Source organism: Stenotrophomonas sp. 21LCFQ19, assembly GCF_056861425.1.
The window spans coordinates 1-57671 of record NZ_JBSPUF010000019.1 but is presented as its reverse complement, the minus strand read 5'-3'; the positions used below and the strand labels follow the sequence as shown (position 1 = coordinate 57671).

Here is a 57671-nt window from a genome sequence, read left to right as displayed (position 1 = left end):
CCGGGCGTGATCTGGCGCAAGTCGGTCGACCAGCCGGTACAGACCGGTTACAAGTCGGTCGACTCGATGATCCCGATCGGCCGTGGCCAGCGCGAGCTGATCATCGGTGACCGCCAGACCGGTAAGACGGCCATGGCGATCGACGCCGTGATCAACCAGAAGGGCACCGGCATCAAGTGCGTGTACGTAGCGATCGGCCAGAAGGCCTCGACCGTTGCCAACATCGTGCGCAAGCTGGAAGAGAACGGCGCCCTGGCCCACACCGTGGTCGTGGCTGCCACCGCTTCCGAATCGGCTGCGATGCAGTACATCAGCGCCTACGCTGGCTGCACCATGGGTGAGTACTTCATGGACCGCGGCGAAGACGCCCTGATCGTGTACGACGATCTGTCCAAGCAGGCTGTTGCCTACCGCCAGATCTCGCTGCTGCTGAAGCGCCCGCCGGGCCGCGAAGCCTACCCCGGTGACGTGTTCTACCTGCACTCCCGCCTGCTCGAGCGCGCAGCTCGCGTGTCGGAAGAGTATGTCGAGAAGTTCACCAACGGCGCCGTCACCGGCAAGACCGGTTCGCTGACCGCACTGCCGATCATCGAAACCCAGGCTGGCGACGTTTCCGCGTTCGTTCCGACCAACGTTATCTCGATCACCGACGGCCAGATCTTCCTGGAAACCGACCTGTTCAACGCCGGTATCCGTCCGGCCGTCAACGCCGGTATCTCGGTGTCGCGCGTCGGTGGTTCGGCCCAGACCAAGATCATCAAGAAGCTGTCCGGCGGTATTCGTATCTCGCTGGCCCAGTACCGTGAGCTGGCTGCGTTCGCGCAGTTCGCTTCCGACCTTGACGAAGCCACCCGCAAGCAGCTGGAGCGCGGCCAGCGCGTCACCGAGCTGATGAAGCAGAAGCAGTACGCACCGATGTCGATCGCCGACCAGGCGCTGTCGATCTACGCCGTCAACGAAGGCTTCCTCGACGACGTGCCGGTCAACAAGCTGCTCTCGTTCGAAGCCGGCCTGCACGCCCACTTCGCCAACACCGCAGGTGAGTTGACCGCCAAGATCAACAGCACCGGCGCCTGGAACGACGATATCGAAGCTGCCTTCAAGAAGGGCATCGCCGATTTCAAGAGCACCGGCACCTGGTAAGAGCGTATGTAGAGCGGAGCCTTGCTCCGCTTCACACTGATAAAGCGGGGCATAGCCCCGCTCTACGGGAATAAGAGATGGCAAGCGGACGCGAAATCAAAACCAAGATCAAGAGCGTGCAGAACACCCGCAAGGTGACGCGCGCGCTCGAAATGGTCTCGGCCTCCAAGATCCGCAAGGCGCAGGATCGGATGAAGACCTCGCGTCCGTACGCGCAGGCGATGAAGCAGGTGATCGGTCACCTGGCCCAGGCCAGCACCGATTTCCAGCACCCGTTCCTGGTCGAGCGTGAGCAGGTCAAGCGCGTGGGTTACATCGTGATCTCCTCCGATCGCGGTCTGGCCGGCGGCCTGAACAACAACCTGTTCCGCAAGACGGTCGCGGAAATGCGCGACTGGCAGGACAAGGGCGCCGAGATCGACGTGGTGACCGTTGGCCAGAAGGCCGGCGCGTTCTTCCGTCGCGTCAACGTCAACATGGCCGCCTCGGTGGCCAACATCGGCGACCAGCCCAAGCTGGAAACGCTGATCGGCGTGATCAAGGTCATGCTGGATGCCTTCACCGAAGGCAAGGTTGACCGCGTCTACCTGGTCTACAACCGCTTCATCAACACGATGACGCAGAAGGCCAGCTTCGACCAGCTGCTGCCGTTGCCGGCCGCCGAAAAGCAGGTGGCTTCGCACGACTGGGATTACCTGTACGAGCCTGACGCGGCAACCGTGCTTGAGCACGTGATCACCCGCTACATCGAATCGTTGGTGTATCAGGCGGTGCTGGAGAATGTTGCCTCCGAGCACGCAGCTCGCATGGTGGCGATGAAGGCGGCAAGCGACAACGCGAACAAGATGATCGGAACCCTGCAGCTGGTCTACAACAAGGCCCGCCAGGCAGCGATCACCCAGGAAATCTCCGAAATCGTCAGCGGCGCGGCAGCGGTCTAACGCGCGCAGTCAACAGCACACATTTAGAGGATGCAGCAATGAGTCAGGGCAAGATCGTTCAGATCATCGGCGCGGTCGTCGACGTCGAATTCCCGCGCACCGACGTGCCGAAGGTGTACGACGCGCTGAAGGTCGACAACACCGAAATCACGCTGGAAGTACAGCAGCAGCTGGGTGACGGTATCGTCCGCGCGATTGCGCTGGGCTCGACCGACGGCCTGAAGCGTGGCCTGGTTGCCACCAACACCAACCGCGCCATCTCGGTGCCGGTCGGCGCTGGCACCCTGGGCCGCATCATGGACGTGCTGGGTCGCCCGATCGACGAAGCCGGCCCGGTGCAGGCGTCGGACAGCTGGGAAATCCACCGTTCGGCCCCGTCGTATGAAGACCAGTCTTCCTCGACCGAGCTGCTGGAAACCGGCATCAAGGTCATCGATCTGATGTGCCCGTTCGCCAAGGGCGGCAAGGTCGGCCTGTTCGGCGGCGCCGGCGTCGGCAAGACCGTCAACATGATGGAGCTGATCAACAACATCGCCAAGGCGCACAGCGGTCTGTCCGTGTTCGCCGGCGTGGGTGAGCGTACCCGTGAGGGCAACGACTTCTACCACGAAATGAAGGACTCCAACGTCCTCGACAAGGTGGCGATGGTGTACGGCCAGATGAACGAGCCGCCGGGCAACCGTCTGCGCGTTGCACTGACCGGCCTGACCATGGCGGAGTACTTCCGTGATGAGAAGGACGCCAGTGGCAAGGGCAAGGACGTGCTGCTGTTCGTCGACAACATCTACCGCTACACCCTGGCCGGTACCGAAGTGTCGGCACTGCTGGGCCGTATGCCGTCGGCCGTGGGTTACCAGCCGACCCTGGCCGAGGAAATGGGCGTCCTGCAGGAGCGCATCACCTCGACCAAGTCCGGCTCGATCACCTCGATCCAGGCCGTGTACGTGCCCGCCGATGACTTGACCGATCCGTCGCCGGCCACCACGTTCGCCCACTTGGATTCGACCGTGACCTTGTCGCGTTCGATCGCCTCGCTGGGTATCTACCCGGCCGTGGATCCGCTGGACTCGACCTCGCGCCAGATGGACCCGCAGGTCATCGGTACCGAGCACTACGACACCGCACAGCGCGTCCAGCAGACCCTGCAGAAGTACAAGGAACTGAAGGACATCATTGCCATCCTGGGCATGGACGAACTGTCCCAGGAAGACAAGGAAGCCGTGTCGCGCGCCCGTAAGATCGAGCGCTTCTTCAGCCAGCCGTTCCACGTGGCCGAAGTGTTCACCGGCTCGCCGGGCAAGTACGTGCCGCTGAAGGACACCATCCGTGGCTTCAAGGCCATCGTCGATGGCGAATACGACCACCTGCCGGAGCAGGCGTTCTACATGGTCGGCGGCATCGAAGAAGCGGTCGAGAAGGCCAAGAAGATGGCTGAGAAGGCCTAATAACCACGTAGGGCGGAGCACGCTCCGCCCACGCGGCAACCTGCGGTGGGCGCAGGCCCACCCAACCAGGCGAAGAGAGATCCATGAGCACCATCCGTTGCGACATCGTCAGTGCCGAGCAGCAGATCTTCAGCGGCGAAGCGACCCTGGTCGTGGCCACCGGTGAGCTGGGCGAGCTGGGCATCGCGCCCAAGCACGCACCGCTGATCACCCGTCTGAAGCCGGGTAAGGTCGTGGTCACCACCGCTGCAGGCGAGCAACTGGATTTCGCCATTTCCGGCGGCATCCTGGAAGTACAGCCGCAGGTCGTTACCGTGCTGGCCGACACTGCCATCCGCGCCAGCGACATCGATGAAGCATCGGTGCGCAAGGCCAAGGAAGAAGCAGAGCGCGTGCTGGCACACCGTGGCGAAGCCATGGAACTGGCCGAGGCTCAGCAGAAGCTGGCCGAAGTCACCGCCCAGCTGCAAGCCCTGGAGCGCCTGCGCCGCAACCTCAAGCACTGAGGATTGCAGCAGCATCAAGAAAAACGCCGGCCAACGCCGGCGTTTTTTTTGCGCATGCTTTTGTAGTGCCGAGCCATGCTCGGCAGAGGCTCTACCAGTAAAGCCAACCTGTAGCGCCGAGCCACGCTCGGCAAGGGGCATTGCCGGTAAAGCCTCTGCCGAGCATGGCTCGGCACTACAGAAGAGCGCCTATGCCGAGCATGGCTCGGCACTACAAAAGCCTGTTCAGCGATAGACCACATGGCGTAGCGCGAAGAAGCTCACCACCGCCAGCCCCAGCTCGACCACGGGCTTGGCCAGCCACGCATACTGCAGGCCAAGCGATTGCGCGACCCAGTCGATCAGTCCGGTACTGATCACGGTCATCAGCAGCCAAAGCACCCAGAAGCGCGCAAAGCGTTTCCAGCCATGACGCTGTTCGCCTTGGGTGGCAAACGTGTAGCGGCCGTTGAGCCAGAAGCCAAGCAACGCGCCACTGATCCGCCCAAGCAGGTTGCTGGGTGCGACGGGTATGCCAAGAGCCGTCACGGCAACAAATACCCCCCAGTCCAACGCCAGCTGTGCCAGGCCGATGATGATGAACTGGGTGCCTTGGCGGAATAGACTCATGGATGTAGCGGGCTCCGGCGAATAGCCTGCAATGCTACCCCCTTGCGCTTAGAATCCAGAGAACCTCGAAGGAAGCTGTAAGCATGACCCAGCCGCTGCACGTCATCATTCTCGCCGCCGGCGCCGGCAAACGCATGAAATCGCTGTTGCCCAAGGTGCTGCAGCCTATCGCCGGGCAACCGATGTTGGCCCACGTGATTGCCACTGCGCGCGAACTGCAGCCGGCTGGCATCCACGTGGTTTACGGTCATGGTGGAGAGGCTGTGCGTGCCGCGTTTGCCGATCAGCAGGACCTGCTGTGGGCCGAACAGAGCCAGCAGCTGGGCACCGGGCATGCCGTGCAGCAGGCGATGCCCGATGTACCAGACACCGCGCAGGTACTGGTGCTGTACGGCGATGTGCCACTGATGCGCGCGCAGACCCTGGGTGCACTGTTGCACAACGGCCCGCGTCTGGCGGTATTGGTGGCTGAGCTGGATGACCCCAGCGGCTACGGCCGCGTCGTCCGTGATGCCGAAGGCAAGGTCGCGGCCATCGTCGAGCAGAAGGACGCCAGCGACGAACAGAAGCGCATCCGCACGGTGAACACCGGCATCATCACCGCCGAATCCACCGCGCTGCGCCGCTGGCTGTCGGGTCTGTCGAACAGCAACGCGCAGGGCGAGTACTACTTGACCGACGTGTTTGCCTCGGCTGCCGATGAATATGCGCCGGCTGAACTGGTGCTGGTTGCCGATGCGCAGGAAGCCGAGGGTGCGAACGATCCCTGGCAACTGGCACAGCTGGAACGGGCCTGGCAGCTGCGTGCAGCCAAGGCACTGTGCGAACAGGGTGCGCGCCTGCTGGATCCGTCGCGCTTTGACCAGCGCGGTACGGTCAAGGTCGGTCGCGATGTGCAGATCGATGCCAACGTCATTCTGGAAGGCGAGGTCGAGCTGGGCGATGGCGTCAGCATCGGTGCCTTCGTGCGGCTCAAGGACGTCAAGCTCGGTGCTGGCACCGAAGTGCGTCCGCACTGCGATCTGGAAGGCGTGATCAGCGAAGGCGCGGCCCAGATTGGACCGTTCGCACGCCTGCGCCCGGGCACGGTGTTGGCCGATGGCGTGCACGTGGGCAATTTCGTGGAAACCAAGAAGACCACGCTGGGCAAGGGCAGCAAGGCCAATCACCTCACCTATCTCGGTGATGCGGTGATTGGCAGCGGCACCAACATTGGCGCCGGCACCATCACCTGCAACTATGATGGCGTGAACAAGTTCCAGACCACGATTGGTGACAAGGTGTTTGTCGGCTCCAACAGCTCGCTGGTGGCGCCGCTGACGCTCGAGGACGGCGCCACCATTGGTGCCGGTTCGGTGATCACCCGCAACGCGCCGGCGGGGCAATTGACTGTGGCGCGCACACGCCAGCAGACGATTGAAGGCTGGACGCGTCCTGTCAAAAAGTCCTGAGCCCAGGTTGGCGCAGCGCGATGAGCTCGCGCTGCTGCCGCGGATAGAAGCGCAGGCGGGTGAACGCCTGCGTGGACATCCTGTTGCGAAGGTATTTGCAGTGAGTCCAACCGAGCCCGCGTTGTTCGAACTGGCCTGGCAGCGTGGAATGCTGTGGGTGGTTGCCAGCGAGCAGGAGCTGGCCGGCTACCTGATGGCAGGTGCGCTCGATGAGGATTTCCACATCCAGCAGATGGATGTAGCTCCGGCGCACGGCCGCAAAGGCCTGGGCCGTGCCTTGCTGCGGCACGCGTTGCAGCAGGCGAGGGCGTCCGGATATCACCGGGCGGTGCTCACCACCTTGAGCGATGTGGCCTGGAATGCACCCTTCTATGCCAGCGAGGGCTTCAGTGAATGGCCGTCGCAGGACTGGAGTGCAGATATGCGCGAAGTAATGGCGGCCGAGGCAGCAGCTGGCTTTCCAATGGAGTTGCGGTTGGCGATGCTGCGAATCTTGCCGTAGCCGCAAACCGCTTCTTGTGGGAGCGGCATGAGCCGCGAAGCCGGTGCAACATCAACGGCGGTAAAGCCAACCCCTCCCCAACCCTCCCCTTTGCCGCGCAAAAGGGAGGGGGCGTAGTGCCGAGCCATGCTCGGCAAGACTTTCCCCGTGACCCCACCGATTTGTAGCAGCGGCGTAAGCCGCGAAGCCAGGATAGTTTCAGATAACCGGTGGTGCGGGCGCTGATGTGGTGTCAGCTTCGCGGCTTACGCCGCTCCCACAACCGCAACAACATTCGCTTAGTCATGCGGTAGCAGGATCGCCACGCACAGGCCGCCGTCCTTGCGGTTCTGCAGGGAGATGCGACCGCCATGTGCCTCGATGATCTCGCGGGTCAAGGCCAGGCCAAGCCCGGTGCCATTGCGCTTGGTTGAATAGAACGGCATCAAGGCATTCTGCAGTACCGCTTCGTTCATGCCGGTGCCGCGATCCAATACCTCGATGCGCAGCCAGTTGGGCAGTCGCGCGATGCGCACTTCCACCGAGTCATCCGGCGCGCCATTGTCAGCACCGGCTTCGTGCGCATTCTTCAGCAGGTTCAGCAGGGCCTGCGAAAACTGCGATTGATCCAGGCGGCTGTACTGCTCGTCGACCATCGGCGCCATGCGGAAGCTGATCTGCTGCTGCAGGCCATGCAGGAACTGGCTCCAGGCTACGGTCTGCAGCTGTGGCTGCGGCAGCTTGGCGAAGCGTGCGTAGCCGCGGATGAAACCTTCCAGGTGACGGGCGCGTTCTTCCACCGTGCCGAAGATATCTTCAAGGCGATCATGGCGGCCACGTCGCACCAGCTCGGCGCCGGAATGCGCCAATGAGGCAATCGGTGCCAGGGAGTTATTGAGCTCGTGGCTGATCACGCGGATCACCTTCTTCCAGGTCTGCACTTCCTGGCGGCGCAACTCGGCGGTGAGCAGGCGCAGCAGCAACAACTCATGCGGGCGGCCATTCAAATGGAAGGCACGACGCGACAGGTGGTAGATCTGCTCGTCGTCATCATCGTCTTCGGCCGCATCCGGATCACGCACCGCGAACAGACTGTCGCCGCCGCGGGCAATGGCATTGCGCAGCTCGATCGGCATGTTCTCCAGCAACTCGTGCATGCGCTGACCTTCAAGCTTCCAGCCACCATGCAGCAGCTTGCGTGCCGCAGTGTTGGAGAAGGTCACGCGCTGTACGCCATCGCCACCATCGGTCAACAGCAGCATCGCCACCGGCGTGTTCTGCACCATGGTGTCGAGCAGCAGCTCGCGCTGCACCAGCGATTGCCGCTGTTCGCGCAGTACATCGCCCAATTCGGCGTGCGCCTGCACCAGCTGTGCGAACTCATCGTGGCCGCGCCAATGCACGCCGAAATTGAACTCGCCGTCGCGGTAACTGCTGGTGGTGCCGGCCAGTGCTCGCAGCAGCGAACGGATCGGTGCGGTGGCGCGGCTCAACGCCCACCACATCGCAGCCAGCAGGAACACGGTGGAAACGCATACCACCACCCAGCCGCGGTCCATCCAGTAGGCCAGGAACCAAGGCAGGGCCGCAGCAAGTGCCAGCACCGGCAGCAGGCGCAGGAACAGGGTGAAGGTGAAGGAGCGCGTTTTCACTGATGGCTGCTCATTCGCGCGGAATGCCGTGGCGGTCCATGCGGCGGTACAGTGCCTGCCGGCTCAAACCCAGCTCGGCGGCGGCCTGGGCGATGACGCCACCAGCGCGTTCCAGGGCGCTGACAATGTGTTCGCGATCGGGCTCGTCTGCCGGTGCGGTGGGGCGTGCAGGCGCGCGTGGCAGGTTCAGGTCGGCGACTTCGATACGCGGGCCCTGTGCGAGCAGGGCGGCGCGCTGGATCACATTGCGCAGTTCGCGTACGTTGCCCGGCCAGTTGTGGCGCTGCAGCGCCTGCAAGGCCGGTGCCGACAGCGGTTTGCCATCGGCAAGGAAGTATTGCGCCAGCGGCAGGATGTCCTCGCGCCGTTCGGCGAGCGGCGGCAGGCTGAGCTCGACGGTATTGAGCCGGTAATACAGGTCTTCGCGGAAGCTGCCCGCACGGATCATCGCCGGCAGGTCGGCATTGGTGGCGCTGACAACGCGCACCTTCACCTGCCGCTCGCGGTTGGAGCCCAGCCGCTCGAAGCGCCCGGTTTCCAGTACGCGCAGCAGTTTCATCTGTCCGGTCAGCGACAGGTTGCCGATTTCGTCCAGGAACAAGGTGCCGCCATCGGCTGCCTCGAACTTGCCCTCGCGGGCCTTGTTGGCACCGGTATAGGCGCCGGCCTCGGTACCGAACAGTTCGGCTTCGATCAGTTCGGAGGGAATGGCGCCGCAGTTCAGCGCGACGAAAGGACCTTTCTTGTGCGCCGAATTGGCCTGGATGATCTCGGCGATCTTTTCCTTGCCGGCACCGTTGGGGCCGGTGATCAGCACCGGCAGTTCCGAGCGCGCGACCTGGCAGGCGAGGGCGATGATGCGCTCGCTGGACGGGTCGGCGAACACCAGCCCACGCAGGTCGTAGCGATCGTGCAGGGCCTGTTGCTGGCGCTGCTCGCGGGCGCGACGGCGGGCCAGCTCGCGCCGCGCCTCGGCCAGTTCCAGCAGGTTGTTGACCGTGGTCAGCAGGCGGCCGTCATCCCAGGGCTTGGCCAGGTAGTCGGAGGCACCGGCCTTGACCAGCTCCACCGCGCTGTCCAGGTGCGTCCAGGCGGTCAGCAGGATCACCGGCAGGTCCGGATGCGCCTGGCGGATGCGCCGGAACAGATCCTGGCCTTCTTCGCCGGAGGTGGTGTCGGCGGTGAAGTTCATGTCCTGCAGGACCAGATCGAATTCATGTTCGGCCAGCATCGCCAGGCCCTGCTCGGGCGAGGTGGCGTGGCGCGTGTCGATGTCGTGCAGGGAGAACAGCACGTCCAGCGCGGTGGCCACGGCGGTGTTGTCGTCGATGATCAGGATCTGTGGCATCAGTTGTCGCAGAAGAAGATAAGGGGACGCAGCGCGGACGCTGAAGTCAGCACATTACACGCTGCGGGTCGCGCTGGCAGGTGGTAACCGTGCGGCACGCCGCGCCGGTGCCGCAACCGCTACTTGCCCAAGCAACAGCATCAAGCCGCCGGCAACCAGCAGATAGGCCCATGGCAGCCGTGGCAGCTCGTAATGCTGCATCAACCACTGGTTGATCAGCAACGCCAGCAGCAAGCCGATCAGCAGCCCACCGACGGTCAGCAGCAGGTTCTCGGCGAGGAAGTGGCGCATCACCTGGCTGCGGGTGGCACCGAGGGCGCGGCGGATGCCGATCTGGCGGGTGCGCTGCTGTATCCAGTAGCCGCTGAGGCTGGCGATGCCGATCAGGGTGATGGTGGCGACAACCGCGTTGACCGTGAGCAGCAGCCATACCGCTGCGCGGCGGTTGCGCATGCCGTTGCTGCGCAACTGCTCGTAACTGGACACGACCGGGTTGAAGCTCTTTGCCATCTGTCCGGCATAGACCGTCTGCAGTACGCCAGGCGCGGCCTTGATCACCGCATCGCGCTGATCGGCCTCGGCGCGTACCACGAAGCTCAGCAGTGGCAGGCCCGCTGGGCGTCGCGGCAACAGGATGGCGTACTCGGCCTTGCCGTCGTCCAACTCGCTGAGCTGGTAGCGCAGCAGGTGGGCGACAACACCGACGACTACATAGTGGCTGCTGCCATCGCCAGAGGTGAGCGCCTGCCCGACCGGATTGCCATCGAACAAAGTCCGGCCCAGAGCCTCGGTGATGATGATGGGCGTGCTGGCGGTGTTGGCGTCATCGCCGAGCTGCAGGTCGGCGTATTCGTCGGCGAGGAAGTCGCGGCCACGGCTGAGCTGCAGGCCAAGCGTGTCGATCAGCTTGGTTCCAATGAAGCCGCTGGCCTGCACTGTGGGGCCGTTGGCTGACTTCAGGTCGTAGACCATGGTCAAGGTCTCGCGCATCGGTGCGCCGACCACGGCGGTGGCACGCTTCACGCCGGGAATCGCTGCCAGTGCATCGGCACCAGCGCTGGCTTGTGCGGCGGTCCAGTTGCCATCCGGGCGCACGATCTGGTCGATGACGATGACCTCCTTGTCGGCGATGCCGTCGTCGATCAACAACGGCCCGGCCTGTTGTGCGAGGAGGAACAGGGTATTGCAGAGGATGGCGCAGGCCACGGTGATCTGCAGCACGATCAACCACGGCATCAGCGGCTGGCGGCGCATGGAGGAGAGCAGGGGATTCATGCCTTGGCCTTGTTCATAGGGTTTTGACCTGCAACGCGGGTTCCTGACGCGCGGCACGGATGGCGGGTAGCAGTCCAACGACCACGCCAGTCACAACCGCCATCAACAGCAGGCCCGCAAACAGCGCAGGGCTGAGCCGGGCCAGTGATGAGTAGGCTTCACCTTGTTGCCGCATCAGCCACAGGCCGCCCAGCGTCAGCGGCAACGCCATCAATCCGCCCAGCAAGCCTGCCAGGGTGGACTCGACCAGACAGGCGGCGATGATGGCGCCGCGCGGCGCACCCAGCACCCGGCGCACGCCGTGCTCACCGGCACGGCGCAGGAAGCGCGCTGCCAGCAGGCCGGCAACATTGACCAGGCACAACACCAACAAGCCCGCTGCAAGCCACAGGTTCAAGCGCACGCTGTCCGGCACCACGCGATTGGTGTGCAACCACTGCGCCATCGACTGCAGGCGGGTGTTGGGTGCGCGCACGAAGATGCCAGCGGCATGACGATCGGCAGCAAAGCTCTGCAGGCTTTGTGCGTAGTTGTCGCGCTGCTGTGCATCCTTCAATTCCGCCCACAGCACCAGCCAGCGGCATTGCTGGGTATCGATCTGATCGAAGCGGAAGCCGCCGAAGCCGTTGCCATCGCAGATGCGGGTGCTGGTGATCTCTGCGCTTGACGCCAGCACCGCCTCGGCGGGTGCGAACAGCTCATCGCCATCGCCGTCCCAACCGGCATTGTTTGAAGGCAGGAAATGCGGGCGGGGGCGTGGCGCCCAACGCTCACTGATGCCGATGACGCGGAAGTTGTGCTTGCCCACACGGATCTCGGAGCCGGTGCCGTCTTCGCGCCCCAGCAGGTGTTGGCTGAGTGCGCGGCTGATGATCACTACCGGCGTGCGCGCGGCCTCTTCTTCCGCAGTCCAGGAGCGCCCGTAGCGCAGCGGCACGCCGAATACCTGCAGCATCGGGCCGATGGCGAGGCTGGTCGAAACGTTCTTGCTGAGCGTGTTGTCGGTGTTGCTGACGGTCAGCGGGGCAGTGAGCAAGGCCACTTGCGGGACATCCGGGCGTAGCTGGCGCATTGCCTGTACGTCGGCCAGCTTCCACAGCGGCGGCACTGGCGAACCGTCACCGTAGCTGTCGCTTTCACCACTTTTTGCCACCTCGCGCGAGTCTGCCCAAGCCAGGTGCAGGTTCTGGCTGATGCCGGGCAGCGGGTCGGCGGCCAATACCGACAACAGCGTCAGCATGGTCATCACCGAGGCCAGGCCCAAGGCAAGTGTGAGTACGACCAGTGCCATCGTCCTTGGGTGGCGGATGCAACCACGCAGTCCGGTTTCCAGCGTGTAGTTCATCGCGCTGGCTCTCCGGCTGCTGCGCGGTGTGCATAACTCAATACTCGGGTGGCCTGCCATTGGCCATCGCGCAGGCGCCAGATGATGACGAAGTCGGCCACGCCATCACAGTGTTCGCCCTTCAGATCGCAGAATTGGTGCTGGCCCTGTTCAATGGCGCCGAAGTCCTTGATCGGGAATACCTGCAGCGTGCCTGGCAGCAACTGCCGGGTGTAGTTGCCGCAGGCATGCTTGCGGGTGCTCGCCAGCATGGCATCGCGGGTCCAGGTGACACCGCCATTGTCGTGGTAGAACTCGACCGCCGCATCGAAATAGCCAGCATGCTTCTCGAACTGGGCCGGATCGCTGCAGCGGTTGAAGCTGTCGAACATGCCGCGGTCGAGTGCGGCGATGGTGTCGTGCAGGCTGGCATGGTCGGCGTCAGCGGCGTGCGCGGGGACCATCGGCAGCGAGCACAGCATCAGCAGCAGGTAGGTCAGCTTGGTTTTCATCGGGCGACTCCGGGAAACAGTGGAAGAGGATCAGGCAGCGCGGGTGGCGACCGCCGGTGGCACGGCCGCTGCGCGACGCGCGGGCCCAAGCACGGCGATCTGCCCCAGCAGCAGCAACAGCACCGCTGCCACCGGCAGATACACCAGCGGCAGGCGTGGCAGTTCGTACCGGCTCATCAGGAACATGTTCAGCGCATAGGCCAGGATCAGCCCCACGATGATGCCGGCACTGCTCAGCAGCAGGTTCTCGAGCTGGAAATTGCGCAGGATGTGCTTGCGGGTTGCACCCAGGGCGCGGCGGATGCCGATCTGGCGCGTGCGTTGCTGCACCCAGAAGCTGGCAAGGCCGACGATGCCGAAGGCGGTTACCGCCAGCAGCGCGATGCAGACCGCAAGCAACAGCCAGATCACCGAGCGATCACGGTGCTGGAAGGCGTCACGCATGCGCGACACGGTGCCCTGTTCCTCGATGATGCGGTTGGGATCGGCCTTGTTCAACGCGGCGATGGCGGCCTTCAGCACGGCCTCGCGCTGCTCGGGGCTGGTACGCAGCGCATAGGCACCGTTGGAGACGCGGACCGGGAACACCATGCTGTCGAAGCGGCTGCTGAACTCGCCAGCTTCGCCGGGTGCCAGCAGGTCATCGATCACGCCCACGACCTGGGTCGGCTTGCTGCCCCAGACATAGATGTTGCTGCCCACCGCGTTCCCATCCGGGAACAGGGACTTGGCCAGCGAATGGCTCAACAGCACGCTGGGTACGACAGGATCGGCATCGCCACCTGCAAAAGCGCTGTTCTCCAGGTACTCGTCGGGCTTGAAGCCGCGGCCCTCGCGCAGTTGCAGCCCAAAGGTCGGCAGCAACTGGCCGTCGTCCATGTAATTGGTGGCATGTACCGTCGGGCGTGTCTGGTTCGGCTGCAGGCGTATGCCCGAGCCCCAGACGTTGCTGCCATACGGGATCTGGTTGATGCTGCTGACTGCCTTTACGCCGGGGACGGCGGCAAGTGCGGCCAGGTCCTGCTTGCGCAGCGCATCGTAGTTGACGTCCGGCAGCAGGCTGCTGGTGGCCAGGTAGACCAGCTCGTCCTCGGCCACGCCGCTTTTCAGCTGTAGCTGTGCAACGCGGTTGCTGATGATGAAGACCGCGTTGCAGATGATGGCGCAGCTGATCGCGATCTCGAACACGACCAGCAGTGCGGCAATCTTCTGGCGGGACAGCATCGACAGGGTGGGGCGGATGTCCAAAGGTGTTCTCCGTGGCGGCGAGGGCTGCCGTTGCTGACGCGGTGGATTCAGCGCCACCGTGTCACTGGCTCTTGAGCTGAAGTGCGGGAGGAATCTGCATGGCCCGCCAGGCCGGCAACAGTCCGGCGACCAGACTCACGCCAACTGCCAGCACGAAGGTCATCCACAGGGTGGTGAGGTCCATCTGCGCCAACTTTGCGTACTCGTCCGGTTGCTGGCGGATCAGCCACAGGCCGATTGCCGCAAAACCCAGCCCCAGTACGCCGCCGGCCAGGCCGATGAAGCCGGCTTCGGTCAGGCATTGTTTGAAGATGTCCGCGCGTGAAGCGCCCAGTGATCGGCGGACGCCGATCTCGCCGCTGCGGCGCAGGAACTTGGCCAGCAGCAGGCTGACCGTGTTGATCAGGCAGACCAGCAGGAAGCCGAAGGCCAGCCACATCTGCAGGCGCACGTCGTTGGGCACGATGCGGTTGAAGTCCAGCCAACCCATCACATCATGCAGGCGCACATTGGTGGGGCGTTCGAAGCGGCCGCTGGCACGCTGGGTATCGGAATAGTCGGCCAGGTATTTCAGGTAATCGCGTGCCTTCTCCGGTGTGTCCAGCTCCACCCAGTACTGCAGCCAGGCACAGGGTGCGGTGAGGCCGCGGTTGCCTTCGCCGTCATCGCTGCTGCCCCAGCAGTTCATGTTGCCCTGGGTATCGAGCCTCAGGGTGCGCGAGGTGGAGAACGGCAGCAGCACCTGTTCGTTGCCGCCATAACGCTGGCTGGTCAGGTCGTAGAAGCGCGGCGTGGGCTTCCAGTTGCCAAGCAACCCAACCACGCGGAACACGCCCTGTGGCAGGCGTAGCTCCTTGCCGATCACGTCCTCGCTGCCGTACAGCCGCTGCGCCAGCTTGCGGTCAATGACCGCCACCAGCGCACGGCTGTCATCCTCGGCGGCACTCCATGCGTTGCCTGCTGCCAGTGGCACCTCGAACATCGGGAAAAAATCCGCCGAGGTGTAGCGCGCCATCGCCCGGAACGGCTGTGCGGTGTTGCCTGCGGGCATCACCGTCACCGAGCCGGCCGTCATCACCGCCTGGCGGTCAGCGCGCTTCTGCCGCAACAACTCTTCGGCGTCATAGCGGGTCATCTGCTCCAGCGGGTCCGATTCCAGCGTGGCGTCCTTGCCCAGGCTGCGCGGTTCCAGCTGCGGGTAGAACAGCTGCTGGCTCTTGCGTGGAATCGGATCCCCCGACAAGACGAAGTACAGGCCAAGGGTGGTCATGGTCGCGCCGATGCCGACCGCGATGGTCAGCACCATCAAGGTGGTCAGCACCTTGTTGCGGCCGAAGCCGCGCCACGCCAATTGCAGGTAATAACCGAACATGTTCCTTCCTTGAACTGACGTATCAGGTGCTGCGTGTGGCTACCGCCGGTGGAATCGATGCTGCCTTGCGGGCCGGGCCGAACACCGCGATCTGGCCCAGCAGCCACAGCAGCACCGCACCCACCGGCAGGTACAGCAGCGGCAGGCGCGGCAGCTCGTAGCGACCCATCAGCCACTGGTTGAGCAGGTAGGCCAGCAACATGCCAACCACGATGCCGATACCGGCCAGCAGGAAGTTCTCGGTCTGGAAGTAACGCAGGATCTGCGCGCGGGTGGCACCCAGCGCACGACGGATGCCGATCTGTTTGGTGCGCTGCTGCACCCAGAAGCTGGCCAGGCCGATGATGCCCAGCGCGGTTACCAGCAACAACAGGCCACTGACGATCAGCAGCAGGCCAATCATGTCGCGGTCATTGGCGAAGTTCTTGGCACGCTTCTCCTCAACGGTCTGCTTGGTCCAGACCAGGCGGTTGGGATCGTTCTTGTCCAGCGTCGCCAATGCCTGCTTCAACACCTCATCACGGCGTCCCTGCTCGGTGACGCGCAGGATGTAGCGGCCGCCATTGGAGAAGTTCATGCGGATCGGGAAGATGATCGAATACGTGCGGTTGTTGTTCTGCATGTTCGGCCGCAGCAGGGTCTGCGCCACGCCCACCACGGTCACCGGGATGTTCGCCATGTACAGGGTCTTGCCCACCGCATTGCCGTCCGGGAAGAACTGCTTGGCCATGGCTTCGGTGAGGATGGCCGGTGCTTTCAGCTTGCCCAGGTCTTCCACCTTCTCCAGTACATCGCTGCTCTGGTATTCATCGGCATTGAAATCGCGGCCGGCGACCAGCTTGACTCCCAGGGTCTTGAGCGCGTTCTCGCCGACCATGTACTGGGCGCCATTGATCGACTGCGCTTCGGGCTCCGCGGTGGCTGCCAGCGAGGTGTTCCAGGAGCCGCCCTGGAACGGCAGCTGGTTGACGATGGCCACGCTCTCGACGCCGGGGATGCCGCGCAGCGAGGCGATGTCCTCGGCAGTGCGGGCGTCGGCATCAACCTGCTCACCAATGCCGCTCAGGCCGATTTCGATCAGGTGGTTGTCATCGATGCCACTTGCCAGCTGCATGGAGTCGATGCGCTGCGACACGATGAACAGTGCGTTGCAGATGATGGCGCAGCTCAGCGCGATCTCCAGCACGATCAGTGCGGCGGCTGTCTTGTGCCGCGACAGCGTGGAGAGGATGGGGCGGATTTCCATGAGGTTTCTCCGGGGAAGCGTGGAGCTGGGAATGGGGTTTGGTTGGGAGAGGCGAGGGCGAGAGCAACTGCCAAAGCACCCCTCCCCGGCGCTCCCCTGCGCGTTGCGCAAGGGAGGGGGTAATGGCGTTACTGGCTCTTGAGCTGCAATGCCGGGGTTACCTGCATGGCGCGCCAGGCAGGCAGGATGCCGGCGAGCATGCTGGCCAGCACCGCCAGGGCGAAGGTGACCAGCAGCATCGAGCCATCCAGGTGGGCGAGCGAGGCGTACTCGGCCGGCCGCTGGCGTACCGCCCACAGGCCAAACAGAGCGAACACCAGACCGAGCAGGCCGCCGGCCAGGCCAATCGTGCCGGCCTCGATCAGGCACTGCTTGAAGATTTCGGCGCGGCTGGCGCCCAGTGCACGGCGCACGCCGATCTCACCGCTGCGACGCAGGAACTTTGCCAGCAGCAGGCCAACGGTATTGACCAGGCAGACCAGCAGGAAGCCGAAGGCCAGCCACATCTGCAGGCGCACGTCGCCCGGCACCGCGTTGCGGTATTCCATCAGGTCCATGACATCACGCAGGCGGGTGTTGGCCGGGCGCTCGAAGCGGCCGGCAGCGCGCTGCTGCTCGGAGTAGTTGTCCAGGTAGGCCTTGAAGTCCTTGGCATCGCCGGGCGAGTTCAGCTCGACCCAGTACTGGATCCACGAGCACGGCACGTTCAGTGCGGTGGCGTCATTGACCAGCTCGCGGCCGAAGCAGTTCATGCTGCCATTGCGGCCCAGCTTGAGTTCCAGTGCGGTGCTGAAGGGCAGGTAGACATCCTCCTCGGAGTCGAACTTGCCCGAGTACAGGTCGTAGAACTTGGGAGCAGGCTTCCACTCCTTGAGCACACCGACGATGCGCATGGCATTGCCTTCGACCAGCACTTCCTTGCCGACGCTGTTTTCGCCTTTGAACAACTTGTCATTGAGGGTGTCGCTGATCACCGCGACGCGGCTGCGGCCCTGGTCCTCGTCGCTGCTCCAGCCTTGGCCGAACGCGAACGGCGTATCGAACATCGGGAAGAAGTCGGCCGAGGTGTAACGCATGCTGATGCTGAAGGGCTTGAGTGCGTCGATGCGCGGATCGACGATGCCGCCGCCGCCGGTCATCATTGCCTGGCGCGGCGCCTTCTTCTGCCGCAGCAGTTCTTCGGAGTCGAAGCGCGTCATCTGCATCTCGGGCTCTTCGCCCGGCTTGTAGCCTTCCTTGGTGTAGGGATCCAGCTGCACATAGAACAGGCGATCGCTCTTGTGCGGGATCGGGTCGCCGGAGAGCACCTTGAACACCGTCAAGGTGGTCATCGCCGCACCGATGCCGAGCGCGATGGCCAACACCATCAGTGCGGTCAGGATCTTGTTGCGGCCGAAGCTGCGCAGCGCAAGTTTGAAGTAGTAACTGAACATGGACGATCCTTGGCAGCTCAGGCGCTGCGCGTGGCGACGATGGGCGGGATGGAAGCAGCGCGCAGGGCGGGGCCGATGACGGCGGCCTGGCCCAGCAAGCACAGCAGTACGGCACCCAGCGGCAGGTAATACAGCGGCAGCCGGGGAATTTCGAAGTAATGCATCAACAGCTGGTTGCCGGTGTAGGCCAGCAGCATGCCGAGCACGATGCCGACGCTGGTCAGCAGCAGGTTCTCGGTCTGGAAGTAGCTGATGATCTGGCGGCGGGTCGCGCCCAGTGCGCGGCGCACGCCGATCTGCTTGGTGCGTTGCTGCACCCAGAAGCTGGCCAGGCCGATGATGCCCAGCGCGGTGACCAGCAGCATCACCAGGCAGATGCCCAGCAGCAGGCGGGTCATGCTGCGGTCCTGCTGGAAGTAGACCTCGCGCAGTTCCTGCAGCGGCTTGCTGTAGTCGGCGGAGATGATTGCCTCCGGCGTGACCTTGGGCGCGGCGGCGACGGCGTCGCTGACGATGCGTTGCAGGTCACGCGGGTTGGCGCGGATCACATAGGTGCCGGCCTGCGCATCGGTGGTGACCGGCACGATCACCGACCACTCCATGCCGGCCAGGCCGTTCTCGCTGCGGCCCGGGTCCGGGCGCGAGAAGTGCGCCAGCACGCCGGCCACGGTGAGCTGGTAGTCGCCCATCCACAGCTGCTTGCCCAGTGGGTCCTGGCCCGGCCACAGGTGTTTGGCAAAGGCCTGGGTGATCCAGACCTGGGCGTGCGTCGGCAGGAAGTTCTCCACCGGCTGGTAGTCGGCGTCGCTGAACATGCGGCCCTGCACCGGCTTCAACTGCAAGGCATCGATGGCACCTGCGTCCATCGTGTAGAAATGCGGCACGCCACCATGGTGCTTGCCTTCCGGATCCAGCGAGACGCCGGCGGTGCCGGCGCGCTGGCCGAACGGTACGGCATTGAGGACGCCTACCGCCTGCACGCCGGCCTGGCCGCGCAGCTGCTGCAACCAGCGGCTGTTGATGTCGACCTCGCTGCACGAGTCACAGTCGAGCAGGCTGAGTGTTGCGATGGAGGCCTCGTCGACGCCGCTGTTCATGCCGATCAGTTCCATCCGCGATGCGGCCAGGAACAGGGCATTGCACAGCACGGCGCAGGCCAGTGCGATTTCCAGCACGATCAGGCTGGCGGCGATGCGGTGCCGCGACAACGTGCTGATGATGGGTTTGATGTCCAGGGTCATCGCTTACAGCGCCTTGATCTGCAGGGCCGGATCGATGCGGGCGGCGCGCAGCGCCGGCAGCAGTCCAGCGAGGACGGTGGTGGCCACCGCGGTGGCGAACGTGAGGCCAAGCATGGTCATGTCCAGCTGCACCATGTCGGCATAGGCCAGTGGTTGCTGGCGGATGCTCCACAAGCCGGCCAGGGTGAACAGCAGCCCCAGCACTGCACCGCCAACGCCGATCAGCGCCGCCTCGATCAGGCACTGCTGGAACACCATCGCGCGGGTTGCACCGAGGGCGCGCAGCACACCGATCTCGCCGGTGCGACGCAGGAACTTGGCCAGCAGCAGGCCGATGGTGTTGAACAGGCAGATCACCAGGAAGGCCAGTGCCATCCACGCCTGCAGCTTGACGTCACGCGGCACCACGCCGTTGTAGTCCATCCACTCCATCAGGCTGCGCAGGCGCGTCAGCTCGGGCTGGCTGATGCGGCCCAACTGCTCTTGCTGCTGCACATAGCCCTGCAGGTGTTGCTGGTAGGCCGCAACCTTTGCTGCACTGTCCAGCTGCACCCACAGCTGCAGCCACACGCAATCGGTGTTTTCCAGGTAGCCGGGTTTCTCGGGCAGCTTGTTGCAGGTGAACTGGCGGAAGTTGCCGGCGTTGATCTGCAGGCCGGTGAAGAACGGCACCATTACGTCTTCGACCTGCCGGTAGTAGTCGGCGGTGTCGCCCTGCGCGAAGCGGCCGCCAGCGACGGTGTAGAACAGCGGGGAAGGGCGCCACGGTTTGAGCACGCCGATGATGCGCACTTCGCTGTCGCGGATGCGCAGCATCTTGCCGGTGCTGTCCTTGCCGTCGAACAGGCGCTGGTTCAACTCCGAGGAGATCACCGCCACGCGGGCGCGGCGTTGGTCATCCTCGGCCGACCAGCCGGCACCGTAGGCCATCGGCACCTGGAACATCGGGAAGAAATCGGCGGTGGTGGACAGCAACGTGGTCATCATCGCCGGCCCTTGGCTAGCAGGCGCGGATAACTTGACGGGGCTGTCCACCACCAAAGCCTTGCGATCGGCTGGACCGTCACGCCACAGGTCCGTCGCCGAGGTGTAGTCGAGCATGTCCAATGGCTCGCGCCGCGCCCGCTCGCCGCGCGCCGATGCATCCACCTGCGGGTAATAGATCTGCCCACTGCGCCCGGGCAGTGGATCGCCCGAGAGCAGGTGCTTCACCGTCAGCGTGGTCATCGACGCGCCAATGCCCATCGCAATCGACAGCACCATCAGTGCGGTCAGCACGGGGGTGCGGCGCAGGCTGCGCAGGCCTTGGCGGAGGTGGTAGGCGAACAGCGACATGCGCGGGATCAGCCCTGGTTGTCGGCAACGGCGGCGATGCGGGCGGCGTGTGCCAGCACCGGCTCGCGGATCAGGTCGGTGGCCTGGCCATCGACGATGTGCACGTTGCGCTGGGCGCGTGCAGCCAGTTCCGGATCATGGGTGACCATGACGATGGTGGTGCCCTGGCTGTTGATCTCTTCCAGCAGCTCCATGACGCCACGTGCCATCTGCGTATCCAGGTTGCCGGTCGGTTCGTCGGCCAGCAGCAGGCGCGGGCTGCCAGCCAGGGCGCGGGCGATAGCGGCGCGCTGCTGCTGGCCGCCGGACAGTTCAGCCGGATAGTGCTTCATGCGCGAGCCCAGGCCGACGTCGCTCAATGCCTTCTCGATGCGCTGCTTGCGCTCGGCCGAGGGCATGCCGCGGTAGCGCAGCGGCACATCGACGTTGTCGAACAGGTTGAGGTCGGGGATCAGGTTGAAGCCCTGGAAGATGAAGCCGATCTTCTGGTTACGCAGGCGCGAGCGGGCGTCGTCGCCGAGGTGGCTGACGTCCTGGCCATCAAGCAGGTACTGGCCGCTGGTGAAGGTTTCCAGCAGGCCGGCGATGTTGAGGAAGGTGGTCTTGCCCGAGCCCGAGGGGCCGGTGACCGCGACGAATTCGCCTTCGCGCACATGCAGGTCCAGCGAACGCAGCGCATGGGTTTCGACCTGCTCGGTACGGAAGACCTTGGAGACGGATTGCATATGAAGCATGGGTATTCCTTTCAGCGACGGGGAATGTGGTGGATTGGGCGGGGCTTGCAACGGGTTGCGGGAAGGTGAAACGTGGGTGCAGTTGGCCGGGGCAGGGAGCGGAGCGTTTCAGCGTTGGCGGCAGGGCTCACGACAACCCCGTCGATTGCAGCTTCTTCGATTCCCGACTCCCGGCTCCCGGGTCCCGGCTTTGAATCAATTGATCGACACGCGTTCGATGTCACCGAACAGATCCGCACCGGAGACAACGATCTTCTCGCCCGGCTGCAGGCCGGAGACGATTTCGACTTCGCCAAGGCTGCTGACGCCGGTCTGGATCGGACGACGCACCGCGGTGCCGCCGCTGACGACATAGGCATAGCGACCACCGGACTGCTCGACGAACGGGCCGCGCTCGACCTTGAGCACGTTGTTGCGGGTGTCCAGCAGGATGCGTGCGCTCATGCGCTGGCTCTGGCGCAGGCCCGGCGGCTGCTTGTCGGAGAAGCGCAGGCGGGCGACGACTTCGCCGTTGACCACTTCCGGCGACACCGCGGCGATCTCGCCCGGGAATGGCTGGCCGGAGCCGCTGGTCAGCTGTGCCGGCATGCCGATGGCCAGGTCACGGGCGAAGCTCTCCGGCACCTTGATCTCGATCTCGAAGCGCGACAGATCGACCACGCCCAGGATCGGGGCGTTGGCGGCCACCTGGGTGTGCTGGGTCGCCTGCACCTGGCCAACCTGGCCATCGAAGGGCGCGCGCAGGGTCAGCGCATCTACCTGACGCTTCACTTCAGCCACCACCGCTTCCTGACGATCCGCCATCAAGCGCTTGTTGCGCGCGTCCAGGCTCGCCCCCTGACTCTGCAGGCTGGCGTCCTGCTGGGCGTGCTGCAGCTCGATCTGGGCTTTCTTCAGTTCGTCTTGTGCCTTGGCCAGGTCGACCTGCGGTACCGCGCCGCCATCGAAGCCGCGCTGGTAGCGTTCCAGGTCGCGCTGGGCAGCGGTGCGCACCAGGCCGGCCTGGTCGGACAGCTTGGCACCGGTGGCGCGGGCCAGGGTGGCATCCAGTGCGGCGCGGCTGGCTTCGGCCTCCAGGCCGGCCAGGGTTGCCTGTTCCTGCGCCAGCTTGCTGCGCAGTTCCGGGCTGTCGATCACCGCCAGCTCCTGGCCCTGCTTGACCACGTCACCAGCAACCACCTTCAGGGTCACCGTGCCGGCGGAGATGGCATACAGCACGGGGCTGTTGGCGGCGATGACGCGACCGTCGGCAGCGATGTCGCGGACCAGGTCGCCGCGCTTGACCTCGGCAATGCGCAGGCGGTCACCGTCGAAGGAGCGGCTGGCGCCCAGCCAGTTACTGACGACGTAGCCGATGCCGACCACCACCACCGCGGTGATCGCTGCAGGCCACATGTAACGTCGCCACACGGGTTGCGGGCGCTGGGTACTTACCTGGTCCTGGGCGGAGGTGTCGCGGATCATCGTCGGCTTCGCTGCTGGGTTTGTTATCCATTAAGCAGGTCGCGTGCCAACTCCAAGCAATTGAATTTGTTTGGAAAATATTCATCGTTGTGAGTGTCCGGGTGTCCGCGGACGCTCGCGCGGACAGTGTCCGCCGGTTGATGTCCCGGCATGTCCGCTGGTTGTCTGATCCAGCTGGCTTAGAATGTCCGTTCGTAATCACCAATGGATAGGCTATGTGCGGCATTGTGGGAGCGATCGCTGATCGCGATGTGGTTCCGGTACTGATTGAAGGACTCAAGCGGCTGGAATACCGCGGCTACGATTCTTCTGGAATAGCTGTGCTTGATGGCGAGCGCATCCGCCGCGTGCGTCGCACCGGTCGTGTTGCCGAAATGGAGGGCGCGGCCATCGCCGAGCAGTTCCATTCGGCGATGGGCATCGGGCACACCCGCTGGGCTACCCATGGTGGCGTCACCGAGTCCAATGCCCATCCGCATATCAGCCAGGGTGTGGCGCTGGTGCATAACGGCATCATCGAGAATCACGAGGAGCAGCGTGAGAAGCTGCTGGCGCTGGGTTACGTGTTCGAGTCACAGACCGATACCGAAGTCATCGCCCACCTGATCCACCATCACCTCAAGGCCGATCAAGACGATCTTCTCAGCGCCCTGCAGCGTACGGTCAGGGAATTGACCGGTGCCTACGCGCTGGCGGTGATCAGTGAGAACGAGCCCGAGCGCATGGTGGTGGCACGCATGGGCTGCCCGCTGCTGATCGGCCTTGGAGATGGCGAGAATTTCGTTGCCTCCGACGTATCGGCCATCCTGCAGGCCACCCGCCGGGTGATGTTCCTGGAAGAGGGCGACACGGCTGAGCTGACCCGCCAGGGCGTGCGCGTTTTCGATGCCAACAATGCACCGGCGCAGCGCGAACAGCGCATGTCGGATGTATCGCTGGCGTCCCTGGAGCTCGGCCCGTATCGGCACTTCATGCAGAAGGAAATCCACGAGCAGCCGCGCGCGCTGGCCGACACCGTCGAGGCGGCGATTGATGCCGGTGGTTTCCCGGCAAGCCTGTTCGGCCAGAATGCCGAAGCGGTGTTCAAGGACATCGAAGGCGTGCAGATCCTGGCCTGCGGCACCAGCTACTACGCTGGCCTGACCGCGCGTTACTGGATCGAAGCCATCTCAGGCCTGCCGTGCAGCGTGGAAATCGCCAGCGAATACCGCTACCGCGCCGCCTACGCCAATCCCAAGCACCTGATCGTCACCATCTCCCAGTCCGGCGAAACCCTGGACACGATGGAAGCGCTCAAGTACGCCAAGTCGCTGGGGCACACGCACACGCTGTCGATCTGCAACGTGCCGGAAAGCGCCATCCCGCGTGCCAGCGAGCTGGTCTGCTATACCCGCGCTGGCGCCGAGATCGGCGTGGCCTCGACCAAGGCCTTCACCACCCAGCTGGCAGCGCTGTTCCAGTTGACCGTGGTGCTGGGCAAGCTGCACGGCAAGGTTGATGCCGCGCAGGAGGCGGACTACCTGGAGCAACTGCGGCATCTGCCGGGCAGCGTGCAGCACGCACTGAATCTGGAACCGCAGATTGCGACCTGGGCTGAGCGTTTCGCCAGCAAGTCGAACGCGCTGTTCCTTGGCCGTGGCCTGCATTACCCGATCGCCCTGGAAGGCGCGCTCAAGCTCAAGGAGATCTCCTATATCCACGCCGAGGCCTATCCGGCTGGCGAGCTCAAGCACGGCCCGTTGGCGTTGGTCGACGCGGAAATGCCGGTGGTGGTGATCGCGCCCAACGACAGCCTGCTGGAGAAGGTGAAATCCAACATGCAGGAAGTGCGTGCGCGTGGTGGCGAGTTGTTCGTGTTCACCGACCAGGACAGCAACTTCAACGCCTCCGAGGGCGTGCATGTAATCCGCACGCCGCGCCATGCCGGCGTTCTCAGTGCCATCGTGCACACGATTCCGGTGCAGATGCTGGCCTACCACACTGCCCTGGCACGTGGTACCGACGTGGACAAGCCGCGCAACCTGGCCAAGAGCGTTACCGTGGAGTAACGCAGGTGTCACCGGAGCGTAACCGGGCCCATGGATAATCACCTCCAGCAGCCCGGTCCTCTCTCCCCCGACGTTGCTCGAAGCCCGGCCCAGCGCCGGGCTTTTGCTTTGTGGGGTGTCCGGGCGGCCCTTGCAGAAGGCGCTGGGCATTTGCCTCACAGTGCGGCCCGCGCTGATTCGCGGGATTGGCATTCAAAAAACGTGACGCACATCAACAAAGCCATGATGATCGCGCGGCGCTTTTGCCGGTTTACCTAGATAGAACCAGCAGAAAAGCCGGCGCCGCCGGTGGGGATGTCATGACAGGGGGCTGTATGTGTGTTGCGAAAGGCGTGCCGCCAGGTTGGGTGGTGCGCGTTCGGTGCTGTTTGATAGCGGCCGCTCGCGCGTCGGCTGGGTTGCGCGCATGAGTCGGCGTTACCACTTCATTGCTGGTCTGCCGCGCTCCGGCTCGACCCTGCTGGCCGGCATCCTGCGCCAGAACCCACGCTTCCATGCAGCCATGAGCAGCCCGGTCGCCGGCCTGCTCAATGGCGCGCTGGAGCAGATGGGGGCGGGCGGCGAATCCGCGGCGTTCTTCGATGAGGCCAAGCGCAAGGCCATCTGCAATGCCATCCTTGATGCTTATTACGCCGATACCCAGGCGCAGCTGGTGTTCGACACCAACCGCCAGTGGACCGCACGCATGCATCAGCTCGCAGGTCTGGTGCCTGACTTCAAGGTCATCTGCTGCGTGCGCAACCCGGCCTGGGTGATGGACAGCTTCGAGGCCATCCATCGCCGCAATCCATTCGACTACAGCCGCATGTACAACCCGGCGACGCGGCAGACCGTGTACAGCCGCTGCGAGCAGCTGATCAGCGCTGGCGGCGTGGTCGGCGGTGCCTGGACCGCGCTCAAGGAAGCCTATTACGGCGAGTTCTCCGAGCGCCTGCTGCTGTTGGACTACGAACTGCTGACCCGCCACCCGGCACGCACCATGCAGTTGGTCTACCAGTTCCTTGGTGAGGCGGAATTCGCGCACGACTTCGACAACGTCGAGTACGCCGAAGAAAGCTTCGACCAGCAGCTCGGTGTCAAAGGGCTGCACGACGTGCGCCGCAAAGTCGAGTTCAAGGCCCGTCGCAGCATCCTGCCGCCGGATCTTTTCAACAAGTACCAGGACATGGATTTCTGGCAGGACCAGACGGGCAGCTCGGCCGGCATCATCGCCGCCCGGCGTTCCGAAACCCAGGCTCCGCTCATCACCAAGGCCACCCCATGAAGCACGCACTGCTCGGCGCACTGTCAACGCTGTTGCTCCCGTTCTCGGCGCACGCCGCCGCGTCCTCTGCAGGGGGCTATCTGATGCGCGGTGGCTATCAGCCACGCAGCTATATGCGGATGGGGCAGGGTGATGTTGTCGCAAGCCTGCCGCTTGGCAAGGCCACCAGCCACAAGCAGCGGCCCAGCCTGGAGGAAGCCAGCGACGCGCTGGCCATCCAGCAGCATGCTGGCATCACCGAACTGGTGGTGATCGACAGCTCGGTGCAGGACCGGGCCACACTTTATGCCGGACTCAATCCCGGTGTCGGTGTGGTTGAAATCGATGCGGGTCGTCCAGGACTGCCGCAATTGGTGCAGGCCCTGCGTGGGTATCGGGACCTTGCCGCGATCCATGTGGTGTCGCATGCCAGTCCAGGTGCGCTGCAACTGGGCAGTAGCCGTATAACCGCCGAATCCCTGCATGCAGAGCTGGGCGCACTGCAGGCGCTGCGTGCTTCCGTTCGTGAGGGCGCGGACCTGCTGTTCTATGGCTGTGATCTGGCCGCCAACGCCGATGGCGACGTACTGCTGGATATCGTACGCAGTGGAACCGGGATGGATGTGGCTGCATCCAGCAACCTTACTGGTGCCGAGGGACTTGGAGGGGACTGGGAGCTGGAGGAACGCCGGGGCGGCATCGAGAGCGGGCTGGCGTTCTCGGAAAAAGCCCTCAAAGATTTCTCGGGGGTGCTTGCGGCAGCTCCTGGAATAAAGACTTTCCAGACAGGCTGGACCGACAACAATACAAACCTGACCTCGGCCGATTTCATCCTGACGGCAAAAGAAGCTGGAGGTGGCGCGATCTCAAATGTGAGCATCTACCATGGCCCTCCTTTCCCGGCCTATGTGCAGACGGGTTACAACACCAGTACGACGGGAACCTATTTTCAGGTCGCAGCGGATGGCACCAATACCGGTTCGTTCGAGCTTACCGGGCTTACAGCCGGTGAGTACTTGTCGGGGCAATTTACCAACGTGCATATCATTGGCATAAAGCCCGATAACAGCACGGTTACATCTGGCACGATCAACGGAACCGGATCTGCGAACGAGACGTTTACATTCGGTGCGGGTCAGCTGGCGAACTTCTCGGGCGTCAAACTGAAAGCCTTCAAACTTGTATTCGACACCAGCTCCAGTTCTGGGACCAAGCCATTCTTCGAGTTCCGGAACTTCACGGTTACCGGTGCGCTGGCGCCGTTACCGGCTGTTTCGGACTCGCGCATAAGCATCTCCGGTGCCAGCGGCAATGGCGGCGCTTACAAGATCGGTGACACCGTTACTGCGACCTGGAACAACACCGCCGGCGGTGACAACAATGCCGGAATTACTGGCGTCACCATGGATTTCAGCCAGTTCGGCGGCGGCGTTGCCGTGGCGGCGTCGAACAGTAGTGGCCGCTGGATGGCCAGCTACACCATCTCCTCCGGGAGCATCGATGCAAGCAACCGCAATATCAGCGTCAGTGCGACCAGCGCAGCCGGCACAACCACCACCGCAGATACCACCAATGCAACCGTGGACAATAGTGCGCCAACGGTGACCGATACGTGGATCAGTATCAACGGAGCCACTGGCACCAGCGGTGCCTACAAGGTTGGCGATACAGTGACCGCCAGCTGGAGGAATGTCGGCGGCGACAACAACGTGGACACCATTTCCAACGTCACCGTGAACTTCACCGCGTTCGGTGGTGGTGCGGCAGTCGCCGCCACCAACAGCTCGGGCACCTGGACGGCAACCTATACGATCGTTTCCGGCAGCATTGATGGCACCAACCATAACGTCAGCGTGACTGCCACCGACAATGCGGGCAATGCGACGACAACCTCCGACACCACCAATGCCACGGTGGATAACAAACCGCCGGCTGTCACCAGCATCGCTGTTTCCGGCTCACCAGCGTCGACGGATACGTCGGTGGCCTTCAACGTCAGCTTCAGTGAGCTGGTGATGAATGTTTCCACCGACGATTTCACTGTGGTGGGGGCCAATGGTGCGACGGGCAGGATAGCCAGTGTTTCGACATCCAGCGGTTCATCGGTAAGCGTGAACATTGCTGACATTTCCGGTAACGGCGAAATAAAAGTGAACCTCAACGCATCGACCAACATCGTCGATAAAGCGGGGAATTCGATTCCGTCCTACAACGGTGGCAGTCCCCATGCCGTTGCAATCCCCGCCGTACCGGGAATACCGACCATAGGTACTGCGACGGCGGGTGATGCGCAGGCGGCGGTGACCTTCACCGCACCCGCCAGTGACGGTGGTTCGCCAATCACGAGCTATACGGCAACTGCCAACCCCGGCGGTGCCTTCGGTAGCTGCGTTGGGCCGGCGGCTTGTACCGCCACCGTCGCTGGCTTGACCAACGGCACGGCCTATACGTTCAGCGTGACGGCAACGAATGCCGCTGGCACGGGCAGTGCCTCCGGTGCATCAAACAGCATCACACCGATGGCCAACCAGGTCATCACCTTCGCCCAGCCGACCAACTACAACTTCGGCGCTACGCCTACGCTGACCGCCAGCTCTGCCTTTGAAGTAGGTGGGGTGGCAACGGGCTTCGCGATTGGCTTCACTTCGTCTACGACGGGTGTTTGCACCATCACCACAGGCGGTGAATTGACCTTCGTTTCTGCAGGCACCTGCACCATCGATGCCGACCAGGCGGGTAACTCGTCGACGAATGCTGCTTCTACCGTTACCCGTAGTTTCACGGTCAATGCGATCGTGCCTGGTGCGCCGGCCATCGGAATGGCGACTGCGGGCGACCAGAAGGCAACGGTGACCTTCACTGCACCGGCAAGCACCGGTGGTGCGGCCATCATGCCGAACGGGTATACCGTCACTGCAAACCCCGGCGGGATTACCGAAATAGGCTCATCCTCGCCGATGACCGTGACCGGGCTGACCAACGGTGTTTCCTATACCTTCACGGTGACCGCGACCAATTCCGCAGGCACCGGCAGCGCATCCGGGAGCAGCAACGCCGTCGTCCCAGCTTCGCCGCAGACCATCACCTTCGCCAACCCGGGCTCACAGAACTTCGGCACGACGCCGGACCTCCGCGTCGTCAACGGCGGTGCGTCGGCTACGTCCGGGTTGGGAGTGACCTTCACCTCATCCACGACAGGTGTGTGCACCGTCACCAGCGAGGGTGTGCTGGCATTCCTCGCCGCAGGCAGCTGCACCATCCTGGCGGATCAGGCGGGCGACAGCGCGTTCCTGGCGGCGGCGCAGGTCAGCCACACCTTCACTGTCAACGCGATCGTGGCAGGTGCACCCACTTCGTCGGTGGCCACCGCTGGCGACACCCAGGTCAGCGTCAGTTTTGTCGCGCCCGGCAACACCGGTGGCACAAGCATTACCGGCTATACGGTCACGGCCAGCCCGGCCGATGTCGCCCCAGTCAATGGCGCGGGCTCACCGATCGTTGTGACTGGCTTGACCAATGGCCAGTCCTATACGTTTACCGTCACCGCCGACAACGCCGCGGGCACCGGTCCAGCGTCGGGTGCCTCCAACTCGGCCACGCCCAAGGCAGCCCAGACCATCACCTTCAACAATCCGGGGGCACAGAACTTCGGCACAACGCCAACCTTGACGGCTACTTCGGACTCCGGCCTGACGCCGACGTTCACTTCCAGCACAAGCGGGGTATGCACCATCAGCCCCGTTGGTGAACTGATCTTTGTGACTGCGGGTACCTGCACCATCAACGCGGATGAACCTGGCAACAGCTCCTATCTGGCTGCAACACAGGTCACCTGGAACTTTGCCGTGAACGCCGTACTGGCAACAGCACCGCAGAACGCAGTGGCCACCGCAGGTGACGGTCAGGCCAGCGTGGCGTTTGCCGTCCCCACTTCCACCGGCGGCGCAGACATCACCGGTTATACCGTTGCTGTCATTCCGGCCGATGTTGCACCGGTCAGTGCTACCAGCTCGCCGATTGCGGTGACCGGGCTGACCAACGGCCAGCCCTATGTGTTCACCGTGTCGGCCACCAACAGTGTTGGCACAGGTCTGGCGTCCAGCCCCTCCAGCGCTGTGACACCCACTGCAGCCCAGAGCATCACGTTTGCCAACCCGGGGGCGCAGAATTTCGGTACGACGCGGACCTTGAGCGCCAGTGCCAGCTCGGGTCTGGCGGTGAGCCTGTCGGTAGATGGCGCAACCGCTGCCGTGTGCAGCATCAACAACGATGTGCTGAGCTTTGCAAGCGTTGGTATCTGCACGGTGCTTGCCGATCAGGCCGGTGATGCCAGCCACGGTCCGGCCGCTCAGGTCAGCCACAGCTTCTCGGTGCTGGCGGTGGCGCCGGCGGCACCGGTGATCGGCGCGGCGACGCTGACCGGGCCGACGACGGCCGAAGTGAGTTTTGTTGCCCCGGCGTTCGATGGCGGTGCGACGATCAGCCAGTATGAGGTGGTGCCGTCGCCAGCGGTGAGCGGCGGCCCCTTCATTGGCAGCGGTTCCCCGCTGACAGTGAATGGCTTGATTGCAGGCCAGAGCTATACCTTCACCGTGCTCGCGCGCAATAGTGCTGGCACCAGCCAGGCATCAGCAGCGTCTGGTGTGCTGCAGCCGATGACGGCGCAGATCATCAGCTTCAACACAGCGGGCAGCTATGACTTCGGTACTACGCCAGCGCTGGCTGCCACTTCCAGCGCTGGCCTGCCGGTGAGCTTGACGGTAGATGCTGGCAGCATGGCCGTGTGCGCGATCAACAACGGTGTGCTGGACTTCGCCTCCACGGGCAACTGCACCATCCATGCGGACCAGGCCGGTGATGCCAGTCATGATCCGGCTGTGCGTGTCAGTCAGAGCTTCACGGTGCAGGCGGTAGTGCCTGCAGCACCGATCATCGGCACTGCCGCGTTGAGTTCGGCGACGGTAGCCGAAGTAACCTTTGTTGCCCCGGCATTTACTGGCGGCGCGGTGATCAGCCAGTACGAAGTGATCCCGTCACCGGCCATCGCTGGCGGTCCGTTCGTTGGCGGCGGCTCGCCGTTGACGGTCGGTGGCCTGGTCGCAGGCCAGAGCTACAGTTTCAGCGTGCTGGCGCGCAACAGTGTGGGTGACAGCATTGCCTCCGCTGCTTCCAATGCCGTGCATCCGATGACGGTACAGACCATCACCTTCAATAACCCGGGGCAGCAGAACTTCGGAACGACGCCGACCTTGAGTGCCAATGCCAGTTCCGGTCTGGCGGTGAGTCTGTCGGTGGACGGTGCGACTGCAGCTGTGTGCGGCATCAACAACGGCGTGCTGAGTTTCGCGTCGGTGGGTACCTGTACGGTACTTGCCGATCAGGCCGGTGATGCCAGCCACGATCCGGCGGTACAGGTCAGCCAGAGCTTCAATGTACTGGCGGTGGCGCCGGCAGCGCCGGTGATGGGTGCTGCGGCAATGACGTCGGCAACCGCTGCCGGGATCAGTTTCAGCGCACCTGGCTTCGATGGCGGAGCTACAATCACGCAGTATGAAGTGGTGCCGTCACCGGCAGTAGTGGGTGGTCCGTTCGTGGGCAGCAATTCGCCGGTTACGGTGGATGGATTGACCGCAGGGCAGAGTTACAGCTTCACCGTGCTGGCACGCAACAGCGCCGGTGACAGTCCAGTTTCGGCTGCATCCAATGTACTGCAGCCGATGGTGGCGCAATCCATTTCCTTCAGCGCAGCGGGCAGCTACGACTTCGGCACCACGCCGACGGTCAGTGCCACGTCCAGTTCGGGCCTGGCGGTGAGCCTGACGGTGGATGCTGGCAGCGCATCGGTATGTGCGATCAACAATGATGTGCTCAACTTTGTATCGGTGGGCAGCTGCACCGTGCATGCCGACCAGGCGGGCGATGCCAGCCATGATCCGGCAGCACGGGTCAGCCAGAGCTTCGTGGTCCAGGCCGTCGTGCCCGCAGCACCGGTGATTGGCACTGCGACCATGCTGTCCGAAACCAGTGCCGAGATCAGCTTCACCGTACCGGCCTTCGACGGCGGCGCGGCGATCAGCGGCTATCAGGTGCAGCCACACCCGGCTACGGTAGGAGGGGCCACCTATGCGGGGACCGGTTCACCAATAAGCGTGACCGGTCTGACCAAGGGCGTGCACTATTCGTTCTCCGTGGTAGCCATCAACAGCGTCGGCACGGGCGCGCCTTCGGCCTTCTCGAATACCTTGTTCATGGTGCCGCTGCTTGAAGCCCATCCGGTCACGCAGAACGTTGCCTATGGCACCGCAGCGGAAATCACTCTTTCTGTTACCGGCGCCTATCAGGCAGTCACCGTGTTTGTGGACCCAGGCAATGGTTCGGCCAGTGTCCGGGGTACCAGGTTGATCTATACGCCGGACGTGGGCTACGTCGGCCCGGACAGCTTCACCTACGCGGTGATGGACGGCTATTCGACTGCAACGGCGACGGTCAATGTGATGGTTGGCCCGCCCAGCCTGTCGATGGACAGTGGTGTACCGGACGCTGTAGCCAGCTCCGTTTACCAGCACCAGCTGGTCACCCATGGCGGCACTGAGGGCTACACCTATGTGGTGACCTCGGGCAGCCTGCCGCCTGGCGTGACACTGTCCAGTACGGGCCTGCTCAATGGCACGCCAACCCAGACCGGCAGCTTCACGTTCACCGTCAGCAGTACCGACAGCAGCACCGGTGTCGGGCCGTTCACTGTGGCACAAGGCTATACGTTGGTAGTCACCAATCCGGACCTGGAACTGGCAACCTCGGCGCTGATGGTTGCGTTTGGCGGGCAGCAGTATCGGACCCAGCTGCGCAGCCAGGGCGGTACCGCGCCCTACAGCTACAGCGTTGCTGGCGGTCAGCTGCCGGCAGGGCTGTCGTTGAGCGCGGACGGTGAAATCAGTGGCGTGCCGGAGGTGGCCGGAACATTCGCATTCACCGCGCAGGTGACCGATGCGAATGGCTTTGCCGACACCGCCAGCCTCAGCCTGAAGGTGGAAGCGGGGCTGCAGGTCATCCATGACATGGCAACCGATCCGGCCGATCCGGTGTTCGTCGCCGGTGGCAGCTTCATCGTATCGGCACAGGGTGGGCAGTCCGGCAACCCGCTGGTATACGGCAGCGGTTCGCCGGCAATCTGCAGCGTGGCCGGCAATGTGGTGACCATGCTGGATGCAGGCACCTGCGTGCTGACGATCGACCAGGCCGGCAACGCACAGTACCAGGCGGCGCAGCAGGGCGTGCTGCACGTGGACATTGCAGCTGCCGCCCCGTCGCTGACCTGGTTGGATGGCATCAACAAGGTCTATGGCGAGGCCGCCTTCGACCTGCCTGATCCCAGCAGCAACAGTGCCGGTGCTTTCAGCTTCAGCAGCAGTGACACCAGCGTGGCGACGGTCACTGGTCGCAGTGTGACGCTGGTGGGGGAGGGCAGTACGACCCTCACCGCCCACCAGGCTGCGCAGGGGGGCTACACCGCGGCCAGCGTGGAGCTGACCCTGACGGTCAATGCACGGCCTGACCCGACCGCTGACGCCAGCGTGCGCGGCAACCTGCAGGCACAGGTGGATGCCAGCGTGCGCTTCAGCCGCGTGCAGCTGGGCAACATCCAGTCGCGCCTGCAGCAGGTGCGTTCGGGCAGCAATCCGTCATCGGCAACGTTGACGCTGGCTTACGCGGGCGACCTGCTCGGGCAGGCCTTGTCGGTTCCGGTGCAGCTGCCGGTCAACCAGTTCACCGGCATGCCCAGTGGTTGGGGCGGCTGGATGTCGGGCACGGCCACGTTTGGCAACAGTGGTCAGCAACAGGGCGGCGGCTTCGATTTCAACACCGACGGCATCAGCCTGGGTGTGGACCGTAGCTACGGCGACAACGGTCTGCTGGGTATGGCCGCCAGCCTGGGCCGCAACCGCAGCCGATTGGACAACTCACCTTCGCGGACGGACGCCGACCAGTACTCACTGGCGATGTATGGCCTATGGCGTGCGGGTGAACACCTGTTTGTTGATGGTGTGCTGGCGCAGGGACGTCTGGACTTCGACATCGCACGCTGGAGCAGCGATGCCAACGCCATTGCGGTCGGTCAACGCGATGGCAGCCAGACTTTCGGCGCGTTGACCTTCGGCTATCAGCAACAGCTCGGTGCCACCACCCTGTCCGGCTATGGCCGCTTCGATGGCAGTCACACCCGCCTGGACGGTTACCGCGAGCATGGCTTGCAAGCGTATGACCTGGCGTATGCGCGGCAGACTGTGCGCAACAGTGGGCTGGCGCTGGGCTTTGATGGCAGCTACAGCTGGCAGGGTGAGCGTCTGCAGCTGCGGCCGTTCTGGAAGCTGGAGTACCGTCAGTCCCTGTCCAACAGCGGTGACGCCTGGATGAACTACGTGCAGCAGCCCAGCACGGATGGTTACCTGCTGAAGATGCAGAGCTATGCCGACAACATGCTCACCGCCGGCTTGGGCCTGGACATGCAGACCCGTAACGGCTGGTTGATCTCGTTGCTGTTCGGCCGTGACCAGGGCAGCAACAGCGCCTCCAGCAACAGCGTTGGCCTGCGCATCACCTACGGCAAGGGCGGTGCCGGCGTTGGCAGCGCGGGCGTGATGGGTGAGGCTGGCTTTGACGATTGCCAAGGCAGGCGTTGCCGACGCGGTGCGGCGCAGCAGATGCCCGGGGCGCAGGTCCGGCCCTGATCGCGCCCTGATGCGATGACGACAACGCCCGGCCCTGCGCCGGGCGTTGTCGTAACAGCCCCGGTAAGCTGGCCGGCAAGGTGATTGTCGGCTGAATGAATTGAGCGCCCGGAGTACCCAAATCGCCCCTTGCCACGCACTGCATGGTCAAGGGGGCACTGTGTCCGTCGCCCCTGCCATTGGGAGCGGGTAATGAGGGTGCGGAAAAGCCACGACCGGCAAGGTCCGGGCGGGAGACGATGATGGAGCCGGCCGGACAGGACCAGCCCGGGCGCGATTTCGCTGCCCGCGCCGTCCACGACTACAGCGCCGAGCTGCACCGCTACCTGCGCCGGCGGGTGGCCGAGGCGCAGGACCTGGGTGACCTGGTGCAGGAGGTCTATCTGCGCCTGCTGCGCGTGCAGAACATCGAAACCGTGCGCAACCCGCTGGCCTACATCTATGGCATCGCCGCGCATGTGGCCAGCGAGTTCAACATGCGCCAGCGCCAGGGCCGGCTGCTGTACGACTCGACCGTGGTCGATGCGGTGTCCGAGAACCCGGGGCAGGCGGCTTTCAGCGAAGGCGGCGGCTTCTTCGAGCGGCAGGTGGGCGATGCGCTGGCGCAGCTGCCGGCCAACCGGCTGGCGGTGCTGCTGCTGGAGCGGCGCGAAGGCCTGAGCCATGCGCAGATCGCGCAGAAGCTGGGGCTGAGCGTGCATACGGTAAAGAAATACAGTGTCGAAGCGCTGGCGCATGTACGCGCGAGCTTGGAACGATGAACAGGATGTGGACCCTGCGACAGGCAGGGCGGGTGAAACCATGAATATCTATCGCACATCGCCGCAACAGAGCCGGGAGCGCGCCGCACGCGAGGCCGCCGAGTGGCTGCACGTCATGGGCGAGACGCCCAGCGATGCCGACCGGGCCGGCTTTGCGGCCTGGGTGGCGCGCTCGCCGCTGCACCTGGAAGAGCTGCTGATGGCGCAGTTGGTGCAGCGCGAGCTGGCCACAAGCGGCGCGTTGCAGGCTTTCGACCTGGACGCGGTGCTGGCACAGGCCCAGGCCATGGACAACGTGGTGCCGCTGTACGATGCGCCCAGCGCTGCAACGGGGGCAAGGCTGCAGGAACGTAAACCTGCCGCACGTGGGCGCCGTCGCAGGCTGGGTTGGGCGCTGGCAGCGGGCGTTGCCGCCTGTGCGTTGCTGGCGGGCAGCTGGACCCTGCTGCAGCCGGAAGTGCCGGTCCACCAGTACGCCAGCGCGGTCGGCGAGCAGCGCAGCATCGCCCTGGCCGACGGCTCGATGGTCACGTTGGCACCGGCTTCGTACATCGCCGTGCGCTTCAGCGCGGGTGTGCGTGACATCGAGTTGCGTGATGGCGAGGCAACTTTCGATGTGGCGCACGACAGCAGCCGCCCGTTCCGCGTGCATGCCGGCGACAACACGGTGCAAGCGGTGGGCACGCGCTTCACCGTCAACCGGTTGCCTTCGGGCACGCTGGTCGCGGTCAGCGAGGGCAAGGTCAAGGTGACGGCCAACAGCAATTGGCTGGAATCGCTGTGGCGCGACGATGCGTCCACGCTGGAAGCGGGCAAGGCCAAGGTTGAATCGCTGGGCCGGCCGGCGGCATTGTCAGCCGGTGAACAGGCTCGCATACCGCAGGGCCAGCAGGCCATGCTGCGGATGCCGCTGGAGGCGTCGAACGAACCGGTCGATGGCAAGCGCCGCCTGAGCTTCCGCAACGATACGCTCGCCGACATCGTCAGTGAGTTCAATCGCTACAACCCACGACCGATCGTGGTGACGGATCCGTTGATACGCGAGCAGCGCTACAGCGGTGTCTTCCATGCCGATGATGCAGATTCCTTCCTGCAGTTCCTGGAGTGCTGCTCGCAGTTGCAGGTCAGCAGGCAGGCCGACCGCAACGTGATCGCTGCCCGCGGCAGTCGTCAGTAAGCGGCAGTGCAGGAATCCACAAAAATATTTCTGGGCTCGAGTACCCTTTTCCCGCACTTGGACACACGGATGTAACAAGAGGCTGGCTCCGCGCAAGGCGGCTCCGGTTGCTCGGTAACCATTCGATGTCTTTCGGGGGCGAATTATCCATGGGGTCCAGCACTATTCTTCATAAGCACGTGTTGGTGAAGGCGGTGGCGCTAGCGCTGCTGGTTGGCACCGGCAATGTGGCGATGGCACAGTCAGCAGCGGCGGCCGATGCAGTGGCCGATGCTGCGGTGTTCAAGTTTGATATTCCTGCGCAGTCACTGGCGTCGGCGCTTGAAGTGTTTGCCGAGCAGTCCGGCTTGCAGGTGGTCTACGCTGGCAGTGCAGGTAGCGGCGTGCAGAGCGGCATAGTCAGTGGCCAGATGGGCGCGGCGACTGCCCTGCAGCAGCTGCTTGCACCCACTGCGTACACGCATGAGTTCATCAACGCGAAAACGGTCGCCATCCGTCCGCGCAGCAGTGCAGGCGACGTGGTTGAACAGGACGGAGGTAGCGCTGAAACGCTGGAGACAATCAATGTCACCGGTACCTATTTGAAGAACATCGATCCAGCCTCGCCGCTGATCGTGATCGATTCGCAGCTGATCGAAAGCCGTGGTTATGCCTCGATTGAAGACGTGTTGCGCAACCTGCCGCAGAACTTCTCCAACCGCACCAGCGCCTCTCGCGCGCTGGGTGAGAAGGAGTTCGGCAGCACGTATGGCGATGGTGTGTCCGGGCTGGGCTCGTCTGGTGCCAACCTGCGTGGCCTGGGCAGCCGCTCCACGCTGATCCTGGTTGATGGCCGTCGCCGTAGTGGGTCGGCACAGGCGCAGGGCGCCTATACCGATATTTCCTCGATCCCGGTGTCGCAGATCGAGCGCATCGAAGTGCTCAGCGATGGTGCCAGCGCCATCTATGGCTCCGACGCCGTGGCCGGCGTGATCAACATCGTGCTGAAGAAGTCCTACGACGGCACCACCGCGCAGCTGCGGCATGAAAACTCCAGCACCGGTGCCGATGTATCGCGGTTGGACCTGGCCCGCACCTTTGGCTATGGCAGCGGTCACGTCACTGCTGCGGTCGGGCTTGAGCGCAGCTTGCCTGCGGATGTCACCAGCCTGATCCATGTTGGCCCGAACGGCCGCGGCGACTTCAGCGACCGAGGCGGCGTCAACGGCCGTACCCGCAACAAGGGCCAGCCCGGCGTGGTCTATGAGTCCTTGGATTTCGGCATCGATTACCACTTCATGGGCGAGGCGCTCGGCGTGATTCCCGGCGGTCAGGATGGCACCGCGCTGGATCCGGACAGCCTGCTCGCCTATGACCCGGCCACCGCACCGTCGACCTATGAGCGCAGCCGCATCGGCCCCAAGGTCGACAACCGCTATGTCCGCATCAGTGGCGTGCACGATCTTGGCGAAACCACCCAGCTGAACTACGGCATCAGCCATGTCCGCCAGGTCAACAAGGAGAATTGGCGGCCGACGCTGTTCGACTTCAGCATCTTCGAGGACGGTTACAACACCTACGTTCCTGAGAGCAATCCATACAACAACTTCGGTAGCGACGTACTGGTCGGTTATTCGTTCGAACGTGAGTTCGAAGGCATGAACCTGAGCGAAGACCAGAAGCAGACCAACAGCGACGCGCATGTCGGCATCAACGGCAAGCTGCCGTTTGCCAAGGGCTGGGATTACGAGGCGACGTACAGCATCGGCCGCGAGAAGGGCACCACCACCGCCTTGATGGACTTGACCGGCTCGATGGGCGTCGATGGCTATGCGCGCACTCTGGAAGTGCTCAATGGCTTGAACGTGTTTGGCGACGGCAGCAACGATGCCATCGTCGCGCGCAACCGCGAGCTGCTGCAGAGCCTGGTCGAGCGCCATGTCTATCGCTTCCAGTCGCGTGCCAATACCGTCGACCTGCTGACCCGCGGCGAGCTGTTCCAGCTGCCTGCGGGCAAGATCGAAGCGGCATTTGGCGCACAGCACCGCGAGCAGCGCTATAACTACGAGAGCAATCTCGGCGAGCGCCTGAATTCGGAAAGTACCGGAAAATCCGAGGCGCTGTTCACCGAAATCGGCATCCCGCTGTTGAAGGATCAGCCGCTGGCCAAGCTGCTCAGCCTGACTGTTGCCGCCCGCTACGAGCGCTTCGACCAGCGTGGCGACAGCGCGCTGCGTGATTGGTCGGCCGGGCTCGGTGAACTCGGTGGCTTTGACGTCGAGCAGCTGACCGGCGTCAACAATGACGGTGCCGGTGGCATCACCGGCAGCGATAGCGTGGTGTCACGCAGCTTCAGCCGCACAAGTCCGCTGGCACGGCTGGCGTGGAAGCCGATCGATCAGCTGCGCCTGCGCGCCACCTGGGGCGAGTCCTTCCTGGTACCGCAGGCCCAGCAGCAGTTCGGCCAGCTGATCATGGACGACTACACCTCACGGGTGCTGTTCAACGGTGGGCAATTGCCGGATGGCGTCACCCAGATCGTCGCACTCAGCGGCCCCAACGTGAACCTGAAACCGCAGGTGGCCAGCGTGGTGACCTATGGCTTCGACTGGGTACCGGGGTTTGCCACCGGCCTGCAGTTGTCGGCCACCTATAACCGCACCACTTTCGACAACTACATCGGCGATCCGCTGTCCGGGCTGACCTATTCGGAGATCTTCAAGGACATCAGCAAGATGCCCGAAGGGACCTTCACCCTGGGCGAGAACGGGGTAATGCTGTGGGACAACCGTGCGATCAACTTCCTTGGTCGTCGCTCGCGCAGCATCGATACCACTGCCAGCTATTACTTCGGCAATGACTGGGGTGATTGGCGTATCGAGCTCAATGCCGTGCGTACCTTGGAGCTGACCTCGCGTTCGCTGGCGTCGATGCCGACGCTGAGCTATGCGGACAGCGAGCTGGGGCCGAGCAAGTGGGCGGGCGACCTGTTCGTCGGCTGGGAAGGTAACGCGTGGTTCGCCTCACTGGGTAGCCATTACAGCGCTGCGCACCGCGTGCTGTATCCGCTGTCGGCTACGGCCACCGATTACAACGATTTCATCCCCAATGAAAATCCGCGTACACGTTCGGCGTCCTACACCACCTTCGATGCCCAGGTTGGTTATCGCAAGCACCAGCGCGATGGATGGTTGGGTGGCGTTACCGCGCGCATGGGCGTGCAGAACATGTTCGATCGCGACTATCCCTTCGTCGACAACCTGTCCGGCTTCGTCTCCAACCGCGTGAACATCCGCGGCCGCGTGCTCTATCTGGACATCAAGAAAGAGTTCTGACGCCAAGCGGTTGCTCCGTCACAACGCGGTGCGCCGTTCCCTCGTCGGCGGCGCGCCGCATCCATTGCAAGGAAATCCATGAAGTCCACCGCCAACACCCTGCGCGCCTGCCTGCTGGCCAGCGCGGTCGTCGCTGCACTCGGCCTCACTGCATGCAGCCCATCGCAAACCCCGCCTGCCAACCCGGCCGAGGACGCCGCCGCCATGCCTGCTGGCAGCGGTGCTTACAGCATTCGCGGCACGCTGCCTGGGCTGGCCGACGGTACCGAACTCAAACTGCTGGTGCCGTCGGCAGCGACCGACCCAATGCATGTCGAGCCGGTGGCCACGGCCACCGCGCAGGGTGGCGCTTTCGTGCTCAGCGGTGAGGTGAAGCAGGCCGTACCGGCGGTGCTGATGGTTGGCAATCAGGGTTCGGTGAAACTGGTGCTGGAGCCGGGCGAGCTACGTATCGAAACCGGTGCTCTGGGCCCGGTGGCCAAGGGCGGCAGCCTGACCGAACGTGTCTACGGCTATCTGCAGGATCCGGCCTATGTGGCCGCCTACAAGGCCAACCGCGAAGCCAATCGCAAGGCCTTCGACGGCGTGGATGAGAACGACGAAGCGGCGATGAAGGCCGCACGTGAATCGGTTGCTGCACCGTTTGCTGCCTTGACCAAGGTCAGGAACGACTACGACGCGGTCATCCTCGACGGTGCAGAGCCTGCGCTGCTCAAGCTGCTGGTGCTGAGCGAGAACTACGACTGGAAGCGCTACGACGTGGCCCGCCGCGCGCAGCTGCTGGCCAGCTACAAGCAGGAGCTCGGCGCGCACCCCTTGGTCGTGCAGATGGAGCAGGCCGCGGCCGACTACGCCAAGACCCAACAGTTGGCCGAGAAGTTCGGTCCGGGCAAGCCCTATGCCGACATCGAGGCCGTCGGTGCGGACGGCAAGGTGGTCAAGCTGTCCGAGGTGCTGGCGCGCAACAAGCTGGTGCTGCTCGACTTCTGGGCGTCCTGGTGCGGGCCGTGCCGGGGCGAATTCCCGCACCTGCTGAAGGTGTACCGCGAGTTCCACGCGCATGGCTTCGAGATATACGCCGTATCGCTGGATGAAGACAAGGCAGACTGGACCAAGGCCATGCAGGAAGAGGGCGGCAGCAACGATCTGCCGTGGATCAACCTGCAGGCACCGGGCTTCGAGGACAAGGCCGCGCAGACCTATGGCGTGGTGCAGCTGCCGCAGAACTACCTGATCGCCGGTGACGGCACCATCGTCGGCGTCGGCATGCGCGAGTGGGACGTCGAGCGCGCGGTGCGTGCACAGATCAGGAAGGTTGAAGATGCACCTGCACGTTGATGTCATCCGCCGCGCCGCGCTGAGCGCATTGTTGCTGCTCGGCGTACTGCTGCCTGGCGGCGTGCTGGCGCAGGTGCAGGCCGAGCTCGTCGCGGCGCAACGTTCGGTGCAACCTGGGCAGCCGCTGCAGCTCGCCCTGCGCATGCAGCACGATCCGCATTGGCACAGCTTCTGGAAAAACGCTGGTACAGGCTTGCCGACCAGGCTGATGTGGGAGCTTCCACCGGGCTGGACCGCCGAGGCGATCCAGTGGCCAACGCCAATCCTGGTCCGTGACCGCGAAGGCAATATCACCGGCCACGGTTACGAAGGCCTGTCCTACCTGCCGGTGCGGTTGATCGCTCCGGCTGACCTGAAACCCGGCAGTGTTGTCGAGTTGAAGGCGCAGGCGCGCTGGCTGATGTGCGATACCGTGTGCATTCCGGGCAAGGCAGCGGTGAGCTTGAACGTACCGGTCAGTGCCGATCCGCCACAGCCCGATGCCGATGTGCAGGCGGCGTTGGCGGCGTTGCCGATGCCAGGTTCCAGCGAAGGTTGGCAGCTGGCGGCAACCCGCGAGCAGGGTGATCTGACCCTGCGCGTGGCCGCACCGGCAGATATCGCCGAATTGCATTTTTTCCCCGCCGACGAATTCGTTTCCTACAAGGTGCCGCAGACCATCGGCAATCGCGGCGCACGCGCCTTGCTGAAGTTGCCTCTGGATGCGGCCGAGACCATGCCGGCCGATGCAGCGCTGCGCGGCGTGCTGGCTTACACCGACGCGCAAGGCATCTATCGCGGTGTCAGCATCGAGCTGCCGTTCGTGGCCGAGGCCGAGGCGACTGCCTTGGTCAGCACGGGCGACTTGGGTGCCGCAGCAGCTTCGGGCGCAGGCAATGATGGTGCGCAGTTGTCGCTGTTGGTGCTGCTGTTTGCAGTGCTCGGCGGGCTCATCCTCAACCTGATGCCCTGCGTGTTTCCGGTACTCGGCCTGAAGGTGGTTGGCTTCATCGAGCAGGCTGGCAATGACAGGCGCAAGGTCAGCCTGCATGCGCTGTCGTTCACCGCGGGTGTACTGCTGTCGTTCTGGGCATTGGCCGGCGTGCTGGCGGTATTGCGTGAAGGCGGGCAGCAGCTCGGTTGGGGCTTCCAGCTGCAGTCGGCACCGTTCGTGTTCGTGCTGGCGCTGGTGATGCTGGCGTTCGCGATGAACCTCAGTGGTGTGTTCGAGGTAGGCGTGCGCGCCACCAGTGTTGGCTCCGGCCTGCAGTCGCGCAGCGGCGTGGCCGGCAGCTTCTTCAGCGGCATGCTCGCCACCGTGGTGGCAACACCGTGCAGTGCACCGTTCCTGGCACCTGCGCTGGGTGCAGCGCTGGCCTTGCCAACGGCACAGTCGTTCGTGGTGTTCACTGCGATCGCGCTGGGGCTGGCGCTGCCCTACCTGCTGCTGTCGGTATTCCCGTCGCTGGTCAAACTGTTGCCGCGCCCGGGCGTGTGGATGGAAACCTTCAAGCAGCTGATGGCCTTCCCGCTGTATGCCACCGTCGGCTATCTGCTGTGGGTGCTGGCCGGGCAGTTGCACGAAGCGGCCCTGCTCAATGCCTTGCTCGCATTGTCACTGCTGGGTTTCGGTCTGTGGCTGTACGGCCGCGGCACCCGTCCCGGTGCCCGCGGTGGCCGCGCGAAGCTCAGTGCGGTTGCCGGCGTGCTGGTGCTGGTTGCGGCGGTGCTGTTTGGCTGGCCGCGTGCACAAGCACCTGAGGCGCTGCAATGGGAAGCCTGGAGCAGCGAGCGCGTGCAGCAGCTGCAGGCCGAAGGTCGCCCGATCTACGTCGATTTCACTGCGCGCTGGTGCGCTACCTGCCAGGTCAACAAGAAGGTGGTGTTCGCTGCGGCAAGGGTGAATGACTACTTCCGCGACAACGAGGTGGTTGCATTGAAGGCTGACTGGACCAATGCCGATCCGCTGATCACCGCCGAGCTGGAACGTTGGAACCGCAGCGCGGTGCCGTTCAACCTGGCCTATCCGGCCGGTGGCGGCCCGCCGCGCGAACTGCCCGAGGTACTCACGCCGGAGATCGTGCTCTCCGCGCTGGAAAACGCTACCCCACCAGGACGGGATTGAACTCCCGCCCCGACTTTCCCCGCGCCCCCGGGCGCATCTAGAGAGAACGCTACGCATGATTTCGCAACGCCTGTTGTGCGCCGGCCTTGCGCTGGGCTTGATGGCAGCTGGTGCTGCCTCGGCCGAGCCGGTCAAGGTCAATGGCTTCACCTACGTAAAATCCGCCGATGGCATCGACGAGTACCGGCTCGACGCCAATGGTTTGAGCGTCCTGCTGCTGCCCAACCACGCCGCACCGGTGGTGACCTTCCAGATGACCTACCGGGTCGGTTCACGCAATGAAGTGACCGGCTCTACCGGCGGCACCCACCTGCTTGAGCATCTTATGTTCATGGGCAGCACCAACTTCGATGGCGCAAACAACGTCGACACCTACCTGGATCGCGTCGGTGCCGGCTTCAACGCCACCACCTCGCTGGACCGCACCAACTACTACGCCACGCTGCCGCCGGCTGCGCTGGACGGTTACATCGCCATCGAAGCCGATCGCATGCGCGGCTTGCTGCTGCGCGAGAAGGACCGCCAGAGCGAAATGACCGTGGTGCGCAACGAGTACGAGCGCAACGAAAACAATCCCAATGGTGCCTTGATGAAGCTGATGTGGGCGACCGCCTTCAGCGCGCATCCATACCATCATCCGGTGATCGGCTGGCGCAGCGATATCGAGAAGGTGTCCATCGAGAAGCTGCGCGCGTTCTACGACACCTTCTACTGGCCGAACAACGCCACCGTCACCGTGGTCGGCGATATCGACAGCGCCAAGGTACTGGCCAGCATAGGCGACAAGTTCGGCAAGGTGCCGCGCTCGCCGCATGCCATTCCCGAGGTCTACACCACCGAGCCGGAGCAGCAGGGCGAGCGTCGGGTGACGCTGCGTCGTGCTGGTGAAACCGGCACGGTGATGATGGCGTACAAGGCCCCGGCGGGCCTGGACAAGGACATTCCGGCATTGAACGTGCTGGAGCTGGTGTTGCAGGGCGGCCGCAGCGCTCGCCTGCAGCGTGCGTTGGTGGACACCAGCAAGGCGGTGGCGGTATCGGGCGGCATGTACCAGCAGCGCGATCCCAGCCTGTTCATGCTGAGCGTGGCGCTGGCCCCGGATAGCAAGCACGAAGAGATCGAAAAGATCGTCCGCGACGAGATCGCCAAGGTGGCCCGCGACGGCGTCAGCGTCGAGGAGATCAAGCGCGTGCTCGGCCCGTACCGTGCCGAGGAAGCCTACCGCCGCGATGGCACCGACCAGGCCGCCGATGCGCTCAACGAGTTCATCGCGATGGGCGATTGGACCCTGTATTCCAGCGCCTTGAAGGATCTTGAGAAGGTCACCCCGGCCGACGTGCAGCGCGTCGCCGGCACGTATTTCAACTCAGAGCAGAGCACGGTTGGCTGGTTCGTGCCGGAGAGCAGCAAGTGAACAACGCAAAACGCATTCGACTGATTCCGTTGGCACTGGCTGCACTGTCCAGCCTTGCCGCATTCGCCGCACAGGCCGGCGTCGCCGACAGCGCCGTGCACGCCAAGGCCGCCGGCATCGACCTGATCGTCTACCCGATGGGGGTCAAGGACGTGGTCACCTTCACCGGCTCGATGCCGCTGGGTGATGCTTTCCTCGCCGCCAAGGGAGACAACCCGGCGGTGCCGACGCTGACCGCGATGTTGCTGGAAGCCGGCACCACCCGCCGCGACAAGTTCGCCATCTCCGATACGCTGGACGGCATCGGCGCGCAGCTGTCCTTCAGCCCCAGCGCCGCGCGCATCGGCATCTACGGCAAGAGCCTGAAACAGGACCTGCCAACCGTGCTCGACCTGCTCGCCGAGCAGCTGCGCCAGCCGGCCTTCACCGCTGAAGAGTTGGCCAAGGCCAAGGTGCAGCTGGAAGCTGCATTGCGCCAGGCCAGCGACAATCCGGGCACGATGGCGCGTGAGACGATGATGCTCAGCATCTTCCCCGCCGGCAGCATCAACGCACCGGTACCGCGCGAAGCCATGCTCAAAGCAGTGCCGCAGGTGACGCTGGAGCAGATCAAGGCCTTCCACGCCAAGTACTACGGCCCGGCGCACATGACCCTGGTGTTTGCCGGTGACGTCGATGCCAAGGCGATCGAGACCGCGGTTGCACACGGCTTCAACGGCTGGAGCGGCGGCGTGGACTATCTGCGTGATGCTCCGGCACGGCTGCCGGCCAAGGCCGCCGAGCACAGCATCGCGATGAAGGACAAGGCCAGCGTCAGCGTGTTCCTGGGCCAGGCCACCGGCCTGCGCTACACCGATGCCGACTACCTGCCGATGACGGTGGGTGTGGATGTGTTGGGTTCGGGCTTCACCGGCCGGCTGATGGCGGCGGTGCGGGCGAAGGAAGGCCTGACCTACGGCATCGGCGGCAATCTGCTGGGCAGTGATTACATGGACGGCGGCCTGGGCATCAGCACCACGTTTGCACCGGAGCTGATGGACAAGGGCATCGCCAGCACCCGCCGCGAACTGCAGCGCTGGTGGAAGGACGGCATCACCGCCGACGAACTCGACGCACGCAAGCAGGCGATGGTCGGCAGCTACCAGGTTGGCCTGGGCAATACCGACGGCATGTCGGCGGCGATCATCGGCACGGTTGAGCGCGGTGTGGGCCTGGCATGGCTGGACAACTACCCGCAGGCGATCCAATCGGTGACGCTGGAGCAGGTCAACGGCGTGATCCGCAAGTACGTGGACCCGCAGAAGATGGTGCTGGTCAAGGCCGGCACCTTCAGCAAGTAAGTCGATCTCTGCCAAGTGGTTCGACACCAACAAACGCCGGCTTATGCCGGCGTTTGTTGTTCATTATCAGCAATCAATGCAATCCGTAGCTTCGTAGCCCGGGTAAGCGAAGCGCACCCGGGGAAACTATCGGAAATGAGCTCGCTGCTGCGCCCTGCGGACGCGGGCAACAGCGGATCTGCACGGCGCATTGTTGATTCAAGCACGCACGCTATTGGAAATGATCTCAACCCAATAGCCGTCCGGGTCCTTGATGAAGGCCAGGCTCTTCATGCGGCCATCGCTCAGGCGCTTCTGGAACGGCACGCCCAGCTCCTCGAAGCGTGCACAGGCTGCTTCCAGTTCCGGCACCGACACGCAGATGTGGCCGAAGCCGCGCGGGTCGCTGTTGCCGTCGTGGTAGACCGGGCCATCCTGGTTCTCGGTGCCGTGGTTGTGGGTGAGTTCCAGCACACCGGGAATACCGGCCATCCACAGGCGGCGCTCGGCATCGTCCTGCGGCACCTGTGCACCGGCCGGCACATAGGCCAGGAAGTACAGGCTGAACTGTGCTTCGGCGAAATCACGCTGGTCGATCAGCTGGAAGCCAAGCACGCGCGTATAGAAATCCAGCGAGGCGCGGATGTCCTTGACCCGCAGCATCGTGTGGTTGAACACGAAGCCATTGGTTTCGGCTGGCACCTGGGCGGCGACACCGGGCTGTTGGGCAAGGGTTTGAAGGCTCATGAGATCTATCCTGTTGCGATGAATGGGGGAGGGCGCGGATGCAACTGCGGCAGCGCAATGCTCATGCAAAAAGTTGCATTTGAAATCGCCACCCCTGCTTGCATGCGTCGATACAAAAAATCATCAACGGCATACCTTCAGTGGCTAGGCGACTGCGCGCGCGCTGGCTATGCTGCGTCGCAGGATAGTCGTTGTTCCCCCCGTTTTGATGAAGCGCGCATGCATTGCCTGATGTGCGCTGGGAGTGACGCTGGCGCAAGGCCTGCGCGGATTGTTGGCAGGGGATGCCGCCACGGACGGAGCCACGGCGTGACCAGCGGCGGTTGACAAGGTTTCGCTGCTCGCGTTATTCATTGTATGTATATACAAATAGCGGAATTGTCTGGAACTTCATGTCCTACCGTATGTGCCTGCCGTTGCTGCTGATGCTGGTGCTCGCCGTCGAAGGCGTGCTAGGGGCATGGGCGAGCACGCGCATGGTGCTGCATGCGGATGGGGTTCCATCGGTCGCGGGGATTACCCGCGCGGCCAGTGCAGGCTGTGACCCGGTGCGAAGTGATCCGGTGCGAAGTGACCCGGTTCGAAGTGATCTGGTAAATCGCACTTCGGCTGCAGCTGCTGGCGGTGACCACGACGAGCACACCGGCAAGTCGACTTCCAGCCATGCCGACGACTGCAGCTGCGCCGACAGCGTGGGCTGCGAATGCCTGTGTGTGTTCACCATCTATCCCCCCGCGACGGCGCTGTTGTTCGCCGGTGCGCATCCGCCGGTATCGGCCGATACGCCATTGCCGGCGCTGGTATTGCCGGCCGGCAGGCTGTCCCGCGTCTTCCGACCTCCCATCGCCTGAGCGGTTGTTCTCGCGTCACCACGACGTAGTAGTGAACCGTGCTCGCACCCGCGACCGCGGCTATCGCCCCGAGACAGAATCCCAGCGAGAGAGAACATGTATTTGAAGCCCCAAGCCTTGGCTGCGGCCATTGGCACGCTGCTGTGTGCCACCGCCGTCCACACCGCCAACGCGCAGGACGCGCAACCCCCGAATGAAGCCGCCCGCACGCTGGATGCCGTGCAGGTCACCGGCAGCCACATCAAGCGCGCGCAGTTGTCGGGCGTAGGCCCGGTCAGCGTGATCGACGCACAGGCCATCGAACGCTCCGGCGCCACTTCGGTGGACACGCTGTTGCAGCGCCTGCCGGCCTCGGCCGGTTTTGCCGGCAGCCAGAGCAATGCCTACTGGGCCGAGAACGGCTATGGCACCACCCAGGTCAACCTGCGTGGCCTTGGCATCAACCGCACCCTGGTGCTGCTCAACGGCCGTCGCGTCGTCAATGGCGGTACCGGCGCCAACAGTTCGGTCGATCTGAACATGATCCCGGTAGCGCTGATCGAGCGCGTGGAAGTGCTCAAGGACGGCGCCTCGGCCATCTACGGCGCCGATGCGGTGGCGGGCGTGGTCAACATCATCACCAAACAAGGGTTCGATGGCGCCGAGGCGGCAGTGCGCTACGGCCAGACCACCCGCGGCGATGGCGACGAAACTGCTGTCGACCTGGCCTGGGGCGTAACCAGTGATCGTGGCTCGCTGATGGCCGGCATCAACTACGCCGAAGGCGGCACGGTCAACATGGCCTCGCGGGCACCGTGTGGCTTGGCTGAGGTGGACGGAAAACTGGTGTGCTCAGGGAGTTCGACCACGGTGGGCGGCCGTGCGCTGCTGGCCGATGGCAGCCGCGTCAACTTCAACCAGGTGCTGGGCGGCAATGGTGATTTCTACGAGCCGTACTCGGCCGCCAAGCACAACTACAACGGCAACCCTACGCTCAACGCGGTCAATCCGATCAAGCGCATCAGCATCAGCGTGTTCGGTGACAGCCAGCTCAGCGAGAACACCACCGTGTTCACCGAGCTGATGTACACCAACCGTCAATCCGACCAGCTGGCCGCGCCGGGCGGGCTCGGCGTGTACCGGCCGATCAATATCGCTGCCGATCACCCGACCAACCCGACCGGACAGGACCTGCTGCTGCAACGCCGTCGCCTGGAAGAAGCCGGTCCACGCCATTTCTCGCAGGAGGTGAATACCTTCCGTGGTTTGGTGGGGGTAAAGGGACAATTCGGCACTGGTTGGGATTGGTCGGCTGCCTTGAACTGGGGCCGCAATACCGGCACCGATGGCTCCGACAACATCGCCAATCTTGATCGTGTCGATCAGACACTGGACCGCAGCATCTGCAGCCCGGTACCGGGCGCGGTGATCCCCTGTGGCGATTATCTGGGTTACGGCGACCTCAGCCGCGAAGTGCTCGACTACATCCTCTACAGCTCGCGAGATACCGGTGGCAACGAACAAAAGAGCTTCACCGCCAACCTGAGCGGGCAGATCTTCGAGCTGCCTGCAGGCTGGGTGGGTTTCGCTGCCGGCGTGGAAGTGCGCAAGGAACGCGGCTGGCGCAATCCCGATCCGCTGACCGTGCTGGGCATCGGCAATACCAACCAGCAGGATCCGATTGCCGGTGAGTACACCGCCAAGGAAGTCTTCGCCGAGTTGGCCATTCCGTTGTTGCAGGACAACGTCATCGCTGATTCGCTGTATCTGAATCTGGCCGGGCGTGCCTCGGACTACGATCTGTTCGGTCGCGATTACAACTACAAGGCCGGCCTGGATTGGCAGATCAATCCGGCGCTGAAAGTACGCAGCACCTATGCCACCGCCTTCCGCATCCCGAACATCCCGGAGCTGTTTGGCGGCGTGGCCGAGGGCAACCTGACCACCACCGATCCGTGCAGCAACTGGTCGGCGTTGCCGGCGGGCTCCACCGTGCGTGACAACTGCCAGGCCTACGGCGTGCCAGCGGGCTATGTGCAGCCGGGCAATACCATCCTCACCACCTCGGGCGGAAACTCGGCGCTGGAGCCGGAAGACGCCACCTCGTTCACCGCGGGCGTGGTGTGGACGCCGGCGTTCCTGTCCGGACTGACCTTGACGCTGGACTACTACAACATCCGCATCAAGCATGCGATCCAGCGCATCGACGGTTCCACCAAGCTGGCCATCTGCTACAACACGCCGGGGCTGGCGCATCCGTTCTGTGACGCCAGCAACTTCACCCGCAACCCGCGCACCGGCGAAGTGGATTTCCTGTCATCGCAGCCGGTCAACGCCGCCAACGAACACGTCACCGGCTATGACTTCGGCGCGCTGTATGAGTTCAAGGTAGCCGGCTTCGATGCCAGCGTCAGTGCCGATGTGTCCTACCTGCAGCGCTATGACGTGCGGCCGTACGACGGTGCCGACCTGATCGAGTACGCCGGCAAGATCACCGGCGGCCGCGGCAGCTATGCCAAGTGGCGTGGCCTGGTCTCGGTCAATGCCTCGCGCGATCAATGGTCGGGTACCTGGAGCACGCAGTACATCGGTCGTGCTGATGACATCAATGCAGCCCGCGGTGACATTGGTGACCACGCGCCGTCGGTGTTCTATCACAACCTGCAGCTCAAGTACGCGGTTAGCAAGGCGTTGGATGTATCGCTGGGCCTGGACAATGTCTTCGACAAGAAGCCGCCGTTCATCCAGAGCTATACCGATGCCAACACCGATACGATGACCTACGACCTGCTGGGTCGCCGCTGGTACGCACGCATCGGCTACCGCTGGTGATTGGATGCGCCCCGTCGCAGCTGCGGCGGGGCGCGTCATTGAACGAGGACGATGTTGATGAAACCCGCATTCTGGGCACGCCGTGCCCACAAATGGATCGGTCTGGTGATCGGCGTGCAGGCGCTGCTGTGGATGCTCAGCGGTGTCTACATGACCGTGGTGCCGCTGGACGTGATCCATGGTGACCACCTTGCCCATGTGCATGGCACGCCGTTGCCGGCGCAGACCGTGCGCGTTGGAGCCGATGTGCTGGCAACGCGCTACCCGCAGATGGAATCGTTCCGGCTCAAGCACGTGCTGGAACGCGAGGTCTATGAGATCCGCCAAGGCAAACAGAAGTACCTGGTGGATGCCGCCAGCGGCGAACGCCTGGCGCCGATGGACCGTGAGCAGGCGATAGCGCTGGCGCAGTCGCTGTACCAGGGGGAAGGCGAAGTTGAGCGGGTGGAGTGGATCACCCGTGCGCCATCAGAAGTGAAGACCCGCCCGGTGCCGATGTGGGCCGTGCATTTCAGCGGCCGCGGCGACAGCACGCTGTACCTGTCACCGGACAGTGGTGAGCTGTTGGCACGCCGGCACGACCTGTGGCGTGTATTCGACTTCGTGTGGATGTTGCACATCATGGATTACGAGAACCGCACCGACGTCAACAACACCTTGTTGCGCGTGGCCTCGATCATTGGCCTGGGTTTCGCCCTCAGCGGCATCTGGCTGCTGTTCTACAGCTTCGGCAAGCGGAGGAACGCATGACGCCCTGGATGCGTACCCTGCACAAGTGGGTGGGCCTGATCGTCGGCCTGCAGTTCGTGGTGTGGCTGGGCAGCGGCCTGATGATGAGCCTGCTCGATCCTGACAAGATCGAAGGCAGTGCCCAGCAAGCAGCGGCTGTCGCCAATCCTGCGTGGCCGGCCGCGACAGTGTCGCCAAGTGTGGCGCTCGCTGCAGCCAAGGGTGAGGCGGCAACTTTGGACAGTGGTTGGTTGCTGCAACAGCCGGTGTACCGCCTGCAGTCACCGGAAGGCACCGAGGTGATCGATGCCCGTGACGGCAGGCGCATCGCCATTGATGCGGCTGTGGCGGCGAAAGTGGCACAAGCGGCCTATGCCGGTGATGGCGTCGCCGCCACGCCGCAGTATCTGGAAAAAACGCTGGAAACCCGCGCCAACCCGGATCCGGTGTGGCGCGTCGACTTCAGTGATGCGCAGGACACCAGCATCTATGTGTCCGCGCACAGTGGCCAGGTGATGGAGCATCGCAACGCGACGTGGCGGTTGTTCGACATCTTCTGGATGCTGCACATCATGGACTACAGCAGCCGGGTCAACTTCAACAACCCGCTGGTGGTTGGCATGGGCATTGGTGGCCTGTGGTTGGCGCTGACCGGTGTGTGGTTGTTGATCGCCAGTTTCCACCTGCAGGAGTTCATCCCGCGGCGCTGGCGTTCGCGTCGGCAGCTGATGGTCTACGCACCGGGCGGCGCGCATCTGCGCACGGTTGAAGTAGCCAGTGGTGATAGCGTTTACGTGGCGCTGGCGCGCGAAGGCATCAATCTTCCCTCCAACTGCGGTGGCGGCCAGAGCTGCGGTCTGTGTGAGGTGCGGGTGCGTTCCGGTGCCAGTAAGGCAACAGCGGCAGATCGCGCGCACGTGGCGGAAGCAAAGCGCAAGGTCGGCTGCAGGTTGGCCTGCAATCTGCAGGTGGATGAGGACGTCGAGATCGAAGTGGCCGGCGGTGCCAGCCTGTGGACGGAACACTGGGCCGTCGTTGAAAAAGTCGTTGCCGTGACCCCGTTCCTGCGAGAAATCCATCTGCGCCCGGAGCAGGCTGCGGATGGACAGTTCCAGCCCGGCTGCTACCTGCAGCTGCATGTGCCCGAGTACGAGCTGCCGCGCAGTGCGGTGTGGTATCCGCCCGAGCATGACCAGGATTGGAAGGCGCTGTCCTTGCCTGCGACCCAGCAGAACAAGGCGGCGGTACGGCGCTCGTACTCGCTGGCGACACCGGTATCGAACGCGGACGGCGGCTTGGTGCTGCTGGTGCGCTTCAGTCCCGGCTGGCAGGAGAACCGCAAGCATCCGCCGGGCAAGGGCTCGACCTATGCCTATACGTTGCGTGAGGGTGACCGTGTCCGCTACAGCGGCCCGTTTGGTGATTTCGCACTCAGCGGCAGTGAGCGCGAGAAGATATTCATTGGCGCCGGTGCGGGCATGGCGCCGCTACGTGCACTAATCCAGCAGCGCTTGGATGAAGGCGGTGGCGAACGTATGCATTACTGGTACGGCGCCCGCGGTGAGCGTGATTGTCCCTATGTCGAGCAGATGCAGGAGTTGGCGCGTGAGCATGCCAACTTCAGCTGGCATCCGGTGTGGTCGGGGCAGGGGGCCGATGCACGGCGTGTGCATGATGCGATCCATGAAGATCTATTGAAGCAGCATCCGGATCTGGCGGGGTGCGAGTTCTATCTGTGTGGGCCGCCGGCGATGTTGGCGGCGACCAGACAGCTGTTGCGCAAGCTGGGTGTTGCGGATGAGCGGGTTGCATTTGATGATTTCAAGATCTGAGTGAACTTGAGCTTGGCCGTTGTGGCTGCAGATGTCGGAGGTCTGCAGCTGTTGCTTTTGCTTTTGCTTCGGCTCTGGTTTTGGCTCTGGACATTCCCTTCTCCCGCTTGCGGGAGAAGGTGCCCGGAGAGCCTGCCCCCGCGAAGGCGGGGGGCGGATGAGGGGGGCTTTTGCACCTCGCGGTAAAGCCCCTGCCGAGCATGGCTCGGCACTACAACGGCACGCGGCTTTGGTCCCTTCCCTTGCGCTGAGGCAAGGGGGGGCTCCGAATCAATAGTTCGTCTATTGCGCCTCTCCCACCCGCAAGCGGGAGAGGGGCTTGAAGCGCGGGTCACTCGTGCTTTGAGAACTCGCTCAACGAACCATCATTGCCGAGCAATGCAACCGTAAACGCCTGACGATAACCATCCGGTGACTCCATGCCCGGCGTACCCACCGGCATACCCGGCAGCACCAGCCCGCGCGCCTGGGGACGCTCGGCCAGCAGCTTCTTGATGTCTTCCACCGGCACATGGCCTTCCACCACATAGCCATCAATCTCGGAGGTATGGCAGGACATCATTCCGTCGCCGATTCCCAAGCGTTGCTTGACCGCCATCATGTCGCTGGTGTCATTGATCTGTACCGGGAAGCCTGCGGCCTGCATATGCTCGGCCCAGCCACCACAGCAGCCACAGTTCGGGTCCTTGTGCACAACCACCAACGGCAACGCCTTGGTAGCCGGCGCAGCTTCAGCAGCCTTCGCAGGTGCCGCAGCAACCGCAGCGGCTGCCGTGCTGGCAGTTGACGGACTGGCGTTGCAGGCACTGATCAACAAGGTGCCGGCAGCCAGAACCAGCAGCGAGAACATGGGTTTTGAACGCATTTTCATGAACTTGAGTCCTTGGATAGTTCGCCGCACCGACAGCTGGCCGATGCGGCGGTAGGGCATCACAGCATCGACAGGCCGCGCTCGAATTCCTTGGCGTCGAGCTTGCCATCACGGTTGCCATCGCTCATGCCGAAGTGCGGCAGCAGCGGGTGTCCGCTGGGCAGCTCCTCGCGGCTGATGAAGCTATCCCTGTTGGCATCAAAGCGTTTGAACGTCGCCGCAGCATCGGCCTGCGGTGCTGTTGCAGCGGGCTTGGTCGCCGGTGCGTGGTGCTCATGGCCGGCATGCTGGGCCTGCGCGACGGAAACGGAGGCAAGGGAGATCGCGCCGACCAGTGCGGCCTGGAGAAAGAACTTCATCGAATGTATTCCTTGTAAGGAGAGTGGAGATGGCGCCGGCATGCGACGCCATCACTGCGAATCAGAACCAGAAGCGCACGCCGGCAACCCAGCGCGATTCGCTCACGCCTTCGCCAGCATCACGGTGCAGGTCGGCGGTATCGCCGAATGCGCGTTCGTGCACGAAGCCCACATACGGTGCGAACTTGCGGGTGAACTCGTAGCGCAGGCGCAGGCCTGCTTCCACGCTGCTCAAGCCCTTGCCGATACCACGACGCGGATCGTCATCGGCAACGATGCTGGCTTCGACCAGCGGCTGCAGGATAAGCCGGTTGGTCAGTAGTACATCGTATTCAGCTTCTACAACCAACTCGGCCTTGCGCGGTCCGCCGATGTAGGCCATCGCCGAGACTTCGAACTTGTACGGCGACATGCCCTGCAGGCCGAACGCGGCACGGGTCAGGTCCGGGGATTCGCGGCTGTTGTCATGCCGCGCACCGGCCACCACGTCCCACCACGGCGAGATCGAATGCCCGTACAGCGCATCCACCGACCAGTCGCCGAGCGCGTTCTCGCTGCGCTCGCCCTCACTGCGGATCCATAGGCGGTTGATGTCGTTGCCGAACCAGGAGTCGATGCCCCAGGCCTGGCCGCTGCCGTGGGCGTTGTCCCAGGCTTCCAGGTGATCGAATACCACCAGGCTGTGGAACGACGGTGCGTGTTCCATCGCATGCGGCTTCAGTACCGGGAAGGCATCGTCGAAGTCCTGCTTGGTCGGCGTTGGGATCGGTTCGCGCGGCGCGTCGCTTGCGCTGCTGCCCTGCAGGTTGTGACCAGCATGCGGGTCCGCCGGCATTGCATGCCCCGCGTGCGGGTCAGTGGTCGCGCCGTGGCTGGAATGATCTTCCGCCTTGGGCATTGCATGGCCTGCATGGGGATCAGCAGCCTTGGTCTTGGGCATGTTGTGCCCGGCATGAGGATCCACTGCCGGCTTTGCTTCAGCGGCATGCCCGGCGTGGCCCGCATGCGGATCCTCCGCGAAAGCACTGCCGCTGGCGGCCAGGGCGATGAACAGCAGCGAGTGAGAAAAAGTCTTCATGCGTCGATCCTCACTTCGCGCATCATGCCCGCTTCCATGTGGTACAGCAGGTGGCAGTGGAAGGCCCAACGGCCCAGCGCATCCGCGCGCACGCGGTAGCTGCGGCGTGTGCCCGGCGGCATGTCGATGGTGTGCTTGCGCAACTGGAACTCGCCGTCGGCGTTTTCCAGGTCACTCCATACGCCGTGCAGGTGGATCGGATGCTGCATCATCGTGTCGTTGACCAGCACGATGCGCATGCGCTCGCCGTAGTTCAACTTGATGGGCTCGGCGCCAGCAAACGGAATGCCGTCGAAGTTCCAGGCGAACTTTTCCATGTGGCCGGTGAGATGCAGTTCGATCTCGCGGCCGGGCTCACGCCCATCCGGGTCCTCGAACAAGGAGCGCATGGCGCCATAGGTCAGCACCTTGCGGCCGTTGTCACGCAGGCCGATGCCGGGGTCGTCGAGCTTGGGCTCGGTGGCCGCGGTCTGCATGTCGATCAGTGGATTGCCGACTTCGCTGGGCTTGTGCTTGGGCGACTTGTCGGAGCCGCCATGGGCGCCGTGACCCATCGCCGCACCGCAGCCGCCTTCCATGCCCTTGGCCCCCATATTGGCGCCGCAACCACCTTCCATGCCGGCACCGTGGTCGCCATGGCTGCCCATGTCGTGGCCCATGTCGCTCATGGTCAGCAGCGGGCGCGGATCGATCTGCGGAATCGGCGCCTGCAGGCCCTGCCGCGTTGCCAGTGTGCCGCAGGCGTAGCCGGTGCGGCCCATGTCCTGCGCAAACAGGGTGAAGGCATCCTGGCCGGTCGGTTCGACGATCACGTCGAAGGTCTCGGCCGGGGCAATGCGGAACTCGTCGATGCTGACCGGATGGATGTACTGGCCATCGGCGGCGACCACGGTCATCTTCAGGCCGGGGATGCGCACATCGAAGTAGGTCATCGAGGCGCCGTTGATGAAGCGCAGCAGCACTTTTTCGCCACTGCGGAACAGGCCGGTCCAGTTGCCGGCCGGCGCGGTGCCGTTCATCAGGTAGGTGTAGCTGTGGGCATTGATGTCGGAGATGTCGGAAGGCGTCATCCGCATCCGGCCCCACATGCCGCGGTCACTGAGCGTCTCGCGCAGGCCATCCTTGCGGGCGTCGCGCATGAAGTCACCGACCGTGCGCTGGTAGGTGTTGTCATGCATCGGCATCTTCTTCATGCGCCGGAACAGCGCATCCGGATCCATGTCGGTCCAATCCGACAGCATGACCACGTGTTCGCGGTCGAAGTGATACGGCGGTGGTGCCAGCGGATCGACGATCAGCGCGCCGTACAGACCGGCCTGTTCCTGGAACAGCGAATGGCTGTGATACCAGTAGGTACCGGACTGTTTGAGCTGGAACCGGTACTGGTAGGCCTCACCCGGCGCAATGCCGTTGAAACTCAGCCCCGGTACGCCGTCCATGTTGGCCGGCAGCAGGATGCCGTGCCAATGGATGGAGGTCATCTCGTCGGTGAGCGTGTTGGCCACGCGCAGGTTGACCGTGTCGCCCTCACGCAGGCGCAGGATAGGCGCCGGCAAAGAACCATTGACGGTGATGGCAGGGCGGGTACGGCCGGTGAAGTTGACCGCCGAGCGGCCAATCGCAAGGCTCAGCTCGGTGCTGCGCAGCTCAACCGGCGGCACGGCCATGGCGCTGCCGGCGGCGAAGGCCTGCGGAATACGCGCCAGGCCGGCACCGGCAACCACGCCGCCAATCGCCAGGCCCTGCACGAAGCGACGTCGCGACAGTACCGAGCGCGAATCGGAAAGGAAATCAGAAGACATGTGGAACTCCCGGTCACACAGCCGCATCACGATGCGTTGCTGCATGTCCTGAACAGATCAAGGGTGCACCAGGGCGATCGCCTTGGCACAGATATCTGCGGACGCCAGAAGGCGCGGGAATCAGCCGATGGGAGGGCGGTTGAGCTCGCCCGGGGCCACGTCGCCGCGAGAGGGGAGTGCGGGCATTGGCGCCAACACATGGCGCATCGGGGCAAGCCTGGTCATCGTGACGCTGGGCAGCATGTTGCAATGCTGCTGGCAGTCGCAGTGCTCACCGCTGGCGCAGGGTGTACTGGCCTTTTCGTGCTGGCAGCAATCATGCGCACTGTCAGCGATGGCAAAACCGGGGTCAGAGTGCGATTTCGTGTCGAAATCGCACTCTGA

39 protein-coding genes (1 of these 39 running past the window's edge) are annotated in these 57671 nt (G+C 63.8%); 20 read left to right on the top strand and 19 right to left on the bottom strand.

Features of this window, described 5'->3' with window-relative positions; genetic code table 11:
* From atpA to AC13FW_RS18015, 4 genes are all read left to right on the top strand, one after another.
* Positions 1 to 1143, top strand: the 3' portion of a protein-coding gene (atpA, locus tag AC13FW_RS18030; RefSeq protein WP_482989977.1) for a F0F1 ATP synthase subunit alpha. The gene continues 405 nt to the left of window position 1, outside the view; only the last 1143 of its 1548 coding nucleotides appear in the window; its start codon lies off the left edge, out of view; the stop codon is at positions 1141 to 1143.
* Positions 1144 to 1220: 77 nt separating this feature from the next.
* The gene (gene atpG, locus AC13FW_RS18025; RefSeq protein ID WP_057626866.1) at positions 1221 to 2084 is read left to right on the top strand and encodes a F0F1 ATP synthase subunit gamma; all 864 of its coding nucleotides are present in this window, start codon (positions 1221 to 1223) and stop codon (positions 2082 to 2084) included.
* A 38-nt stretch (positions 2085 to 2122) separates the two neighbouring features.
* Entirely contained in the window at positions 2123 to 3529 is a 1407-nt protein-coding gene (gene atpD, locus AC13FW_RS18020) for a F0F1 ATP synthase subunit beta (RefSeq protein ID WP_282272807.1), read from the top strand.
* An 83-nt stretch (positions 3530 to 3612) separates the two neighbouring features.
* Complete coding sequence (locus tag AC13FW_RS18015) at positions 3613 to 4035, top strand: F0F1 ATP synthase subunit epsilon (protein WP_282272805.1); 423 nt, start codon at positions 3613 to 3615, stop codon at positions 4033 to 4035.
* A 225-nt stretch (positions 4036 to 4260) separates the two neighbouring features.
* Here the strand turns inward: AC13FW_RS18015 and AC13FW_RS18010 are convergent, their stop codons facing one another.
* Positions 4261 to 4644 (bottom strand): GtrA family protein, encoded by a 384-nt coding sequence (locus AC13FW_RS18010; protein ID WP_282270578.1) that lies wholly within the window; start codon positions 4642 to 4644, stop codon positions 4261 to 4263.
* Between the two features lie 83 nt (positions 4645 to 4727).
* On the opposite strand from AC13FW_RS18010, the gene glmU reads away from it, so the two are divergent.
* Entirely contained in the window at positions 4728 to 6095 is a 1368-nt protein-coding gene (gene glmU / locus AC13FW_RS18005; protein ID WP_282270576.1) for a bifunctional UDP-N-acetylglucosamine diphosphorylase/glucosamine-1-phosphate N-acetyltransferase GlmU, read from the top strand.
* A 100-nt stretch (positions 6096 to 6195) separates the two neighbouring features.
* A complete protein-coding gene (locus tag AC13FW_RS18000) occupies positions 6196 to 6597 on the top strand; it encodes a GNAT family N-acetyltransferase (RefSeq protein ID WP_482989976.1) in 402 nt (133 codons plus the stop codon).
* 278 nt (positions 6598 to 6875) lie between these two features.
* Here AC13FW_RS18000 and AC13FW_RS17995 read toward each other — a convergent pair whose 3' ends face one another.
* The 13 genes from AC13FW_RS17995 to AC13FW_RS17935 form a co-directional block, all read right to left on the bottom strand.
* Positions 6876 to 8228: a sensor histidine kinase gene (locus AC13FW_RS17995; protein ID WP_296247610.1), complete on the bottom strand. Its 1353-nt coding sequence runs from the start codon at positions 8226 to 8228 to the stop codon at positions 6876 to 6878.
* Positions 8229 to 8238: 10 nt separating this feature from the next.
* A complete protein-coding gene (locus AC13FW_RS17990; RefSeq protein WP_296247612.1) occupies positions 8239 to 9576 on the bottom strand; it encodes a sigma-54-dependent transcriptional regulator in 1338 nt (445 codons plus the stop codon).
* 54 nt (positions 9577 to 9630) lie between these two features.
* Positions 9631 to 10851, bottom strand: a complete 1221-nt coding sequence (locus AC13FW_RS17985; protein ID WP_296247614.1) for an ABC transporter permease — start codon at positions 10849 to 10851, stop codon at positions 9631 to 9633.
* A 13-nt stretch (positions 10852 to 10864) separates the two neighbouring features.
* A complete protein-coding gene (locus AC13FW_RS17980) occupies positions 10865 to 12196 on the bottom strand; it encodes an ABC transporter permease (RefSeq protein ID WP_482989975.1) in 1332 nt (443 codons plus the stop codon).
* Positions 12193 to 12687, bottom strand: coding sequence for a nuclear transport factor 2 family protein (locus AC13FW_RS17975; RefSeq protein ID WP_482989974.1), 495 nt, complete (start codon positions 12685 to 12687; stop codon positions 12193 to 12195). Before AC13FW_RS17975 ends, AC13FW_RS17980 begins: the two co-directional genes overlap by 4 nt.
* A gap of 30 nt (positions 12688 to 12717) precedes the next feature.
* A complete protein-coding gene (locus tag AC13FW_RS17970; protein ID WP_482989973.1) occupies positions 12718 to 13935 on the bottom strand; it encodes an ABC transporter permease in 1218 nt (405 codons plus the stop codon).
* A 61-nt stretch (positions 13936 to 13996) separates the two neighbouring features.
* Positions 13997 to 15307, bottom strand: a complete 1311-nt coding sequence (locus tag AC13FW_RS17965) for an ABC transporter permease (RefSeq protein ID WP_482989972.1) — start codon at positions 15305 to 15307, stop codon at positions 13997 to 13999.
* Between the two features lie 22 nt (positions 15308 to 15329).
* Complete coding sequence (locus AC13FW_RS17960; protein WP_482989971.1) at positions 15330 to 16553, bottom strand: ABC transporter permease; 1224 nt, start codon at positions 16551 to 16553, stop codon at positions 15330 to 15332.
* Positions 16554 to 16681: 128 nt separating this feature from the next.
* Entirely contained in the window at positions 16682 to 17986 is a 1305-nt protein-coding gene (locus AC13FW_RS17955; RefSeq protein ID WP_296247629.1) for an ABC transporter permease, read from the bottom strand.
* A gap of 17 nt (positions 17987 to 18003) precedes the next feature.
* On the bottom strand, positions 18004 to 19227 hold the full coding sequence (locus AC13FW_RS17950) for an ABC transporter permease (protein WP_482989970.1): 1224 nt from the start codon (positions 19225 to 19227) through the stop codon (positions 18004 to 18006).
* A 3-nt stretch (positions 19228 to 19230) separates the two neighbouring features.
* Positions 19231 to 20556: an ABC transporter permease gene (locus AC13FW_RS17945; protein WP_482989990.1), complete on the bottom strand. Its 1326-nt coding sequence runs from the start codon at positions 20554 to 20556 to the stop codon at positions 19231 to 19233.
* Between the two features lie 14 nt (positions 20557 to 20570).
* A complete protein-coding gene (locus AC13FW_RS17940; protein WP_296247631.1) occupies positions 20571 to 21296 on the bottom strand; it encodes an ABC transporter ATP-binding protein in 726 nt (241 codons plus the stop codon).
* 195 nt (positions 21297 to 21491) lie between these two features.
* Positions 21492 to 22760 carry an efflux RND transporter periplasmic adaptor subunit gene (locus AC13FW_RS17935; RefSeq protein WP_482989969.1) on the bottom strand — a complete coding sequence of 423 codons (1269 nt, stop codon included), beginning with the start codon at positions 22758 to 22760 and terminating at the stop codon, positions 21492 to 21494.
* Between the two features lie 215 nt (positions 22761 to 22975).
* Between AC13FW_RS17935 and glmS the strand changes: the two genes are divergently transcribed.
* The 10 genes from glmS to AC13FW_RS17885 all read left to right on the top strand — a co-directional run bounded on the left by glmS (position 22976) and on the right by AC13FW_RS17885 (position 46228).
* Positions 22976 to 24808 (top strand): glutamine--fructose-6-phosphate transaminase (isomerizing), encoded by a 1833-nt coding sequence (gene glmS, locus AC13FW_RS17930; protein WP_482989968.1) that lies wholly within the window; start codon positions 22976 to 22978, stop codon positions 24806 to 24808.
* 406 nt (positions 24809 to 25214) lie between these two features.
* Positions 25215 to 26072 carry a sulfotransferase gene (locus AC13FW_RS17925; RefSeq protein ID WP_282268219.1) on the top strand — a complete coding sequence of 286 codons (858 nt, stop codon included), beginning with the start codon at positions 25215 to 25217 and terminating at the stop codon, positions 26070 to 26072.
* On the top strand, positions 26069 to 34780 hold the full coding sequence (locus AC13FW_RS17920; protein ID WP_482989967.1) for a fibronectin type III domain-containing protein: 8712 nt from the start codon (positions 26069 to 26071) through the stop codon (positions 34778 to 34780). The genes AC13FW_RS17925 and AC13FW_RS17920 overlap by 4 nt, the downstream gene beginning before the upstream one ends.
* Before the next feature lie 242 nt (positions 34781 to 35022).
* On the top strand, positions 35023 to 35541 hold the full coding sequence (locus AC13FW_RS17915; protein ID WP_282268214.1) for an RNA polymerase sigma factor: 519 nt from the start codon (positions 35023 to 35025) through the stop codon (positions 35539 to 35541).
* 40 nt (positions 35542 to 35581) lie between these two features.
* Positions 35582 to 36718 carry a FecR family protein gene (locus AC13FW_RS17910; RefSeq protein WP_482989966.1) on the top strand — a complete coding sequence of 379 codons (1137 nt, stop codon included), beginning with the start codon at positions 35582 to 35584 and terminating at the stop codon, positions 36716 to 36718.
* A 149-nt stretch (positions 36719 to 36867) separates the two neighbouring features.
* Positions 36868 to 40032 carry a TonB-dependent receptor gene (locus AC13FW_RS17905; RefSeq protein WP_482989965.1) on the top strand — a complete coding sequence of 1055 codons (3165 nt, stop codon included), beginning with the start codon at positions 36868 to 36870 and terminating at the stop codon, positions 40030 to 40032.
* Between the two features lie 78 nt (positions 40033 to 40110).
* Positions 40111 to 41370, top strand: coding sequence for a redoxin domain-containing protein (locus tag AC13FW_RS17900; protein WP_482989964.1), 1260 nt, complete (start codon positions 40111 to 40113; stop codon positions 41368 to 41370).
* The gene (locus tag AC13FW_RS17895) at positions 41354 to 43474 is read left to right on the top strand and encodes a protein-disulfide reductase DsbD family protein (RefSeq protein ID WP_482989963.1); all 2121 of its coding nucleotides are present in this window, start codon (positions 41354 to 41356) and stop codon (positions 43472 to 43474) included. The genes AC13FW_RS17900 and AC13FW_RS17895 overlap by 17 nt, the downstream gene beginning before the upstream one ends.
* 55 nt (positions 43475 to 43529) lie before the next feature.
* Positions 43530 to 44888, top strand: coding sequence for a M16 family metallopeptidase (locus AC13FW_RS17890; RefSeq protein ID WP_482989962.1), 1359 nt, complete (start codon positions 43530 to 43532; stop codon positions 44886 to 44888).
* Positions 44885 to 46228 carry a M16 family metallopeptidase gene (locus tag AC13FW_RS17885; RefSeq protein WP_482989961.1) on the top strand — a complete coding sequence of 448 codons (1344 nt, stop codon included), beginning with the start codon at positions 44885 to 44887 and terminating at the stop codon, positions 46226 to 46228. The genes AC13FW_RS17890 and AC13FW_RS17885 overlap by 4 nt, the downstream gene beginning before the upstream one ends.
* A 198-nt stretch (positions 46229 to 46426) precedes the next feature.
* On the opposite strand, the gene gloA is transcribed toward AC13FW_RS17885, so the two are convergent.
* A complete protein-coding gene (gloA, locus tag AC13FW_RS17880; RefSeq protein ID WP_296247657.1) occupies positions 46427 to 46954 on the bottom strand; it encodes a lactoylglutathione lyase in 528 nt (175 codons plus the stop codon).
* Between the two features lie 392 nt (positions 46955 to 47346).
* On the opposite strand from gloA, the gene AC13FW_RS17875 reads away from it, so the two are divergent.
* The 4 genes from AC13FW_RS17875 (at position 47347) to AC13FW_RS17860 (ending at position 53177) form a co-directional block, all read left to right on the top strand.
* The gene (locus tag AC13FW_RS17875; RefSeq protein ID WP_482989960.1) at positions 47347 to 47805 is read left to right on the top strand and encodes a CopL family metal-binding regulatory protein; all 459 of its coding nucleotides are present in this window, start codon (positions 47347 to 47349) and stop codon (positions 47803 to 47805) included.
* Positions 47806 to 47901: 96 nt separating this feature from the next.
* Entirely contained in the window at positions 47902 to 50616 is a 2715-nt protein-coding gene (locus tag AC13FW_RS17870; protein ID WP_482989959.1) for a TonB-dependent receptor, read from the top strand.
* Between the two features lie 57 nt (positions 50617 to 50673).
* Entirely contained in the window at positions 50674 to 51366 is a 693-nt protein-coding gene (locus tag AC13FW_RS17865; protein WP_296247662.1) for a PepSY domain-containing protein, read from the top strand.
* On the top strand, positions 51363 to 53177 hold the full coding sequence (locus tag AC13FW_RS17860) for a 2Fe-2S iron-sulfur cluster-binding protein (protein WP_482989958.1): 1815 nt from the start codon (positions 51363 to 51365) through the stop codon (positions 53175 to 53177). The genes AC13FW_RS17865 and AC13FW_RS17860 overlap by 4 nt, the downstream gene beginning before the upstream one ends.
* 331 nt (positions 53178 to 53508) lie before the next feature.
* On the opposite strand, the gene AC13FW_RS17855 is transcribed toward AC13FW_RS17860, so the two are convergent.
* The 4 genes from AC13FW_RS17855 to AC13FW_RS17840 form a co-directional block, all read right to left on the bottom strand.
* A complete protein-coding gene (locus tag AC13FW_RS17855) occupies positions 53509 to 54048 on the bottom strand; it encodes a DUF411 domain-containing protein (protein ID WP_482989957.1) in 540 nt (179 codons plus the stop codon).
* A 59-nt stretch (positions 54049 to 54107) separates the two neighbouring features.
* Complete coding sequence (locus AC13FW_RS17850) at positions 54108 to 54407, bottom strand: EF-hand domain-containing protein (protein WP_482989956.1); 300 nt, start codon at positions 54405 to 54407, stop codon at positions 54108 to 54110.
* 61 nt (positions 54408 to 54468) lie between these two features.
* On the bottom strand, positions 54469 to 55485 hold the full coding sequence (locus AC13FW_RS17845; RefSeq protein ID WP_482989955.1) for a copper resistance protein B: 1017 nt from the start codon (positions 55483 to 55485) through the stop codon (positions 54469 to 54471).
* Positions 55482 to 57287, bottom strand: coding sequence for a copper resistance system multicopper oxidase (locus tag AC13FW_RS17840; RefSeq protein WP_482989954.1), 1806 nt, complete (start codon positions 57285 to 57287; stop codon positions 55482 to 55484). Before AC13FW_RS17840 ends, AC13FW_RS17845 begins: the two co-directional genes overlap by 4 nt.
* Between the last annotated feature and the right edge of the window lie 384 nt (positions 57288 to 57671).

Excerpts from the sequence above, each read along its gene's own strand:
- AC13FW_RS17920 (WP_482989967.1), top strand. The coding sequence starts at position 26,069 with ATGAAGCACGCACTGCTCGGCGCACTGTCAACGCTGTTGCTCCCGTTC.
- AC13FW_RS17990 (WP_296247612.1), bottom strand. The coding sequence starts at position 9,576 with ATGCCACAGATCCTGATCATCGACGACAACACCGCCGTGGCCACCGCG.
- glmU (WP_282270576.1), top strand. The coding sequence starts at position 4,728 with ATGACCCAGCCGCTGCACGTCATCATTCTCGCCGCCGGCGCCGGCAAA.
- AC13FW_RS17965 (WP_482989972.1), bottom strand. The coding sequence starts at position 15,307 with ATGTTCGGTTATTACCTGCAATTGGCGTGGCGCGGCTTCGGCCGCAAC.
- AC13FW_RS17950 (WP_482989970.1), bottom strand. The coding sequence starts at position 19,227 with ATGACCCTGGACATCAAACCCATCATCAGCACGTTGTCGCGGCACCGC.
- AC13FW_RS18015 (WP_282272805.1), top strand. The coding sequence starts at position 3,613 with ATGAGCACCATCCGTTGCGACATCGTCAGTGCCGAGCAGCAGATCTTC.
- AC13FW_RS18010 (WP_282270578.1), bottom strand. The coding sequence starts at position 4,644 with ATGAGTCTATTCCGCCAAGGCACCCAGTTCATCATCATCGGCCTGGCA.
- AC13FW_RS17895 (WP_482989963.1), top strand. The coding sequence starts at position 41,354 with ATGCACCTGCACGTTGATGTCATCCGCCGCGCCGCGCTGAGCGCATTG.
- gloA (WP_296247657.1), bottom strand. The coding sequence starts at position 46,954 with ATGAGCCTTCAAACCCTTGCCCAACAGCCCGGTGTCGCCGCCCAGGTG.
- AC13FW_RS17900 (WP_482989964.1), top strand. The coding sequence starts at position 40,111 with ATGAAGTCCACCGCCAACACCCTGCGCGCCTGCCTGCTGGCCAGCGCG.
- AC13FW_RS17860 (WP_482989958.1), top strand. The coding sequence starts at position 51,363 with ATGACGCCCTGGATGCGTACCCTGCACAAGTGGGTGGGCCTGATCGTC.
- AC13FW_RS17870 (WP_482989959.1), top strand. The coding sequence starts at position 47,902 with ATGTATTTGAAGCCCCAAGCCTTGGCTGCGGCCATTGGCACGCTGCTG.
- AC13FW_RS17980 (WP_482989975.1), bottom strand. The coding sequence starts at position 12,196 with ATGAACTACACGCTGGAAACCGGACTGCGTGGTTGCATCCGCCACCCA.
- AC13FW_RS17845 (WP_482989955.1), bottom strand. The coding sequence starts at position 55,485 with ATGAAGACTTTTTCTCACTCGCTGCTGTTCATCGCCCTGGCCGCCAGC.
- AC13FW_RS17915 (WP_282268214.1), top strand. The coding sequence starts at position 35,023 with ATGGAGCCGGCCGGACAGGACCAGCCCGGGCGCGATTTCGCTGCCCGC.
- AC13FW_RS17875 (WP_482989960.1), top strand. The coding sequence starts at position 47,347 with ATGTCCTACCGTATGTGCCTGCCGTTGCTGCTGATGCTGGTGCTCGCC.
- atpG (WP_057626866.1), top strand. The coding sequence starts at position 1,221 with ATGGCAAGCGGACGCGAAATCAAAACCAAGATCAAGAGCGTGCAGAAC.
- AC13FW_RS17855 (WP_482989957.1), bottom strand. The coding sequence starts at position 54,048 with ATGAAAATGCGTTCAAAACCCATGTTCTCGCTGCTGGTTCTGGCTGCC.
- AC13FW_RS17935 (WP_482989969.1), bottom strand. The coding sequence starts at position 22,760 with ATGATCCGCGACACCTCCGCCCAGGACCAGGTAAGTACCCAGCGCCCG.
- AC13FW_RS17850 (WP_482989956.1), bottom strand. The coding sequence starts at position 54,407 with ATGAAGTTCTTTCTCCAGGCCGCACTGGTCGGCGCGATCTCCCTTGCC.
- AC13FW_RS17975 (WP_482989974.1), bottom strand. The coding sequence starts at position 12,687 with ATGAAAACCAAGCTGACCTACCTGCTGCTGATGCTGTGCTCGCTGCCG.
- AC13FW_RS17840 (WP_482989954.1), bottom strand. The coding sequence starts at position 57,287 with ATGTCTTCTGATTTCCTTTCCGATTCGCGCTCGGTACTGTCGCGACGT.
- AC13FW_RS17890 (WP_482989962.1), top strand. The coding sequence starts at position 43,530 with ATGATTTCGCAACGCCTGTTGTGCGCCGGCCTTGCGCTGGGCTTGATG.
- glmS (WP_482989968.1), top strand. The coding sequence starts at position 22,976 with ATGTGCGGCATTGTGGGAGCGATCGCTGATCGCGATGTGGTTCCGGTA.
- AC13FW_RS17955 (WP_296247629.1), bottom strand. The coding sequence starts at position 17,986 with ATGTTCAGTTACTACTTCAAACTTGCGCTGCGCAGCTTCGGCCGCAAC.
- AC13FW_RS17905 (WP_482989965.1), top strand. The coding sequence starts at position 36,868 with ATGGGGTCCAGCACTATTCTTCATAAGCACGTGTTGGTGAAGGCGGTG.
- atpD (WP_282272807.1), top strand. The coding sequence starts at position 2,123 with ATGAGTCAGGGCAAGATCGTTCAGATCATCGGCGCGGTCGTCGACGTC.
- AC13FW_RS17910 (WP_482989966.1), top strand. The coding sequence starts at position 35,582 with ATGAATATCTATCGCACATCGCCGCAACAGAGCCGGGAGCGCGCCGCA.
- AC13FW_RS17960 (WP_482989971.1), bottom strand. The coding sequence starts at position 16,553 with ATGGAAATCCGCCCCATCCTCTCCACGCTGTCGCGGCACAAGACAGCC.
- AC13FW_RS17940 (WP_296247631.1), bottom strand. The coding sequence starts at position 21,296 with ATGCTTCATATGCAATCCGTCTCCAAGGTCTTCCGTACCGAGCAGGTC.
- AC13FW_RS17985 (WP_296247614.1), bottom strand. The coding sequence starts at position 10,851 with ATGAATCCCCTGCTCTCCTCCATGCGCCGCCAGCCGCTGATGCCGTGG.
- AC13FW_RS17925 (WP_282268219.1), top strand. The coding sequence starts at position 25,215 with ATGAGTCGGCGTTACCACTTCATTGCTGGTCTGCCGCGCTCCGGCTCG.
- AC13FW_RS17865 (WP_296247662.1), top strand. The coding sequence starts at position 50,674 with ATGAAACCCGCATTCTGGGCACGCCGTGCCCACAAATGGATCGGTCTG.